The organism is Rhizobium sp. LEGMi-198b, assembly GCF_054114205.1.
Map to the genome: position 1 here is coordinate 230687 of NZ_JBSYVH010000007.1, position 57671 is coordinate 288357.

The following is a 57671-nucleotide window of genomic DNA, read 5'->3' on the forward strand; positions in this document are numbered from 1 at the left end:
ATGCTCGGCATCATCATCGGCATAGCTTCGGTCGTTTGCGTCGTTGCGCTTGGGGAAGGATCGCAGCGCAAGGTATTGGCCAATATCAACAATCTCGGCACCAATACGCTGGAGATTTTTCCAGGCAAAAGTTTCGGAGATATTCGTTCAGGGCGCATAAAGACGCTGGTGGTCGCCGATGCCGATGCTCTGGCCAAACTGACCTATGTCGCCGCCGTCACGCCGACCGTTTCGACCAGCAAGACGGTCCGGTTCGGCTCGACGGAGGCCAATGCGCTGATCAATGGCGTGGGCGACGCTTATTTTTCGGTCAAGGGTTCGAAACTTGTGGCCGGACGGCTGTTCGACGCAGACGGCGTGCGACGGATGGTGCAGGATGCCGTGATCGATCAGAATACGGCAACAACGCTCTTTGCAAGCAAGGGCCTCGATCCCACCGGGCAGGTGATATTCGTTGGCCAGGTGCCTGTCCGCGTCATTGGTGTCATCGCCTCGCAGCAAGGCGGTTTCGGGTCCAGCGACAATCTGTCGATCTATCTTCCTTATACCAGCGTGCAGGCCCGGTTCCTCGGCGATATGTCGCTGCGCAGCGTCACCGTGCGCGTCAAAGACGATACCGAAAGCACGCTCGCCGAGGCCGCGGTCACGCAATTCCTGGAGCGCCGGCACGGCACCAAGGATTTTTTCGTTCTCAATACCGACGACATCCGTCAGACGATTGCAAGCACGACGCGAACGCTGACCCTGCTTGTCTCCGCAATTGCCGTCATCTCGCTGCTTGTTGGAGGCATCGGCGTCATGAACATCATGCTCGTCTCTGTGTCCGAGCGTATCGCCGAGATCGGCGTTCGCATGGCGGTCGGTGCCCGCCGACAGGATATACTGCAGCAATTCCTGATCGAGGCCGTGCTGGTCTGCCTCCTGGGCGGCGCGCTAGGGATTGCCCTTGCGCTTGGCTTCGGCCTTGCCTTCAACCGGTTGGGGTCAAACTTCGCCATGGTCTATTCGGGAAGTACCATCGCACTCGCATTTACCTGTTCCTGTGCGATCGGGCTTACCTTCGGCTACCTGCCGGCGCGCAATGCGTCAAGGCTCGATCCCGTGGCAGCTCTTTCACGAGACTGATCGTGGCTGACTAGAATCTCAGTATGTAAAGATTGATCATTCGTCTCATAGAAAGAGAAACCGGCTTCGCCATTCATGTTGGGGGCGTCTGACGAAGCCGGCATGCGGGTGACCAGAGCATTTGAAGGCTCAGGACCGCATATGAATTTACAGCAACTATCGTCGAAAGTGTTTCCGAACGTTGCGGAAACAAGGCATTTTTAGGAAATTTCTTGTCCGGACGTTTCCAATATAACCGAAGCCCCTTGTATTTATCCAGTACATCTTTCGATGCATCCATATATCACTCTGGATTTATTGATATGTTTTGCAGATTGCTCGAATACATCATTCGCGACAAGCAAAATTACATTCGATTTCGCGCGTTCGACTATTTACGCTCAATTAATGCACTACGCATCATGGTCTGGCTTCCGAATAACGAAGCAACGATCAGGACGTAAAATGGCTAGTGCAATCTCTGCAGCGACAACGGGATCTCAGTTGAGCTCCACATCCACAACTTCCTCAACCTCGGACGATGCCGCGAAGATTGAGGCACAGATCGCCGCGAAGAAGGCGCAGCTTGCCAATACAGAAGACCCTGACGAGGCTGAAACGCTGCAAAAGGCCCTCGCCGCCTTGGAGGCAAAACTGGCCAAGCTGGAAAAATCCGCCAGCGACCAGTCGAGCACCGCCGGTCAATCTACCAAAACTGGCACCGCTTCGAATACCAGCTCCGAGTCCACCTCTTCGAACAGCAAGCAGCAATCATCGCTTTCGGGCGAAAGCGATCGCATAGGATCAACGAATTTCGACAAGGATAGCGAGTTTGGCGACCGGACGGCCTATGTTTGACGAGAGGCGCCCACGCTGAAAGAGGCGTCCGCCGTTGAATAAGGGCGGCATCTCAACCGGCGAGTCTATCGCTGCGGTTCTTGAATGCAACCATCTGCTCCAGACCTCTCGGGTGCCGATTGCGCACGGTGATCTCACCTTCGAACCTGGAAATGATTTCCTTGGCGATGGCCATACCAAGGCCCGCTCCCGGGAAAGACCGCTGCCGTGCGATATCGATCCGAAAAAATGGTTCGAACACTTGGCTCAAGCGTTCTTCCGGAATGCCGGGTCCTGTATCGACTATTGTGACGATTGCCTTGTCGCCGGAGCGAGTGACGGTAACGATTGCCGATTGACCATGCGTTGCGGCGTTGATCAAAAGGTTGCGCAGAGCCCTTGTGACCGCCAGAGAGCCCGCGCAAATCGTCGCGGGCTGCAGTTCGCCGGCTTTGACAGCCATGCCCATCGCCGTCAGCTCCGACACGATGTTTGCCACGATCGTATCGAGCCTTACGCACTGCAGGCTGTCCTTGGAGATTTCCTCGCGTACCAATCCGATGGCGCTATCGGCGATCGTGTCGAGCTCTTCGAGGTCGGCGAGCCATTTCAGCCGATCCTCATCATCCTTGATAAATTCAGCGCGCAATCGCATGCGCGTCATGGGTGTTCTAAGATCATGCCCGGCGGCTGCGACCAGCCGCATCCGGCTCTCGGTTGCAGCCTTCACCCTTGCCGATAGTTCGTTGAGTGCACGTGCCGTGACGCGAATTTCGCCCGGACCGGTTTCCGGAACATGCGGGAGCGTCCCGTCCGGACCAATTTCGGCTGAAGCGCGCTCAAGCAGGCGAAGCGGCTTCATTATCTTCGATGCGGCAAATATTGAAATCAGGACACTGCCTGCAATGATGAGGCCGAGCCATCCCGCCAGTATCTTCCACCCCCCAGGCGGCGGGCCGAGTTCCGGCAACGGCATCACCATCCACTTGCCATCGGGAAGGTAGAGAGAGGCAATCATAGTACCGGTCGGTTGGCGAGATACGGTCGCCACCCGAACGTCGCCGGTTCGGCGCAGGCTTTCCATCAGAAATCCGGAAAGCGGTTCATCGGGTTGCCCGTCTGCGGGAGCAGCAGCTATGACTACGCCAGCAGCAATCGCCGCAGCCCTGTCTTTTTCCGCGAGCTTTGCAAGTATGGAGAGCTGATGGGCCATCGGCTCCATGGTTGCTTCCGGCCGCGGCCCTCGCATGACCAGGTTTGCCGCAAAAGACGAGGTGATGACCACCAGAACGATAGCCGTCAGCAAGAGTATCGCCAGCCGGGCGCCTAGAGACCTCATGGATCGCCCTTAACGGCCGTCACCGGGACAACGAGCTGATATCCGCCGTTTCGGATCGTTCTGAACACTGGCTCCTCGGCCGTCTCCCCCAGCTTGCGGCGCAATCGGCTCATCAGCACGTCGATCGAACGATCGGCCGGGTCGCGATCACGCCCCTGCGTCAAGTCGAGCAGCTGGTCTCGCGACAGCAGCCGGCCGGCTCGTTCGATGAAGGCCTTGAGCAGATCGAATTCGGCTCCGGTCAACGAAATAACTTCGCCGTTGTCCCTGGTGACGCGGCGAAGCTGCGGATCGAGGGTCATCCCGGCAAAAAGAAAGCGGCGCTGCTCCGGCTCGGAAGAGGGATCCTCGTTTACCCGGCGCAGGACAGCCCGAATACGCGCTGCCAGCTCTCGCGGGTTGAACGGTTTACCGAGATAGTCGTCCGCGCCGATCTCAAGCCCCAAGATCCGATCGATGTCTTCCTTGAGAGCGGTCAGGAGAATGATCGGGACACGGGGACGGCGGTTTCGCAGATCGCGGCAAAGATCAAGGCCCGATCCATCGGGCAGCATGACGTCCAAAACGAGGAGATCCGGGGGGCGCCGATTAAGGGCGTCGTTGCAGCCGCGGAGATCGCTTGCCGTCGAGACACGAAAGCCCTGCTCCTCGAGATATCGGCTCAGAAGCGCACGAATTTCGTGGTCGTCGTCGACAATCAAGATGTCAGGCGCGGTGGTCACAGTCATAGGCAATATTCCGTTTCTTCAGACTTTTATACAAACTCCTCTCCAAAAGAAGGTTTTTCGCTGGCGAAACCAGCGAAAATTCTTGCCGGAAACATTGGTTTACAAAATTCCTCACCGTGGAAACGTTGAGCAAAAAATCGGGCCGCTTAAGCGCGCTCAGGGAGGTCGCGTAGGCGGCGATGATCGCGGCCGAGCGAAGGCCTGGTCGGGAACTGCCTCAAGTGCGATTCCACCGTTTGACAAAGGACGACTGTTGCCGGATCGTGAATGCGAGATATCTGAAATAACAGACGTCTCGTAAGCCGGCCACAGGAACGCGGCCCGGGAGTTCGAAGCCAAACATAGTCTGCACGAATCTGGGAGGATAACGTGAACGATCATGTCTATAAGAAAGTGGAACTAATCGGCAGTTCCAGGACCTCGGTGACCGACGCGATCGAAACGGCGATTTCTCGCGCCTCGAAGACCATGAGGAACCTCGAATGGTTCGAGGTGGATCAAATCAGGGGACACATCAAGGATGGCGCGGTCGCGCATTATCAGGTGGTGATGAAGGTCGGGTTTCGGATCGACGATTGATCCTTGAGCGATCCGTTCTTCGCAAATACGAGCCAGCCGCCGGGGCGAGCGCTTGCCCCGGACAGGTGCGCGTTTGTAGATTTTAGACGCCACGATTTCACAACCAACGAATGACATCAGCGTCAAGACCAGGGCATATTCCCGCCTGCCGGCCGTGGATAGTGTTGTCGACGACCATCGGCAAGCACGGTAGAAGCGCTCTGAACGGCAATAAGGTATTAGGAAATGTCCTCACCCAGATCAGTTTATCATTTCAACTCCGCCATCGTTCGCGAGCCATCGCGCTCGGTCGTTGACGGCCTGCGTGCCGGGGATCACGCTGGCCCGACCTATGAGGGCGTCAAGGCGGAGCATGACGCCTATATCGCCGCTATGCGCGACGCCGGCGTGAAAGTGACCATCCTGCCCGCGCTGGAGACATTTCCCGACTCCATCTTCGTCGAAGATCCCGCACTCGTGTTCACCGAAGGTGCGATCCTGCTTCGCCCGGGCGCCGTAAGCCGCCTCGGCGAGTCCGAGGCAATTGCACCCACCTTGCGTGACATGTTCGACATCGTCCTCGATCTCCCGGGTCATGGGGCCGTTGATGGCGGCGATGTTCTGACGACACCAAAGGGTGTCATGATCGGCCTTTCGGCGCGAACCGACAAAGCGGGCGCCGAGGCTCTCGCCGGCTGCTTAGATAAGCTCGGCCGCAAAGCCGAATTGGTCGCCACGCCGGAAGGCGTGCTTCATTTCAAGACCGATTGCTCGCTGCTGGACGAGGGAACCGTGCTCTCGACCGCCCGCCTTGCACGCTCCGGCGTCTTCAAGGATTTCAAGCAGATCATCATTCCGGAAGGCGAAGAGCCGGCTGCGAACGCTCTGCGTGTCAATGACGTCCTGATGGTCCCTTCCGACTATCCGCGCACGCTGGAGATGCTCGATAAGCTCGGGTACAGGATTGCACCGATGAAGACCGCCGAAATCGGCAGGATCGATGCAGGTCTCTCCTGCCTGTCGCTGCGCTGGTATCGCGATGGCGAATAGTCCCGATGTGCCCATTGTCGTCCAACGGCGCGAGGCTTAGCCGGGTTCCTGATCGTCGGATTTTGACGCAATCTCGCTCAAAGCCTTCTGAACCGCGCTGATCAGGGATGGCATCGAATAGGGTTTCTGCAGCCACGCAAGCGGGCACGCCGGGCCGGCGCGCTGGATGATGTCGTGGTCGGCGTGAGCCGTCGCGAAAATGCAGCGAATACCGTGGTCTCTGAAGAGCTCCAGCGCCGCATCCACGCCGTCGCGTTTGCCCGAAAGCCTTATGTCCATGATCGCCAGAGCCGGTCGACGCGCAACGGCGAGCCGGATCGCCTCCTCCGCCGAGGAGGCGATGCCCGCGAGCGAATATCCCGCAGCGGTCAGTGTCGCCTCAACGTCCATGGCGATAAAAAAATCATCTTCGACGATCAGAATGGTATCGTTACTCAAGATCAGCCCTGCCTCTCAGCCATTCGCGAAAACGCGACACTGCAGCGCGTTGGCGAACCTGAGCTTACGGTGAAAGTGGCGCCGAGCTGGCGGGCAAGGCCTTCAACCAGCCGAAGGCCGGATGATCTGTGACGCACCGAACTCAGTTCGAAACCCGGTCCGTCATCCTCAACGGAGAGAACGTCGGCCTCCCCTTCCTGAAGCAGCGAGACCCGAACGTTAAAATCAGCATCGGCGGCACCACCGTGCTTGAAGGCATTGGTGACCAGCTCGTTGATAATCAGCGCAAGTGGCATGGCGGCGTCATTGGGAAGCTCGCCGGCATCGGCCCTGCGGGTAATTGTTGCGTATGATGGCAGGGTCTGCTGCACGGCAAAGCAGACCGCATCCAGAAACTGCGGCAGACTGAATTGGGTCGCATCGATCGTATCGTACAAGACGCGTTGGGCAGCCGCCATCGCGCTGATCCGGCCTGTCGCATCCTCGAGGATTTGCCGCGCCTCTTCGCTCTGGCTGCGCCTTGCGGCGCTTGAAAGCAAAGACTGCAGCATTTGCATGTTGTTCTTGACCCGATGGTTGAGTTCATTGAGCAGCATTCTCTGCTGTGTTTCGGCTTGCTTGCGCTCGCTGATGTCCACCAGCATGTTGATGCCGCCGACAATATTGCCATCCGCGTCGTATATCGGCGTCGGGTGGGGAATGAACGGAACACGCGTGCCGTCGGGCCGCTCCGACACGGCTTCGACACCGCGCACTGCCCGCTTCTCTCGGAGGGCGATCGCCATGGGGCACTTTTCATGTGGCAGCGGCTTTCCGTCCGGCCAATAGAGCTTCCAACTGATAGCCCACGCGTCGCTGCCGAGCGTCGGAGTGCGGCCGGCGAACTCCACCGCCGCCTGATTGAAATATGTGATCTTACCCCGTGCGTCCGTCGTATAGATCGCCGCCGGAATGGCTGCCAGGAGATCCTGAAGCTGCCGTTCGCTCGCTCGAATCCTGGTCTCCGCTTCCTTGCGCTCGGTAATGTCGCGGGCGATCTTGGAGGCTCCCACAATCCGCCCTTTGGCGTCGCGGACCGGGGATATGGTCAGCGAAATATCCACAAGGCTGCCGTCCTTGCGCCGTCGCACGGTTTCGAGGTGATCGATCATTTCGCCGGTGCGGATGCACCTTAGAATTTCCGTCTCTTCATCCATCCGGTCCGGCGGAATGATAATGGTGATCGATTTGCCGATCACCTCGTTGGCGGCATAGCCGAACAGCCGTTCCGCGCTGCGGTTCCAGGTGGTGATTATGCCATCAAGATTCTTGCTCACGATCGCATCGTGCGAGGATTCGACGATCGAGACCAAATGCTGCGCCGCCTTCTGAGCCCGCATTCGCTCGATGCCGAAAGCAAGCTGACGCGCGAGCGCCAACCCTATGTCGATCTCCCCGTTCGTGAAGACATGCGGTTTATCGAAATATGCCATGAACTTCCCGACAAGCTTTCCACTATCCAGCAGGGGAATGAAGGCCATAGCCCGTATCTCTTCAGCGAGTATGGTTTTCTTCAAAGATTCCGGGAGCGCTGCCCGCCTGATGTCCGCAATGTAGATGGGCTGCGGATTTTCCTCATTCGCTTTCCAAGGCGAATGGCCTTCGACAGCCGTGCGATAGGCGTCGGACAACCCCCTCCAAGCCACGAATTGCAAAATCGAGGCGCTGTCGTACAAAAGGATCGATGAGCGTTGGCACCGCAACGCCTCTTGAATGGCATCCAGAGCCAGTTCGTAGACATCACCAAGGGATCGCGCATGCTGCAACCTGTCTGTGAGCCGGTAGAGTGCCGCCTGCTCCTGGATGCGGGCGGCGAGCTCCTCCTGCACCTGCTTGCGCTCGGTTATGTCGTGCTGGACGCGCACCGCATAGAGAAAGCGTCCGTCCGCGTCGCGAACGCTCGATGAGGTAACCGAGGTCCAGAAGGAGCTGCCATCCTTTCGTAAAATCCGCTTCTCGACGGAATATCGATCGATGATGCCTGCAACCTGACGCTGGAACTGCTCACGATCATGCTCGACATTCTCAGAAAACGTCTCGTCAAAGATCGACCGGCCGATGAGCTGGTCGGCGGTCAAATCCATCAATTCACAAAGCCGCAAGTTGACGCGCAATAGTCGCCCGCCGGCATCGATCTCTGCGATGCCGCTACCGGCATGCTCGTAAGTGGTTGCAAGCCTGCGCTCCTGCTCGTGGAGAAGAGCCTCGGCTTCGGCCCGATCGGTGACGTCGATCATAAAGCAGCGTGTGCCGGTTGCTCTCCGATCGCGGGCGCGGCCGTTCGACGTTATCAATACATGGCGGACCGAGCCATCCTTTGCCTGCAACTTGGCGGGATACTGGCTGATCGGCCGGTGATTGCGCAGGCAATCGAGAATGTCACCGATGACTGACGGATCGAGATGATAGTCCTTGATATTGTGGCCAACATATTCGCCTTCGGCATAGCCAAGCATGGCGAGTTCGGCCTGGTTGGCGCGGAGTATCACTCCGTCATCGGCTACGACATGCAGACCGACGGCGCTGTTCTCAAAAAATTCGGAGAGATCTTCGTTCGCGTTATGAAGGGCTGTGGTTTCGTGGAAACAGTTGATGGCGCCGATCAATTTGCCTGTCTCGTCTTCCACCGGGTCGATGTGAACCATGGCCCAGATGGAGGAGCCGTCAGGCCGCTCGACTCTTGCTTCGACACCATGCACCGGAGCGCGGGTGCGCAACACGGTTGCCATCGGTGTTTCGTCCCGACGAATTCGCCGGCCGCCCGTGTAAAGGCGGTATGAGCCGCAATATTTCTCACTGTCATCGCCGATGAGAGGCGAGCGGCCCCATAAAGTAGCGGCAAGTGAATTGAACCAGAGGATACGACCGTCGGCATCGCAGGCGTAAATTGCCACGGGCAGCCTTTCGATGAAGTCCTGGCTGACCTGCAATGCCGTTGGATTTCCAACAAAGGAGAGGAAATTTGCCGAGGCTGGCGCTGAATTTGATTCCATGCTCATCGCCATCCCCCCATATAGGCAGAATAACGACGATAATGCCGATACCGTTGAAAGGTTCCATTGACGCCACCGGTCACCGCGGAAGCAAATTCCCAAATACGGTCATCAGGTTCAGGCGACATCAGCGGAGCGACCTTCGACCATCTTTCTGATCGTCGAAGCATTTGGTCGAACCAATCGTCCTCCGTTCAGCTTCATGCCCCGTGAGGCGTGATTTGATTTTCTCCCCTCATCCGCATGTCGCGGGCACGACCCAGGGCGTCGGCAACTTGCTTATCGCTGAACGGCTTTGGAATAATCGCAAAGGCGCCGCCGAATCCCTGCCGGATCGCCTCGGGTATTCCGGTTACGAAAATAACCGTTGTATGAAAGCGATCGATCAGTCGGCGGGCGAGCTGGGGGCCGCTTTTTCCCTCCGAAAGGCCGACATCGACCAAGGCAATATCGGCGCGTCTGGCATAGGCCAACGCCTGCTCAACGCCGGATGCCGGGCCGAGAACCGAAAACCCGGCATCGGCCGCTATTTTCTTAAGTTGGAGGGCGACGAGTCCCTCGTCTTCGACAATCAACACGTTCATAGTGCATACTCCTCCTCCATAATTATCTAGGTGCTGCCCGCCGCTTTTCCATTTGTGGAAGCATTTCATCGGTCGGGGCAGCTCCCTTGCGTCGGTTTCACGCAGGAACGGCGCTGTTGCAGATATGACTGCCGGCTGACGTAAATCTTTGTGCTGCGCTTTCGGACGGCGGTGATGCCGAACTGCCGGTCGACCAGACGCACGTCCTCCACAATGCCACCTTTATATCGCCACGGGGAAGCATGGTTTTGGGGCGGCTTCAGTCTATCGCAACGGTGCAGGCGGCAATGTTGCTTCCGGTCTATTGCCTTCCCTGCGGCAGCGGACAGCTAAGACCGCATCCGCCGATATCCGGAAGGCAGTAGCGCAAGCAACAGACTTTGCGGCGTTTGAATGGAAGGCCACTCTCGTCCTGCATGCTGCGCAGGGTACCACATAACGGGTTCTTCTCGCCATCAGGAAACGTGGGATCGGAAAACAGCGGCGCCCCTTCCTCAGCCAATGCGGGAGCGCTTTGACGGCCCGTTTCATCGATGATCCAATCGAGATAGCCAGCCGCATTTCCCCAGAGCAGCTTGCCGCTTAGATGGGCATGATGGGAAATCGCATTGGCCAAGGGTTCTATGTGCTGCCGCACAAGGGGTCTCATTGCGGCGTGTATGTCGAGTTCCCGCACCTGTCCGAGATTGGGCAGAAGAAACGATACCGGCGTTGCCGTTTCCCGGTCGAGGCATAGCGAGACCTCGTCAAGCGAGACCGGCAGACAGCGTCGTAGCTCGAGCCATGCGAGCGCCGTGTTGATGGTCAAGATGCTGAAGTAATAAAGGGTCCAGAGCGACACGATGGCGCGGCGATCGGCCGGCAAAAATTTCGCCCCGTATCGGTCGATGATGCTGTTGAAGCAATCTGCTTCGCAAAGCGCCGAGCACGCGATGACATCGCAGCCTGCCGGCGCGTCCAGCAAGAATTTCCAGCGGCAGAAACCGTATTTCTCTCCGCCATGGTGGACCAACAGCGCACCGAGATCGCGCTCGCCGTCCGCATCCTTTGATGCGGACGGTATCGGTTGCTTCGATGAGGCTTGGGCGGAATTCAATCGCTCGCTCAATGTCTCACCAAGTATATTTCAGTGTTCCAATGACCTTGCGTCGATCGCCGTAGTACTCGGTCCCATAGTAGCTGGTCGCGACATACTTGCGGTCGAAGAGATTTGTGGCGTTGACCGCAAGCTTGACGTTCTTGGTCACGTTGTAGCTGACCGCCGCGTCAAACACGGTATATCCCCCGACGGAGACCGTGTTGGCGTCGTCGCCATAGGTCTGCCCGATATAGCGGACACCGCCGCCGAGGGTCAGATCGCCGCGCTGCCCTTCGCCGGGGATGGTGTAGTCGAGCCAGGCCGAGGCAAGATGTTTCGGGACGCGCTGTGGCCTGTTGCCGATATTTCCGCCCGTTCCATCCTCACGGATCTCAGCATCCCAGTAGGAATAGGCCAGCGTCAGGTTGACACGATCGTTCAGGGCCGCCTTGCCCTCCAGCTCGATGCCGCGCACGCCCACTTTGCCGATCTGCTCCTGAATGAGCGGCGTCACGTAGGTCGGCACATTGGTCTGCGTCAGATCGAACAGGGCAGCGCTGAATAGTCCATCGAAATTGTCGGGCTGATATTTCAAGCCGACTTCATACTGCTCGCCCCGCTGAGGCTTGAGCGAACCGCTCAATGCATAGCCATTGGCGGATGGCGTCACGAGAGGCTGGAAGCTTTCAGAATAATTCACATAGGCGGCAAGATTGGAATTGATCTTGTAGGTCAGTCCGGCGCGCTTAGTGAATGCGGATTCGGTATTGTCGTCCCTAGTGCCGAGGTCAACGTAATCCGCGGTCGTGTGGACATGGTCCCAGCGCCCGCCAAGCGTGGCGATCCAGCGATCGTCGAAGGTCAGTTGCTCCTGCGCATAGAGCCCGACGGCCTGCTGCTTGACGCGCCAGTTTACGAAGGGATTGGGATTAATGCAGGAGAGACCGCAGTAGACCGGATTGTAGATGTCGATCGGCCCGGCTGTGCCATATTGGATGTTTTCGCGGGTGTTGTCGTTGGCGTAGTCGATGCCGACAAGCGTCTTACTGTCGAAGGCATTCCAACCCGTATCGTATTGAAGCTGGTTGTCGATCACATAGCGGTTCGACAAGCCATCCACCGAGAAGGCCTGCCGGTCGGCGGTCGGATCAAGGGAGGCTCCATAAACCTCGGCATAGTCGAGGCTGAGATGCGTGTAGCGGGCATTGGAGCGGAAGGTCAAGCCATCGCTGATGTCGTGCTCGAACTGGTAGCCGATATCGCTTTGGCGGGTATTGAAGCGATTGAAATCCGGTTCGCCCAGGAAGGTATTGATGTTGAGGTTGGCACCGGCCGGAAAACCGCGCGCGCCGGTTCCATTCCGCTTGTAGTAGTCGGTCAGAATGGTGAGCGACGTTCCTTCCTCGGGTTTGATGGTCAGAGCCGGCGCGATATAGAGACGATCATCCTTGGAATAGTCCCAGCCAAGGTCTCCATCCTTGGCGAGCGCCGTAAACCGATAACTCCAAACGCCGTCGGCATCGAGCGGCCCGCCGAAGTCGGTCCCGACCTCCTTGGTTCCGTCGCCGAAGGATGTGTAGACTTCACCCTGCTTTTCCTCTGGCGGCCGCTTCGTGATCGCATTGATGAGACCACCCGGAGCGTTGAGACCAAAAAGCGTCGAGGTCGATCCCTTCAGTACTTCCACGCGCTGCAGGCCATAGGGCTCCAGGCGGCTCGCCGTATACCAGGCGGGAACGCGGGCCGCGAGACCGTCGCGATAGGTGCCGAGCGCCGTCTGGTCGAAGCCGCGAATACGGAAATAATCATAACGGTCGTCATTGCCGAACTCGTCGGAGAGGACGCCTGCCGTGTAGGCCACGGCCTGTTGCAGGTTATCGACGTGGCGCTCTTCAAGTTCCTTTTCCGTTACGACCGAAACGGCCGCCGGGACATCGATGATCGGCGTGTCCGTCTTGGTGCCGGTGGTCGTCTCCTTGGCAACGATGGTGGCATCAGGGCCAATTGCGCGGTTGGACTTGCCGACCACGACGATCTTCGGAAGTTCGGTTGCGGAATCCTGCGCCCAAGCCGCCGGCGCCAAGGCCAAGGAAACGGCTGTCAAAGCACTGCTGGCAATCAGATGTTTCGTTACACGACGCCCATCCGCGCAGTTTAAGGACGCGCGAAATCCTGCCTGCCGGATGATCACCATGCAAAGCCACTCCTGTCTGTCATTTTCTGGTCACGCAGCGGAGCAGCGGTCCCCGGCGATCCACCTGCGTTGCGCGCAAAATATAAACATAACCAAAAGAGTCAACTTAAAAATCCAATGCCCCACGCTTCGCTGAAAAGGCAGGCGAGACGTGCTAAGCAGGGATCGCAGAGGCAGAAAATAATACTTGATAACACAAGTCATCTTTAGTACCGACAAGCACCTTGCCGCGAGGGACGACACGTGGAAAATCACAACGACATAGCTGGCGCAACTGCCTCGACCGAGGCGTTCGCAGCGCATCGCATTCGGCTTTCGATCGACGGAAACGACATTCTAAGCGATGTTGATCTGTCGTTTCCAAAAGGTGAGTTCGTCGCGCTTGTCGGGCATAACGGTTCGGGAAAATCCAGCCTGCTGAAAATCCTCGGCCGGCAGATCCTGCCGACGGCGGGTTCGGCGAGCTATGCCGGGCGGGATATCAGGTCATTTCCGGAACGCGCCTTTGCGCGCTCGGTCGCCTATCTGCCGCAGGATGTGAGCGCCAGCGCCGACATGACGGTTCGGGAGCTGGTGCGCTGTGGGCGCTATCCTTGGCATGGCCCTCTTGGGCGCTTCTCCAGGACAGATGGGGAAAAGGTGGAGCAAGCGCTTGCCCTGACGCATCTCGAACCTCTGGCCGACCGCACCGTGGCAACGCTTTCCGGCGGCGAACGGCAGCGAGCATGGCTCGCGATGCTGGTCGCGCAGGATACCGAGTGCCTATTGCTGGATGAGCCGACCGCAGCTCTCGACATTGCCCATCAGATCGAGGTTCTGTCGCTGGTGCGCAGGCTCTCCCATGAAAAAGGCCTCAGCGTGATCATCGTCCTTCACGACATCAACATGGCTGCTCGCTTCTGCGATCGCATCTGCGCACTGAAACGTGGTCGCGTCGTCGCCAGCGGAAAGCCGGACGAGATCCTGATGCGTGAGCGACTGCAGGAAATCTACGGCATCGACATGGATGTCATCGCCGCGCCGAAGACCGGCTATCCGCTCGCCTATGCCTGCTGATTCCATTTCTCTTTCCGCGTTCTCACGTCGGGCCCTGCTGCGAGCAATGGCGGCCGTGGCGGTCGCGGGCAACGCGCCGGTTCTTGCGCAATCCGCGCCGCGAATCGTCAGCCTCGACTACGGTCTCGCATCGACGCTTCTGTCGCTTGGCGTCGTTCCGCTGGCAGTTTCCGATCTTGCCGATTGGGATAAATGGGTGGTCGAGCCGGCAATGCCTCCGTCCGTCGTGAACCTCGGCAGCTCGTGGGAGGTCAACTTCGAACTCCTTGTTGCCCTCAAGCCGGATATCATTCTGACGACACCCTATCTCGACGAACTCCTGCCGAAGCTAAAGCAGGTCGCAAAGGTCGTCCGCCTCGAGATCTACGCGCCCGGTATTGGCCCGATACTGCCGGCGGCCATCGCGGCGACAAGAAAACTCGGGACTGCGATCGACCGGAAAGCGGAGGCAGAAGGTTTTCTCGCGCATGCGGATGCTTTCTTCGCCGAATGCCACGCCCGTCTTGCCGCGAAATCCCCTCCTCCCGTAGCGCTCGTCAACTTCATGGACGCGCGCCATGCTCGAATCTATGCGAGCCCGGGTCTCTATCATAACGTTCTCGAGCGCATCGGCGTGCGAAACGCCTGGACCGAGGAATCGAACTATTGGGGCTTCCAGACGATCGCGATCGAGAACCTTTCCCGCATTGCCGATCCCGATGCGCGTCTAGTAGCCTTCGAGCCGATACCTGCTGATGTCCTGCCTAAAATCATGCAAAGCCCCCTTTGGCAAAGCCTGCCGTTTGCCCGGCCAGGACATCTCTCAATCCTTCCCCCTGCGTTGATGTTCGGCATGGTCAATGAGGCGATGCGGTTCGCCCGCCTGTTGACCGACCTTTTGGATCCCAAGGAATGAACAGGATTTTTGGAAGGTTCGCATTCGGACCCGCAATCGTGGCGCTGGTGCTTCTCGGCGCAGGCGCTCTCCTGTCGTGGCTCCTCGTCATCCATTCGCTCGAAGTGAAAAGCCAGGCTGGCTATGACGTGCCGAGAATGGTCCTTTTCTATTCGACGCTCCCTCGCCTTGCGACGGCGCTGCTCGCCGGCGCGGCGCTTTCGCTGGCCGGCGCTCTCCTCCAGCAGGTTCTGCGCAATCCCCTTGCCGATCCGACAACGCTCGGAATTTCCGCCGGTGCCAATCTGGCGCTGGTCGTCACGACCTTGTTCTTTCCGGGCTTGCTAGGGCTAGGCCGGGATCTGGTCGCGCTCGGGGGAAGCGCGGTCGTCGCCTGCATCGTCATGAGCCTTGGGGCGCGGCGCGGCTTCTCACCCTTTTCGCTGGTGTTGTCGGGTCTCGTCATCAGTCTTTGGTGCGGCGCCCTGTCGGCGATCCTCACCCTTCTGAACGAGCGCTATCTCGTCAGCCTCTTCATCTGGGGCGCGGGATCGCTTGCGCAGCAGAGTTGGGTCATTCCAGTGTCGCTTCTCTGGAAGACGGCGATCATCGCCATTATCTGCGCGCTCGTCATGCGGCCGCTCTCTCTTCTCGATCTCGGCGAAGGCACGGCATCGGCCCTCGGGGTTCGCCTTGTCCGGCTGCGCTTTATCGTCGTTGGTGGTGCGGTCGCGCTTGCCGCAATTGTAACCAGCGCGGTCGGGGTTATCGGCTTCATTGGTCTGGTCGCGCCGACGATTGCCCGGCTTTCCGGGGCGCGGCGACCGCAGCAATTGCTGTTGTGGTCGCCTTTGATCGGCGCCGGGCTGTTGCTGATTGCCGACGCCTCCATCCAGCTCGTTGCTGGTGAATTGGGAGAATTCTTGCCCACAGGCGCGGTGACGGCGATCTTCGGCTCGCCGCTGCTTTTACTGCTGCTTCCCCGGCTGAAGGTCCGGCATCGGGCGTTGCAGATGAAAGAACGCGCGCGTTCATGGGCACCGGCCGGAACGAACACGCTTGCCGTCGCACTCTGCCTGTTGCTTGTGGCGCTCGTCGTCGCAGTATTCGTTGGACGCGGCATCGATGGAAGCTGGGGCTTGCCGCATGCGGCGCTCTTTGGCGAGATTATCCCGATGCGGCTGCCTAAGGTCTTTGCCGCTCTCTCCTCCGGCGCAATGCTCGCCGTCGCGGGCGTCATTCTCCAGAGAATCACCGGCAATGAGATGGCGAGCCCGGAAGTCCTGGGCATCAGCGCGGGCGCGACCTTCGGCGTCGCTATCGCCGTCTTCGTCTTCGTTCCGGGCCTTGCCGGACAATTGACCTTCGCGGCCATTGGCGCGCTTGTCGTTCTGGCCGTGATTCTCCTCAGCTCCATGCGCACGGGACTGGCGCCGGAGCGTGTCCTCCTTGCCGGCATCTCCCTGAGCGCCATGGTCGATGCCATTGTCGGTGTCCTGAGCTCTACGGGCGATCCGCGCGCCGTCCTCCTGATGCGCTGGATGAGCGGTTCGACCTACGGCGTCGACGGCCGTTCCGCCGCGACCGTTACCATCGCGGCCGCAATTCTGACCACGGCGGCTTTCCTTGCCCGGCGCTGGCTTGATATCCTGCCGCTCGGTCCATCGCCGGCGCTCGCCGTCGGTATTCCGGTCCGCAAGTCCCGTTTCCTGCTCTTCGGCCTTGCCGGGCTGATGAGTGCAGCGGCAACATTGAGCGTCGGTCCCCTGACATTCGTCGGCCTTATGGGGCCCCATCTGGCGCGGGAAGCGGGGCTTGTCCGCGCGCTCCCACAAATGGCGGGGGCGGCTGCCATCGGCGGCGCGCTGATGGTCCTTGCCGACTTCATCGGCCGCACCATCGTCTGGCCATACCAGATACCCGCCGGCCTCGTCTCGGCCCTCGTCGGCGCGCCTTTTCTTATGATGATGCTGCGAAGGAAGAGCTGACCGACCTCATTGCCGGCCAGACATGGGGTTAGTCGACGGATCGTTCAGCGATTTATCGCAAGTCCCGCTTCTTCAGGCCTTTAGGGTTTCGTAGCGCGGCTGAGGATTGCCGGCGAAACGATGGGCGCCGGTGTGGCTGAGCTTGCTGCCAGTATCGAGCCAGATCTCTCCGCCAAGAGCACGCCAGCGATGACAGAAGGCAAAGTCCTCGCTGAGATAGATGCCGGTTTCTTCCTCGATAAGGCATTCAAACAGCGCATATTGCGTGGTCGGCGAGCGTTTGGTGCCGGGATAGGCGTGGATCGCGTCGTAGCGCAGGCCGGGATAGGCGGCGATCATTTTTTCGATGACGGCGCGCTTGATGAGAAGCATGCCGGTGCCGGCATAGATCGCGGTGACGAAATCGCCGTCCCATTCAGCGTAGGGAGCGGTCAGCGGGGTGCCCACATAATGCAATGCCGCTTCCGCCAGAGTTTCAGCGTTCCGCAAGGGCGCCTTGGCGGCATTGCCCCAGTCGTAGTCCTTGATCGGATACATGGCGGCGACCACATCCTTGTCGGCATCCAGCAGCCGCATCACCTGCTCCGGTTCGAAGCTGATGTCCGCATCGATGAACAGCATATGAGTCGCCGCAGTATCATTGAGAAAATGCGAGACGAGCGTGTTGCGGCTGCGGGTGATCAGCGCATCGTTGCCGAGCAGCGCCAGCGTCAATTGCACGCCAAACTGCCCGCCGACCTGCATCAGGGAAATGATGGATTGCATATAGTCCTTGGCGACCATGCCCCCGAAACAAGGGGTGGCTATGAAGACAAGCCGATTTTCCGTCATTCGCCAAATATCCCTTTTCCGCCGCGCATGCCGCACGGAATCTAGGGAGATTCGATGTTTCTGTGTGTACCGAATTATTGAAATTTGTTTCCCGAAAACTCGGCTTGGCAATCTGATGTGGTCCTCCCTCTCGTGGAGGTGGAAACGGGCGTGCCGGCGGGACTTTACAAGGTTCGCGCAAGTTTTCCTGTGCAGGTTCAGGCCGTTGGGGAGTACCAGACGAGAACGTGGACTGCCAAAGACGCCATGATGGCGGCAACTGTCGTGGCTTATCTTTTCATCCGTCTTCCGGTCGCGCAGTCGCGCAAACGAGGACCCTGAACAAGTTTAGCCTCCAGTATTTGGTATCCGTCTGCATTGATCTCGAAAGATGCGCTACCGCGTTCATCGAACGCAGCACGGCGCCAAGAGTAGCATCAGTAAGCGTAAAAACCCGGAGTCCATGTCAACGCTCGCATCTGGAGGCCCCCTTGACGAGCATTACATCCGTCTTATCAAATAGTTATTACCAATATCAAAAATCCGGCTCGACATCTTCCTCGTCGGACGATTCGATCGCGTCGATTCTGGGCAGCAGTTCGTCCAGCAAAAGCTCGTCGTCCTCTTCTTCTTCGACGGACGATCAGTCCCTGACATCGTCGGCCGAGCAACTGGTTGCGCAGCTCATGAACATGATGCTCAACCTGCAGTCGGGCGCTTCCGGCGACGATTCCTCGTCGGACTCGGATGACAGCTCCAGCAGCACCTCCTCGGCTACTCAACAGTCTGCCGGCCCGAATGGCAGCCAGAGCGACATGATCAGCGCGATGGATACGGATGGTGACGGCAGCATCAGCGAAGCCGAATTCGTCGCCGCACGTCCGTCCGATGTAAGCGAGGATCAGGCTACGACGCTGTTTGAAAGCTTTGATACCAGCAACACCGGATCGTTGACGGAAGACCAGTTGGCAAGCGCAATGCAGTCCAATGAACCGCCGCCGCCACCGCCTTCCGGGGAAACGCCTGATGACAGCGAGATCTCCAGCATGTTCACCTCAATGGATACGGATGGTGACGGCAGCGTCAGCGAAGCGGAATTCGTCGCCGCACGTCCGTCCGACGTGAGCGAGGAGCAAGCGACAACCCTGTTCGATAGTCTGGATACGACAAGCTCGGGTTCTCTGACGGAGAGCCAGCTTGAGAGCTCGATGAAGGCGCAGCCACCGCAGCTTCCCGATTTCGGCTCGCTGTTTAGCTCGAACTACCAGGACGACACCACGAGCGACCTGCTTACCGTCTGATCAAAAATGACGGCAGCGGCTTAAACTCGGTCGTTTCTATCTGTCGGCAACTTGAGCAGTGAGGTTATCACCTTCGCGCTCAAGTTTGCCGGCAGTTCTTTTATGAACGCTTGCGTGCCTTTAACCGGCAGCTTGATTTCTACCGTCTTCGCCCACGGCAACTGGGCGAAGCAGCGGCTAGAAAGTGTTCCGAGCAGTTCTCTCAGAACTTGTAGCTTGCACCGAAGGTAATCTTTTGCTGGTCGGCGCTGACTTTTCCGATTTCAGAGCCAAAATCCTTGTTCCCGAAATCAGAATAACGGTATTCGGCACGCACGAGGATATTGTCGGTGAACGCGTGCTCGATGCCGCCACCTGCCGTCCAGCCGATCAGGATATCATCCTTTTTGCCGGCTCCGGGGACATCGACCTTGCCGCCTGCCGCTGCAAGACCAGCCGTCGCGAAAACCAGATTTTGATCCAGCGCGTAGCCCACACGGGCACGGCCGGAGGCATCCCATTCGAGATTTGCTTCCTTGCCTTTTTCGAAGTTGTAGTTGAAGTCGTTCTCGATGCCGTAAACTATGTTTCCGTGCTGAAAATTATAGCCGGCATGAGCTCCAGCCGATCCGCTGTTGATATTCTGGTCCAAGCCCAAATAGGTCGCTTTATTCCAAGTATATCCTCCCTGGGCGCCAATATAGAAACCGGACCAGTTAAAGGTCGAATAGTTCTGCTGCTCCGGCTGCGGCGCAGACTGCTGCAAGGTCATATCGGCAGCCATGGCCGGCGTGGCCAGGGAGAGAACGACGGCGCCGAAAGCGAATATTCTGAAATGCATGGAGATGCCCCATCTTATTTTGCAAGAGAGAGGGCGATGCGAAACGCTCGACCCGCTCGTGACGATGCACCATGCTCCAGGCCGATATTGCGGAGTGTCTTTTGATGTTAAGTTATGTTGCGAGGCCGCATCCAGAGGCTATCCGATCGCTTCTCGACCATGTGGAACCGGATCGCGATTTCGCACGGATTGGCACCGAGATCAGCAAGCTCCGTAACATATCTCAATATTTCCACACACAGCTCCATAAATTCCTTTGCTATCTTTATGAACTTCCGGTCATCGGAACTCGGTGAGCTGTATCAATATTGCGATTGACGGTGCCGTCATCGCGGCAGTCCACGAGAGGGCAATGTTTAGTTGGAGTGTTGGCGTGACCCACGCAGACAGAATGATTGCTGAAACGGAAATGACTCGAGGCACTCACTCGAATCCGTGGGAAGGTATCTGAAATGGCGCCTTCCGAGCAATCCAATATCCTGATCGTTGAAGACGATGCCGATATCGCAGCTATGCTGGTCGAGCTGATCAAAGACAACGGCTTCAATGCCTTAGCGGTGGCAAATGGCGCCGAGATGGATCAAATGCTCCGTCAATACAGGTTCGATCTGATCGTTCTTGACGGCATGCTGCCGGGCGAGGATGGATTTAGCATTTGCATGCGTCTGCGGGCAACGAGGTCTATCCCCATTTTGATGTTAACCGCACGGCGGGAGGATATCGATCGCGTCCTTGGACTTGAATTGGGTGCTGACGACTACGTCACCAAGCCCTTCAACTCCCGAGAACTAATCGCCCGCATCAAAAGCATTTTGCGCCGAGCATCGTTTTCCCGGCGAGAGGAAGAGATGTCCGGGCCGCTAACTTTTGCCGGCTGGCGCATCGATCCCAACAGCCGGCAGCTCTTCGACGCTGAAGGCGATGAAGTGTCGATGACAACGGCCGAGTTCGACCTTCTCTGGGCGTTCTGCACCAATCCCAACAAGGTGCTGACCCGCGACCAGCTTCTGTCCATGACGCACGCAGGATCGGCCGGTCCGGTCGAACGCAGCATCGATGTCCATATCAGCCGGATACGACAGAAGATCGAACCGAACCTCAAGGACCCGGCTTTCATCAAGACGGTGCGGCTGGGAGGCTACCTGTTCGCAGCAATGGTGGAGAAATTGCCGTGAAAAGTCTCCGCATGGCTTCCATCCGCAGTCAGATTCTCGTGCTGGCGCTCTTGCTGATCGTTCTCGTCTCGGTGGTTGCTGCGACGACCGAGCCGTTCATCTACGGCCGTCATGACAAGGGCATCGCGATTGGTTTGCTGGCGGGGCGAATCGAGCGTGTGGTCGACCAATTCCGAGACGCACGATCTCCTGCAGAGGAAGAGGCAGCCTTGAGCTTGGCTGCGAGATTGCAGATCCCGGTGGAAAAACTGCCGGTAAGCCAGATCTCTCCGCGTGATGAGACAGAAGCGACATCGGCCGACATTCTGCAGAGGACGCGCCGCGCTCTGGAAGATGATTTCCTCGGAAGTCTGCGCCACCTCTTTGACAAGGAAAAATCCGTTCCTCTCATCGTGATGGTCGATAAGGAGCGGGCTCTTGTTTTCCATATGCCGGTCTTCCCAAGATCCTTGTGGTTCTTTCCCGCGGTCGCAAGCGGAGTTCTGAAAATTGTCATTCCCTTGATCGTGCTTGCCTATGTCAGCAGTTGGCTGATCACCAGGCCGATGGGCCGCTTTACGGCGGCGGCGGAACGCGCAAGTACCGATGATAGCCTGGAAAAGCCGTTCGTAGCGGAAGGCAGCGCTGAAATTCGAAGCCTTGCCGCGTCGCTGAACATTATGCGAAGCCGGATCTTGCAGATGGCGGAAAGTCGAACGCGAATGCTCACATCGATCAGCCATGATCTGAGGACACCGCTGACGCGATTGCGAATGCGCGTGGAGCGCTGCGAGCAGCCCGAGCTTCAGCGCAAAATGCTCCATGATCTGACGGTACTGGATGGCATGATCAATGAAAGTCTGGCGTTTCTCACAAACGCGGTCCACAACGTACCGTCTCGGAAAGTGGATCTGTCCAGCCTGCTGCAGACAATCGCGACGGACTTCTCGGAAACCGGCATCGACGTCAGGTTTTCCGGGCCCCGGCGGCTAAAATATATGTGCAGACCCTCATTTACGAGAGCGATATCCAATCTGGTTGAAAATGCTTCCCGCTATGCGACGCAAATCGACATCGAATTGCAGGATGCCGGCGATGACGGGATATTTATAAGGGTGAGCGACAATGGTCCGGGCTTGACGGATGAGCTCAAGACCCGGGTGCTGGAGCCCTTTTTCAAAGCGGACGAGGCTCGCACGACCGGAGCGGGAGGCGGTTTTGGCCTCGGCCTCCCGACAGCGGAAGGCATCATCAGGAAAGGACATGGCGGGAAACTGACCTTGCTGGATCGAGTGCCGAATGGTCTGGTGGCGGAAATCGTTCTTCCTCTTGTCCCCGAAAGTGGCTCCGGCGGCCTTTCGGTAACCTCCGGCCCCACATTTTCGATCACCTGAAGTCTGCCTGACGCCCCTCAGGTGAGCGACATTTCATCCCTCCAATATTGCAGGGAGCCGTTCGCGAAGCTCCTTAACCAGCACACGCTCATTTTCCGAGTAGTCGACCGGGACGTTCACCAGATGGACGCCAGATCCAGAGAATGCATCTTCGAGAGCCTGTTTGAACTGGTCGATGGCGTCTACCCTGGTTCCCTTGGCACCATAGGATTCGGCATATTTCACGAAGTCCGGATTGCCGAACGTCATTCCGAAATCCGGGAACTCGTCCACGGCCTGCTTCCAGCGGATCATTCCGTAGGCATTGTCCTCGATCACGAGGATGACGAGGTTGAGCTTCAACCGGACGGCAGTCTCCAGTTCCTGGGAGTTCATCATGAAGCCGCCGTCGCCACAGATCGCCATGACGCGTCGCTCGGGATAAAGCATCGAGGCAACCATCGCCGATGGAAGTCCAGCCCCCATGGTTGCAAGAGCGTTGTCCAGCAACAGCGTGTTCGCCATCCGCGTCCGGTAGTTGCGGGCAAACCATATCTTGTACATGCCGTTGTCGAGCGCAAGGATACCATCATGCGGCATCACTTCCCGGATATCATGGACCAAGCGCTGGGGCGTAAAACGATCTTCCGTCGCCCGCGCCGCGATGCGTTCGAGAATGCGCTCCCGCAGATGAAGAAGAGCCTCTGCGTTCGGCAGTTTGCCCTCGAGGCGATCCGCCAGCGCCTTGAGCGATGGGCCGATATCTCCGATAACTTCTGCTTGCGGGAAATAGACCTGTTCGACGGTGGCGGGCTGATATCCGACATGGACCACATGCGGACCGTCCTTGCCCATGATGAACGGCGGTTTTTCGATTGTGTCGTGGCCGATGGTGATGATGAGATCGGCCTGTTCGATCGCCTCGTGCACATAATCGCGTTCAGAAAGCGCGGCGGTGCCCATGTAGAGCTCGGTACCGCCCGGAACCGTTCCCTTCCCCATCTGCGTCGTGAAGAAGGGGATGCGGGTTCGTATCACAAATTGCGCGATGTCTGACGTCGAGCGGGGGCGCGAGGCTGCAGCTCCAAACATCAGAAGCGGACGCTTGGCTGCAGTGATAAGAGCGGCGGCGCGGTCCAGCGCCGCGTCGCTTGCGGTCGGCAGTTCGAGCTGATGCGGCGCGATGAGCGCCATTTCCGGGCATTCTTCGGCTGCGATGTCTTCTGGAAGCTCGAGATGAACGGGCCCAGGTCTTTCTTCCTGCGCGATCCTGAACGCTTCCCTGACCATCGTGGGGATCATCTGCGGTGACACGATCTGCCGTGCCAGCTTGGTAAGCGGTTTCATCGACGCAACGACGTCGACCACCTGGAATCGCGCCTGACGAGACGAGAGGACACCCTTCTGACCCGTGATCATCACCATCGGCATCGCACCGAGCAGCGCATATGCCGCCCCCGTCGAAAGGTTCAGGGCACCCGGTCCAAGCGTCGTCAGGCATACTCCCGGCTTTCCCGTCAGGCGGCCGTAGGTCGCTGCCATGAAGGCGGCTGCCTGTTCATGCCGGGTGAGTACCAACTGGATTGACGATTTGCGGATGGACTCGACAACGTCAAGGTTCTCTTCGCCGGGAATGCCAAAAATGCGGTCGACACCTTCATTCTCAAGTGCGGCCACTAAGAGATCAGAGCCTTTGGTCATGGATGAATGTCCGTGCTGGTTGGTGGATCGACCGGTCGGGGCTTACCGAATTGGAAGAAGAAGACCTTGAAGATAGCTTCTTTTGGGAAGCTGTCCAATCGTAGTTTGACGCCGGGCTTGAAGGGCAAGGCCAGGCGCCGCTGCCTGCCACAATGACGACAATTTGCCGGCAGACTTGCTGACGGCGCCGCACGCACCGCGTCTCCACCGTCATTTCCAAAGCGAAGTTTGGTATGCAAGAAAATACTTCAGCCAAGGACACGCATGATCCAGTCGACGCAGCAATGCAGGCGGGCGGGCTGGCGGAAATCCTTGCGCCTTGCCTCTCCGTGGTTTTCTGCGGGTTGAATCCAGCCCTCTCCGCTGCTCGGGACGGCCATAACTTCTCGAACCGAAGCAACCGCTTTTGGCGTGTATTGCATCTCGCCGGATTTACACCCCGCCTGCTGCGGGCGGACGAAGAGCGCGAGATGCTGAGATATGGCCTGGGCCTGACATCGGCGGTCTCACGGCCCACCAAAAGCGCCAGTGAGCTCAAGAACCACGATTACGTCAACGCGGCTCCTGCACTGGAAAGCAAGATAAGAAACTTCGCACCGGCAAATCTCGCCTTTCTGGGAAAGGCAGCATACGCGGCGATCAGCCTCCGAACGCATGTCGAATGGGGCAGGCAGCCGGACGAATTTGCGGGCGTTTCAATCTGGGTGCTTCCAAATCCAAGCGGGCTCAACAGGGCCTTCAACCTGGCGAGATTGACGGAACACTACCGCGAGCTGAAATTGGCGCTTTAGCCGGCATCACAATCAATTCCATCGAGCCGCCGTCGTGCAACGCGGAGGAACCTTCCCTGCGGAACAGGGCCTCCGCTTCCTGCAAAAGCATATCGACTATATGCCGCCCAAACAGACGTATTTCAGCTCGGTGTATTCGTCGATGCCGTGGCGTGAGCCCTCCCGACCCAAACCGGACATTTTCACGCCGCCGAAAGGCGCCTCAGCGGTGGAGATCAGGCCGGTGTTGACGCCGACCATCCCGTATTCCAACGCTTCCGCCACCCGGAATACGCGCGACAAGTCGCGTGCATAGAAATAGGAAGCGAGCCCGAACTCGGTGTCATTTGCCTGTTCGATGACGTCGCTCTCGTCGCGGAAGCGGAAGAGCGGCGCGACTGGCCCAAAGGTCTCCTCGCTGGCAAGCTGCATGCTGCCGTCGACGTTGCGAAGGACTGTCGGCTCAAAGAAATTGCCGCCAAGAGGATGACGATTGCCGCCTGAGAGGACCTCAGCACCCTTATCCAACGCGTCGCGAATATGCGCCTCAACCTTGAGGACGGCGTTCCGGTCGATCAGCGGGCCAAGGACGACACCTTGATCCAGCCCGTTGCCAACCTTCAGTTTTTCAACCGCGTCGGCGAGCTTGGCTGCAAAAGCTTCATAGACACCATCCTGCACATACAGCCGGTTGGCGCAAACGCAGGTTTGCCCATTGTTGCGGAACTTGGCGATGATCGCGCCCTCGACCGCTGCGTCGAGATCCGCGTCGTCAAACACGATGAATGGGGCATTACCGCCAAGCTCGAGACCGAGCTTCTTGATCGTCGGCGCGCATTGCCGGTAAAGCAGTTCACCCGTGCGCGTGGAACCGGTGAAGGTCAGAACCCTGATGGCTGGGCTTGCAGTCAACGTCCCGCCAATTGCGGCGGCATCACCGGTGACGATGTTGAGGAGGCCCGGTGGCAGGCCTGCACGCTCAGCAAGAACTGCAAGCGCGATTGCGGAAAAAGGCGTCTGCGGCGCCGGCTTGAGCACGACCGCGCAGCCGGCGGCAAGCGCCGGGCCGACCTTGCGGGTCACCATGGCATTTGGAAAGTTCCAGGGCGTGATGGCAGCGACAACACCTGCAGGCTGGCGCAGGACAAGGATCCGCTTGTCCTGCTGATGGCCGGGTATGGTCTCGCCGTTGATGCGCCTCGCCTCTTCGGCGAACCATTCGATGAAGCTCGCGCCATAGGCGATTTCCCCCTTGGCCTCGGCCAGGGGTTTTCCCTGCTCCAATGTCAGGATCATCGCCAGGTCATCGAGATTTTCGATCATCAGGCGGTACCACGCCTTCAATATGGTGGCGCGCTCCCCCGCGGTCTTCTTTGCCCAGAGCTTCTGAGCGATGACGGCGGCGCGGATGGCGTCCTCGGTTTCGGCAGCACCCAGATCCGGAACCAAGCCGAGTGCCTCGCCCGTGGCCGGATTGCGGATGGTTGTCGCCTGATGGTCCTTCGCCTCTATCCAATTGCCCGCAACCGGACAGGCCTGACGAAACAGTGACAAATCATGGAGCTTCATGTGACGACTTTCAGCAAAATACGTGAGCGGCATCCGGATCGAAATCCAGATGCACCTGTTCGCCACGGCTGAGCCCGGTAATTGCTTCATGGCCGAAGGGAAGGCGCACGGCCAGGGCCTCGCCTGCGGCGGTTTCGGTGGCAACATGAACGTTATTGCCGAGGAAAGTGATATCGCTGACAGTCGCCGCAAGGCTGCCTTTCTGCACTCGGTTTCGCGACAAGCGAATGCGTTCGGGCCTCAGCATCAACGCTCCCCTCTTTCCGGAGATGGCCTGGCCATGCACCGGAATTCTGAAGACCGCGTCGCCACCAAGCGAGATCGTCGCATGTCCATCCGTCGATGACAGCAGATCGCAGGAAATGAAGTCGCTATCGCCGATGAATTCGGCAACAAAGCGGGTGCGTGGATTGGCGTAGAGTTCCGGTCCGGTTCCGATTTGGTCGATGACGCCCTTGGAGAACACCGCAATGCGATCGGAGAGACGCAGGGCCTCCTCCTGATCGTGCGTGACGTAGAGGATCGTCACCTCGGTCTGCTGGTGAATCCGGCGTATCTCGTGCTGGATTTCTTCGCGAAGCTTCTTGTCGAGTGCCGAAAGCGGCTCGTCCATCAAAAGCACTGGCGGATCATAAGCGAGAGCCCTGGCGAGCGCGACGCGCTGCTGCTGGCCGCCCGACATCTGCGCGGGCTTGCGATCCTCAAATCCCTCAAGCCTGACAAGCCGCAGCATTTCCTTGACCTTGCTATCGACTTCCGCCTTGGACTTGCGCCGTACCTTGAGCGGAAAAGCGATGTTTTCACCGACCGTCAAATGCGGAAACAAGGTGTACCGCTGGAAGACCATGCCGATATTGCGCTTATGCGACGGGGTCGAAAGCAGCGTTTGCCCGTTGAGGCTTATGTCGCCTTTCGTCGGGTTTTCGAAGCCCGCCAATATGTAGAGGGTCGTGCTTTTGCCCGAACCGGACGGCCCGAGAAAGGTCAGGAACTCGCCACGCTGGACCTCGAGATTGACATCTTGCACCGCGACGACAGGACCGTATTCCTTGCGGATGCCTCTGATCTGTAGGAAAGATTCGTTCATGATTTCAGTACCTTGCGTGCGATCGCGACAAGCGCCATCAAAGTGATCGTCAAGAGGATGAGAAGGGACGATGCCGCAGCGATGACCGGCGTCAGATCTTGCCTGAGGGTGGACCATACCTTCACCGGCAGCGTCTGCAGTGTGGGGCTCGCCATGAAGATCGCCACCACGACTTCATCCCAGGATGTCAGGAACGAGAAGACAGCCGCGGAAAACAGTCCATGGCTGATGGCCGGCAGGGTCACCCTGATCTTCGCCTCAAGAGGCGACGCACCGCACAGCACCGCGGCATCCTCGATGGATTTGTCGAAGCCTTCGAGCGCATTGGATATCGAAAGGATGGAGAAGGGCAGTGCCAGCACGAGATGCGAAATGACAAAGCCAATCATGGTGCCGCCGAGACCCATCCTCAGGAAGAAGGCATAGAGAGCAACGGCGAGGACGACGACGGGCAGGATCATCGGCGTCAGAAAAAGCGCCTTCAGCGCGTCACGGAACAGGAAAGTTCCGCGCACCAGACCGAATGAAGTAACCAGCCCAAGCAGCACGGAAAGAACCGTGACGATCGAGGCGATCCTGAAGCTCGTCCAGGCGGATCCCAGCCATTGCGGATCGGCGAAAAGCTGGCTGTACCATTGCAGCGTCCAGCCCGGAGGCGGGAAGATCAGCCACTGCGAAGATCCGAAGGAAAGCGCCGCGATGAAGAGGATCGGCAGCAGCAAGAAGGCTGCCGTCAAGACGGTCACCGCCAAAAGCACATATTTCCACCAGCCGAGGCGATCGAAATTGAGCAGCATGTCAGCGCCCTCCCGTGTTCTGCACGCCGAACAGCCGCAATTGGACCGCATAGAGCGAAAGCGTGACGACGAGGAGAACCAGGGCCGCGGCACCGCCCATTCCCCAGTTGACCAGGGACTGCACGAACTGAGCGATGAGTTCGGCCAGCATCATGTTCGCCGTTCCGCCGAGAAGCGACGGGGTAACGTAATAGCCGAGGGACATGACGAAGACCATGAGGGCACCCGCGACCATGCCCCGCGCAGCCAAAGGCAGAAGGACGCGCGTAAGACATTGCCAACGGTTCGCGCCGCAAAGTGCCGCCGCCTGCAGGATGGCCGGGTCGATCTTCTTGATGACGCCATAGAGGGGCAGGATGATGAAAGGCAGCATGATATACGTCATGCCGATCGTTACACCGGTCAGATTGTTGACGAGCGGCAGCGGCCGGTCGATCAGTCCCATTCCAATCAACATCTTGTTGATCAGCCCGGTACGCTGAAGCAGGACCATCCAGGCATAGGTTCGTGCTAGCAGATTGGTCCACATCGACAGCAGCAAGACTGCGAAAATCACCGAGGCCAGCCTTGTCGGCATGATTGCCAGCGTCCAGGCGACGGGAAAGCCGATCAGCAGCGAAATTGCCGTCACAAGGCCGGAGACAATGAAGGTGTTGGCGAATATCTTCAGATACGTCGCCGAACCCAGGAGTTCAGCATAGTTGCCGAAGCCCACAACCGGTTCCAGCACGCTTCGCAGCAAAAGGGCGACGACCGGTACAATGAAGAAGATCCCGACAAAAATCAGCGCCGGCATAATTTCGCCTAAGCCCGCAGGCCTGACGGCCTTGGACGTAGTCGCAGTTTCACTGGCGACGTCAATGTAAGTCGACATGGCAATCCTTTCCCGCCGTAGGATCAGACAACGGCGCCAGCTCCGAGGAAGATTTCGAACCTGCGTCAGACACCGCGGGCGGAACGACGCCCGCGGTGAAGCCTCGGAGTTTCTTCAACTTATTTGGCCTGCCAAGCATACCACCGCTTGCCGATTTCATCGCGATTTTCAGCCCAATACTTCATGCTTGCATTGACCTGGCTGGCGGTCTGCTGGTCCGGCAAGGTCTTGGCTATTGCCGGGTCCATCAGCTTGGCCGAGTCGATGTTGATGGGTGCGTAGCCGGTCGCCTTCGCCAGATCGGCCTGCGGCTGGGCCGACGTTGCAAGCGCAATGAACTTCATCGCGGTTTCAAGGTTCGGTGCACCCTTCGGAATGACCAGCGAGTCGGCCGCCGTGATGTTCTGCTCCCAAGAGGTTTCCGTCTTGATGCCGCTGGCGGCGAGCGCGGTCATGCGGCCATTCCACAGGCTGCCGAAGGGGGCCTCGGCGGATGCGAGAAGCTGCTGCGACTGGGCGCCGCTGGACCACCAGATGATGTCAGATTTGATCGTATCCAGCTTCTTGAATGCCCGATCGAGATCAAGCGGGTAAAGCTTGTCGGCTGGCACGCCATCGGCCAGCAACGCCGCCTCGATTACGCCCGGGGCCGACCATTTGTAGAAGGTACGCTTGCCCGGAAATTTCGCCGTGTCGAAGAGATCGGCCCAGGTCTTGGGGCAAGCGCTCACGGCGTCCGCATTGCAGCCGATCACGAAGGAATAGTAGAAGCTGCCGACCGAATAGTCCGTGACGAAACGAGGGTCGAGCTTGGACTTGTCGATAACGGAGAAATCCAGTTTTTCCAGCAGCCCGTCCTTGCCCGCCTGGGCGGCATAGTCGCCTTCAACGTCGACGACATCCCAACTGACCTGGCCCGCTTCGACCATGGCTTTCAGCTTGCCGTAATCGGTAGGTCCGTCCTGTGCGACGACGGTGCCGGTCTTGTCTGCAAACGGATTGGCCCAGGCGACCTTCTGTGCGTCCTGCGTGGTTCCTCCCCAGCTCGTGAAGACCATCGTTTCGGCCTTTGCGGCCCCGGACACAGCCATTATTGCGGCGAAAGCCGCCAGTGCGATTGTACGTTTCATGTTCCCTTGTCCTTATACTTGGTGTCTTACAGGCATGCCTTATGCGGCTGGCGGGCTCTTCCCCAGAGGGGAGAAACCTGCCGGCTTCATAATCTTGTTCTCGGCCACTTCGATCAGGTCGCGTATCTTCGGCAGGAAGGCCTGCCATTGCGGGTCGGTCGCCAATCTCTGGCGCCTTGCCTCGCGATCATCGAGGCTTTCATAGGCCCAGATGTGAACGATCTCGTTGATGGTCCCGATCTCCGAAAAGAAATAGCCGACCAGATTGCCGAGATGAGCTTTCTGAATGGCGATCCCTTCTTCCTCGACGACCTTCAGATATTGCGGGATTGCACCGTTCTTCAGCCGATAAGTCCGGATTTCATAGAACATCGGCGTCACCTCATGACGAAAGGATCGGGGATCGGATCGTCCGACGTCCTGAGCCAGATTGTCTTCGTGCGGGTAAAATCGAGGGCCGCGGCCAAGCCGCCTTCCCGGCCATGGCCGGAAAGGCCAAAGCCGCCGAAAGGTGCAATCGGCGATACGGCGCGATAGGTATTGACCCAGACGATGCCCGCCCGGATGCCCTTCATCAGGCGGTGGGCTCGCGTGAGATTCTGGGTGAACACGCCCGAGGCAAGGCCATAGCGTGTATCGTTGGCGATCTTCAGCGCTTCTGCTTCAGTTTCGAACGATACCACCGACAGAACCGGGCCGAAGAACTCCTCGGCAAGCGATGGCGAGGCGACATCGTCGCAATCGAGGATCGTCGGCCGGAAATAATAACCCGCGCCGTCAGGCCGTTCGCCGCCGGTGACAAGGCGGGCGCCGCTCTGCACGGATCGTTCGACGAGCGCCGCAACATGATCCTGCTGACGTTTCGTTGCCAGCGGCCCCACTTCCGTCGCCATGTCCAGCGGCGAGCCGATGCGGATCGCCTCCGCCTTGGCCTTCAGCATCGCCAGGAAGCGTTCCTTGACGCTTCGCTCGACGATTAGCCGCGAGCCGGCGACGCAGCTTTGTCCGGTTGCCGCGAAGATACCGGCAACCTGCGCATTGGCGGCACTTTCGAGATCGGCATCGGCAAAGACGATGAAGGGCGACTTGCCGCCGAGCTCAAGCGAGGTGGAGGCGAGATTTTCCGCCGAATTGCGCACGATATGACGCGCCGTTTCCGGCCCGCCGGTGAATGCGATGTGGGCGACCTTCGGGTGCCGGCTGAGAGCGGAGCCGCAGGCGGGGCCGAAACCGGTAATGATATTGACGACGCCGGCGGGAAAGCCTGCCTCGTGGACGAGGCGCGCAAACTCCAGAAGCGGCGCCGGTCCGTCCTCCGATGCCTTGACGACCATGGTGCAGCCGGCGGCCAGCGCCGGGCCGATTTTGACGGCCGACAGGAAGAGCTGGCTGTTCCAGGGCACGACCATGGCGACGACGCCGATCGGTTCGCGGCGCAGCCAGACATCCATGTCCGGCTTGTCGATCGGAAGATAGGAACCCTCGATCTTGTCGGCGATCCCGGCATAATAGCGATAATAATCGGCAACATAGGCGATCTGCGCCGAAGTCTCGCGAATGATCTTGCCGGTATCACGGGTCTCCAGCTCGGCCAGCTTCTGCGCATTGGCTGCAACCAGATCGGCAAGCTTGTAAAGAAGCTTGCCGCGCTGGGTGGCCGTCAATTTCGACCAGGGTCCGTCATAGAGCGCCTTCTCCGCCGCATCGACGGCACGATCGACATCCTTCTCGCGCGCCTCCGGCATCTCGGCCCAGATTTCGCCGGTCGCCGGATCGACGCTTGCAAACCGGGCCTCTCCGTCTACGAATTCGCCGTCGATGTAGGACTGGAAGCGTTGCATGGGGCTTACTCCGCAAATGCCGGCATGACCTCGGCGATGAAGCGTTCGAGCGAAGCCTTCTTGCGCTCGAAGGACATGCCCGTGTCGATCCAGAAGGAATATTCATCATAGCCCATGGATTCGTAGGTCTTCAGGCGGGCAATAACGGTTTCGGCATTGCCGACGACGTTGTTGGTGCGCATGACCGCATCGGAAAGCATCGGGTTCGCGCTGATCTCCTCCTCCGGGATCCGCTCGATCAGGCCCTGCTTGACAGGCTTCTCGTTCTTGAACCAGGCGAAGAAGTAGTTGTAATAAACGCTCAGTTCGTGGGCTGCCTGCGCGATGTCCTCCTCGGACGAGCCGACATAGGTGTGGCGCAGCAGCATGATCTTGGGTCGGTCGATATCGGGATTCTTGGCGCAGGCATCGTTGAAGCGGCCCATCAGCGCCACGACTTCGTCATCGCCCTGCCAAAGCGGCGTCACCTGAACGTTGCAGCCATTGGCGACGGCGAACTCATGCGAATTCGGGTCGCGCGCAGCAACCCAGATCGGCGGGTTCGGCTGCTGCAGTGGCTTCGGCGCCGAAGTGGTCGACGGGAATTTGAAAAACTCCCCATCATGCGCGTAGTCGCCGTTCCATATGCCCTTGACCGCTGGAATGAGCTCGCGCATCCGCTGGCCGGCGCCCCAGGCGTCGAGGCCGGGAAGCAGGCGCTCGTATTCGAAGGAATAGGCGCCACGCGCGATGCCGATATCGAGCCGCCCATCACAGATGATGTCGGTCATGGCCGCCTCGCCGGCGAGCTTGATCGGATGCCAGAACGGCGCGATCACCGTTCCCGTCCCAAGCCTTGCCCGCGATGTGCGGCGCGCCAGATCGGCGATGGTCACGAAAGGATTGGGCGCGATGGTGAAATCCATGCCGTGATGTTCGCCCGTCCATATGGCATGCATGCCACCCTTATCGGCGATTTCACAGAGAGCGACAAACTCGTCATAGAGGCTCTTGTGGCTCTGACCGGCGTCGAGACGCTCCATATGAACAAAGAGAGAGAATTTCATGGCTGTGCTGCCTTTGCTGGAACCGAACGGACCGTGCCGACGGTCTCGTCGCCGAAATAAACGCCAAAATTGCCGAGCTGGCTCTCAACCGCGAAGCGCGCAACGATGTCGGCGGTCGAACTTGTCTTGAAATGGGCCTTGGCCAACGTGTCGGGTTTCAGGAACCTGCCATTGCGCGGCTCGCCTTCCGAGGCGAAGGCACGGTAGACGATGTGTTGCTTTCCATCGCTCTTGCCTTCGTAAACCGAGTAGAGGAAGCCGATCGTCACCGAAAGCCCCGTGAGTTCTTCCAGATAATCGCGAAGTATGTCGGCAGGGCTTCCCTCCTTGCCATCGCAGCTCGGCAGCGAAAGGATCTCATCACCGATGAGAAGAACCTCGCCATGATGCTCCAGAACGGCTGCGAGTTCGATATTGCCTTCCGCCGCGGCCGAAACGGCCTTGCTGGCGAGGATCGGCGTGAAATAGCCGCCACGAGCATAACCCAATCCGTTCAACCCGCTGTTTTCGAAGGCTTCGATCCGCCCCATCAGGATGACGTGGTCACCGGCTTCGACCAATTTTTCCAGGGCGCACTCGAACCACGCCGCAACGTTCGCCAAGATTGGGCAGCCTGCGGCGCCCGTTTGCCAATCGACCAGCGCGAACCGATCTTCGACCGGGCGCGCAAAGGTGTTGGAAACATCCTTCTGGCTTTCCGACAGAACGTTCACGGCGAAATGCTTCGCGCTCGTCATGGTCGCGTAGTTACGAGAGGTCTTGGCTAAGCAAACAAGCAAAAGTGGCGGATCGAGCGACACCGACGTAAACGAATTTGCCGTGAAGCCGATGGGTTTTCCGTCCGCATCCTGGGCGGTCACGACCGTTACCCCTGTCGCAAAGGCGCCGAAAGCATCGCGAAGCGCTCTTGGGTCCGCAAGCTGTAGGGTCATTTCACATCCTCCCCCTCTGAAAGCCATTCGGCGAGCAGCGCATTTACGGTGTCGGGTGCAGTCAGGTTGACCATATGGCGGTGGCCCTCGACGATCCGCGCCCAACCATGGGGCGCAAGCGCCGCCATTTGGGTCGCCATCAGCGGCGTCGAATTGGGGTCATCCGATCCCGTCAGAAACAGCGCCGGACCCTTGACGTCCTTCCAGTGATCCGCGTAGGTCTCGTCCCCCTCGGCAAATGCCGAATAAGCGACGGCATAGCCCTGCGGATCGACAAGGTTCAGCCATTGCCGCGTCAGGTCGCGCGCAACGACACTGTCGGGATCGTCGCCGAACCATCGAAGTAGCGGGCCTTCTTTGTCCACCCCCGTCAGGGGAATGGCAGCCGCACGCGCGAGCACGGCCGCTTTTGCCTCCGGGTCGCGCCGGTAGACGCCGTTGAGATATGCCACACGCTTGATACGGTTGCCGAATGTTGCGGCCGCCCCTCCGGACACCAATGCACCCATCGAGTGGCCGGCAACATTTGCGGTCTCAATCGCCATCTCGTCCAGGAAATGCCCAAACCAGGCGACGAATTCCTCAAGGCGGCTTCCAACCGGCAATCCGGCACTTTCACCATGCCCGGGCATGTCGACGGCGATTACGCGATGGCTTCCAGCAAAGGCTGATATCTGCGGCGCCCACGCTTCAAGCCGCATGCCGACACCGTGGATCAGGACAAGCGGCTCACCGCTTCCGGCTTCGTAATAAGCCGTTCCACGAGCAGTCTTGTTCCTCGCGAAGACCCAGTCGATCTTTCGGGATGCGCCTTGCGTGTTTGATCCAACGGTCAGCATATCAGCGTCCAGCCTTTCAAACGCCGGCGGGGTTGGCGACGTCTTGGCCCAGATCCTTGAGATCCTGGTAGCGATCGCCAATGCGATGATGCGGACGCCCGCCCACGGACGCACCAAGCGCGACGACAATTTCGTCGGCGGCCGGTGCATCCGGAATTGCGGTCTGGATCGTCAGGTAATGCGAGCGGCGCCCTTCATCGTTTTTGTCCATCAGCGGGATCATGATCGGAGAATTGGCGGGGCCGCGCGTGTTGCAGAAGGCGAGATAGGATTTGGCGCCGACCGCATGGCGATAATGATTGCCGAAGCGAAGCGTGTGAATCAGAGCCGAGGCATGCTCGAGTTCGCCATCCAGGCCGACCACCGCTGATTTTCCGTATGCTTCGACGGCATCGCCGGAGCCAACGGCCTCGATGATCATCTTCGTCAGCAGCTCGCCAAGGATCGGAGCAACCGCATGAATTTCGGGCTTCAAGTCTTCGACGAAGCCGCGTCCGGCCCAGGGATTTTTCACAACGGCGTAGGCGGAAAACAGCCTCAAGGGAACCTGCGCCGGCTTGCCGCCCTCGATCAGCGTCGTCTCGATCTGCAGCCCGGTCTTACGAATTTGGATAGTCATCGAACACCTCAATTCTGACGTTGTGTATTATGGTATGCCATAATATTAAAGTGTCAAGCCGATTTCTCCCGGCTAAGAAGATTCAAGGTGAATGTCAGAAAAAATTATGTGAAAACAAATAATTAGGTTAGCGCTCGCGCTGTGCCATCTACAACGAACTTCCCAGATCGCTCAGAGTCGGCCACTTGGGCCTTCGAACGAGTAGTGGCTAGGCTAGGTTCGTCGCGGCAGGCCTGCAGCGCTTCGGCGGTGTCGATGAATGTTAGATGAGCATTGGGCAGGCACGGCAATGCATTTCATATGACGCTCCACCTTATTACTTATTATGGCATACCATCACATTGAGCAAAGTTGGGTGTCAAGCTTGCAATGTGTGGTTTGCCGTGTTTTGCGGAATCGCGGGAGCGCCCGCGAGGAGACTCGCGTGCCCAATCAGATCGAAATTGAAGATCGAAAGAGGTTCCAATCGCTCCCGGACTGCGTGCAGGGAGCGTTTACAGGCCTACTCGGCGGATTCCTTAGCGGAGAGAACCGCTTCCGCAATGGCGCTGGCGGCGGCAACGTGGTCCATGGCAGCCTTGTAGGCGCCCTCCCCGTCACCACGGCGGATCGCGTCCACGATCTTCGCCATTTGGCGCGGGCCCTCGATGTCGCGATTTTCCGTCTTGATCGTCATCGACCGCAGATGGTTTATGCGCACGGTGAGGAGATTGACGACGCCCCAGGCGACATGCCTGTCGACCATCGTGAACAGCGTCTGATAGAAAGAAGATGTGTGCGCGAGCACTCCGGGCATGTCCTTGTCGCGGTAGCTATCGCGGATACCCTGCAGCGACGCCTCCAGCGCTGCGACGATCTCCGGACTTCCGCGCTGCGCGCACAGTCGCGCCGCCATACCTTCGAGCACACCGCGGATCTCGTAGATCTGCTTGGCCTCGTCGAGATCGAGCTGGGCAACGATCGGGCCCTTGTTTGGCAGATTGGCGACCAGCCCTTCCGATTCCAGATGCCGCAGAACCTCGCGCACAATCGTCCGGCTCACGCCGAGCTGAGCACACATGTCGCGTTCGACAAGTCGATCTCCCGGGCGAAAATATCCGCTCACGATGGCTTCGCGGACCTTATCGAGCGCGAGCTCTCGCAGCGTTTTTGCGGGACGCTCCACTCTGATCGCCGCGTCCTTTAGAGCACCGCTCATTCTTGCACCTCAGTATTGGACGTGTTTCGCACGCTCGACTTCCGTTCGGCAATCGACTTTATTAGAATCGTATTATGGCGTACCACACACTGTCGGCGGTTGGCAATTCAACCAGTGTGCAAGACTGTCCGCCCATGCGTTCGGATGCTTAGGCTTCCTGCCGGCCAATCCGCCTCTATCGAGCAGACCGAGCAAATTGCGCTGCGCCTAGCCGATTCGCGCAGGATTTTTCGTGAAGACTACGCTGCGCTACGCGTTGTTAATAATGGTTTATGGCTTCAGACGGTAGAATTCAAAGGCAGCGCATAGCGGACATGATGTCTCCTGCCGTCCCCCAAGGCATGACCTGTCAATCTGAGTTTGCGTATCCTCATGTCTTCCAATCCGACGCCCCGCCATTTCCGTGCCCAAACTTCTTCCGTGATCGCGATAACGGTGTGCTTCATCGCCGTCGCGTTGGTGTTGACCGGCCTCGTAGCGCATGTGGTCGCGACGATGACACGGTCAGCGAACGAAATCGACGATGCGCGGGCAGACCGCGCCGCGCGTGCCGCGATCATTTCGTTCATGGCCAAGCTCAGCGGCACGATGAAAGACAATGCCGTCTGGGATGATGCCTATGCTGCTATTGGCTCGGCTGCCGCTGCGGATTGGGCCTTTGAGAATTGGGGCAAAACTAGCGCGGATTATTCACTCTATGATGGTGCCGTTGTAATCGGGCCCGATGGCAATGCGGTTTCCGCCTATCTGAAGGGCAAACCCTTTCAGCCGCGCGACTATTTCGGAGCCGGCTTCGACCGCCAGATTGAAGCTGCCGCCACCCCGCAGCCAGCACCCTTGCTCAACTTCTTCAAGACTGAGGCGGGAATCCTGCTTGTGGCATCACAGGCAATACAACCCTTCGAAGCAAAGGGCGAGCTTCCGAAGCTCAGCGTTTTGACTTTCTTTAAAGAGCTGACCCCAGAGGTCATCGATGCACTCTCGGATGAGCACGAGCTTGACGGTCTGCGGCTCCAGGCGACGCCCGAACCGAGCCAGTTGAATTCCCCGATCAAGGACATGGGTGGCACGGTCATCGGCTATCTCGTTTGGCCTAGCAAGGCTCCGGGGAACGCCATTTTTGACAAGGTCTATCCCTATGTGACTGCCGCCGCCAGCATCCTCGCCCTTTTTCTGGCAGCCGTCCTGCTTGCAGGCGCGTCCGAAGCCGGGCGTCTCCGCCGTTTGGCCGAGGCGGCCAGATTTGAAGCAGGTCATGACAGTTTGAGCGGCCTGCTGAACAGACACGGCCTTCTTGGGATGCTGGATCAACTGGACAATACCAGCTTGCCAGCATCGCTCTACATGATCGATCTCGACGGTTTCAAAGCTGTCAACGATGCGTGGGGACATGCAGTCGGAGACGAACTGATCCGGATTGTCGCAAAAGCGCTGCAGGGCTGTCATCCCGAAATCCATGATTCTGCAAGGTTAGGCGGTGACGAGTTCGCGTTGGTGCAGGTCGGATCCGCTCCACATCGAGATATAGAAGAATCCATTCTCAAACTTTTTCGCAATCCCTTCAAAATTGGCGGGCGAACGATCGAAGTCGGGACGAGCATTGGCGTGGCGGGCCGCATCGGCAATATCGCGCCACTGGAGCTTCTGCGCAGAGCCGATATCGCTCTTTACCGCGCCAAAGAAAATGGCAAGGGCCAGGCCGTTACCTACGATCTCGAACTGGATCGCGAGCGCCAGCGTATCGCCGAACTGGAAGGCGAGCTGAGAAACGCTATCAATAGCGGCGCGATCGAACCGGTTTTCCAGCCGCTCGTGTCGGCATCAACGGGTGCAATTATTGGTCTTGAGGCTCTCGCACGCTGGCGAAGTGCGGCTGGAAGCATCAGCCCGGAAGTTTTTATTCCGCTTGCCGAAAAGTCCGGCCTTATCGATGCATTGGGCGTTCATATGCTACGGACGTCGATCCAGCATGCGAAGGCCTGGCCGTACCTGGCGCTTTCGGTCAATGTCTCGCCCATCCAGCTCTGCAATCCGGACTTTGCCGCACAAGTCACGGCAGTCCTTGATGAATCCGCTTTCGATCCCACTCGCCTGACGCTGGAAATAACCGAGGGCGTCCTGATGACCAATCCTGACCAGGCGCGCCGATCAATCGATGTGCTCCGGCGCATCGGCATCAAATTCGCGCTCGATGACTTCGGCTGCGGCTATGCAAGTATCGGCGCCTTGCGGCAATTCGGATTCGATCGCATGAAGATCGACCGATCGCTGGTGTTGGGCCTGGAAGAGAACGCCAACGGCATCGATATTCTGCGCGCCACGGTCGCTTTGGCAACGGCGCTTGAAATTCCGGTGACGGCCGAGGGGATCGAGAATCTTCGCCAGGCGGAAATACTGCGAGCCTCCGGCTGCGACCAATTGCAGGGCTACCTAGTCGGCAAGCCTATGTCGTCCAGTGAAATCGGCGAAAAGCTCCGCCAGCGCAACTCAGCCGCGTGATCTATCAGCCTCTGAGCTAGTCGAGCCGTCGAGATACGGCCTGCGGCATTGGACCTATGCCGGTTGATCGATCAGCCGCTGCGCGGTGAATTTGTCGGTCACCAAGGTATCAATCACACCTATACGCAATGCTCCAGCGATGGCCGCGGTCTTCTTTTCGCCGCCCGCAAGCGCAATCACCCGGTCAACCTTGGCAAGCTCATCAAGCGAGATACCGATCACCCTCTCGTCCAGGGGCGTTTTGACCGGTTTGCCCTTGCCGTCGAAGAAACGCAGGGAAATATCGCCGACCGCTCCGGCATCGGCCAAGTCAGCCAATTCGCGCGACGAGAAGATATTGCCGGACCGGGCCAGAAGCTCGGACGGTTCGACCGCACCGATGCCGACGATTGCGACACTGATCGCCCCGAAAAGCTCGATCGTTTCCCGCACGAACGGATCGGCCATCATAAGTAGCTTGGCCTCCCTTGAACTTGTCACGCCTTGGACCGGAAGGAGTTTGGGTTCGGCGCCAGTCAAACGGGCGAGCCTTGTGGTTAGCTGCGTCGCATGGGTCTGAACGGAAGGGTCGCCCATGCCGCCGAGGGTCTGAACGATATATTTTGCCTGGGCGCTTTTTTGCGGGTGGATATTCTCCACCATCTTGAAAATCGTCTGGCTCCAGCTTGAAACGCCGATAATTTCGCCCTCCGAAAGGGTGACTTCGAGAAGGTGAGCGGCGGCTTCGCCGATCCGCGCCATGATGGCGCCTTCCCGGTCTTCGGAACATTCAACGACAATGGCTTCGGGAAGATTGAAACGTTCCCGGAGCGCGGTTTCGAGTTCGGTATAGGTTCCGACAGGTGGGATAACGGTGGTCCGCACGATGTCTTCGGCTTCCGCCCGCTTAAGCATTCGAGAGACGGTCGCCTGCGACAGCCTCAGGTGCTGGGCAATATCAGCCTGTCTCTTGTGCTCGATGTGATACATCTGTGCGACACGAGAAATCAGGCGAAGCTCGTTGATCCGTCCCATGCTTGTTCCATCAGTGAATTTTTATTCACCAATAGCGGGCGGCGGTTCGAACGTCGAGCGTGCAATCGCATCATTCCACGTTTTAAACCTTTCCGCGTTGTCGTTTGCCCGCGGCTTGATGATTGTGTTCTGTCGAGGAAGGCGACCGATAGCGTCAAGATCCGCCCACATGCCCAACGACAGGCCGGCCAGATAGGCGGCACCCAGCGCCGACGCCTCCGGCGCTGCGCATTGAATAACAGCGTGCTCCAATAGATCCGCGACACACTGCATGAGAAACGTATTCTGACTGGGTCCACCGTCGACATAGAGCGAGCCGATGTTTCCTCCATTCTGCTTCTGCATCGCCTGGAAGACATCATGCACCTGCAGCGCAATGGAATCGGTAACGGCCCTCGCCAACTGCGCGCGGGTGGTGCTGAAGTTGATTTGGGAAAACAGCGCGCGAGCATCCGAATTCCAATGGGGCGCCCCGAGGCCGACAAACGCGGGAACGAAGCCGGGCCCACCCGGCTCGGCGGTCGCCGCCAGCTCGACGAGTGCGGTGACGTCGGAAAGCCCGAGAATTTCTGTCATCCACGGCAGGCTTGCCGCTGACACGAGGATATTGCCTTCGAAAGCGAAGGTCGGTTTTCCCGCAATGCGCCAGGCAACGGTCGTCGTGATCCCATGTTGTGGTGCGATAAAGTGCGGCAATGTCGTCATGACCGACGAACCCGTGCCGAACGTCACTTTGCCGTCTCCCGCCTTATGGGCCCCATGCCCGAAGAGAGCGGCATGGCTGTCGCCGATGGCAGCGCAAACGGGCGTTCCGTCCGGCACGCCCGGGAGGCCCATGGTCGTTCCGAATTGTCCCCCACTGTCGAGAACTTCGGGAAGCAGGCCTTTATCCACGCCGAACAATGCGCAAAGCTCCTCGCTCCAACGTTGGCCTTTCAGATCGAAGAGTTGGCTGCGGGCTGCATTCGATGCATCGCAGACATGCTTCCTGCCATCCGTCAGGCAGTGGATAAGCCAGCTATCCACAGTGCCGATTCGCACTGCGCGCCCGGCCGGGGCGCGATCCAGCAGCCATTTCATCTTCGAGCCGGGAAACATCGGATCGATCGGCAGGCCAGTAGTCTCCTCGACCCACTGCGAATGCCCGAGCCCAATCAGCTTTTCGCAATCGCCGGCCGTGCGGCGGCACTGCCAGCTCACGACGGGACCGAGCGCCTCGCCGGTATCGCCATCCCACATCGTTACCGATTCCCGCTGATTCGAAATCGCAACCGCTTGGATTGCAGGCTTTGCCGGCGCAGCTTCGATACAAGCACGTACCGCCTCGCATACCGATTGCCAGATGCGATTTGGATCCTGCTCGACCCAGCCTGGTTGCGGATAGCTAATGCCAACGGTCGCAGCACCGCGAGAAATCAGCTCGCCCTTTTCCGATACCAGAATGGCCTTGGAATTCGTCGTGCCCTGATCGATTGCCAGGATGGCTCGCATAAAATGTTTCCTCCAAGAATGGGTCGGGGCATTCAGCACAACGCCTCGGTAAGCGCGCTGTCAGCGTCAGATCACTTCCTCTTGAGAAGCGCCAACGCCGCCTGCGCAATGGCGTCCGGAGCCATTCCGAATTCATCCAGAAGGAATTCCGCCGAGCCTGTCGGAGCATAGATACCAGGAACGCCCAGACGCTTCATCGGAACAGGCGCATTATCGACGACCACTTCGGCGACCGCAGAGCCGAGACCGCCGTAAATCGAATGCTCTTCGGCTGTCACGATGGCGCCCGTTTCCTTTGCGGCGGCAATGATAGCCTGCTCATCGATCGGCCGCACGGTTGCCATGTTGAGAACACGGGCGTCGATCCCCTGGCTTGCGAGGATTTCTGCGGCCTTGACGATGCGATGCGTCAGCGTGCCGTTGGCAATCAGCGTCACGTCCCTGCCCTCGCGCAGCACATTGGCTTTGCCGAGCTCGAACTTATGATCGTCCGGCAGCAGGTCCGGAACGCCGACGCGCGACAGGCGCAGGAAGCAGGGTCCGGCATAGCTTGCCGCCCATTTTACAGCAGCAGCCGTTTCAATGCGGTCGCATGGCGCAATAACCGGAAGATTTGGCAGGACACGCGTCCAAGCGAAATCCTCGATGGAATGATGCGTCGGGCCGAGTTCGCCATAGGCCATGCCGGAGGAAATGCCGATCAGTTTGACGTTCGCATTCGAATAGGAAATATCGGCCTTGATCTGCTCCAGAGCACGGCCGGTCAGGAAGCACGCGGCCCCACAGACGAATGGGATCTGTCCGCCGTTCGCCAGCCCCGCTCCGACGCCGACCATGTTTTGTTCGGCAATGCCGACATTGACCAGTCGTTCCGGAAATTTGGATTTGAAGCCGCCGAGCTTGGATGAGCCGACGGAATCGTTGCAGACCGCAATGATCGTCTGCTCGCTGATCGCTAGCGCCTCCAAAGTCGCAGCGAAGGCATCACGGCAATCGTGAAGATTGATGTTCGAGTTGAGCGCGTCCATTAGAGTGCCTCCGACAGTTCTGCGACTGCTTGTTCGTATTGTTCCTTGTTCGGCACCTTATGATGCCACTCCACCCGGTCCTGCATGAAGGAGATGCCATGGCCCTTGTTGGTGTGGGCGATGATGCAGTGCGGACGCGGGCCGCGATGTTCCAATGCGGGAACGATTTGCGTCATTTCGTTGCCGTTGATTTCGCTGACTTCCCAGCCGAATGCTTCGAGTTTCGGTCTGAGCGGGGCGACATTATTGGTATCGGCGAGTGCCGCGCCTTGCTGGAAGCGATTGTGATCGATGATCAGGGTCAGATTGTCCAGATTGAACTGCGATGCCGCCATGATGGCCTCCCAGTTCGATCCCTCTTGCATCTCGCCGTCCCCGGTCATGACATAGGTGTGATAGCCGGCGCCATTCATCTTGCCGGCCTTGGCAATGCCGACGGACACAGGCAATCCGTGCCCCAACGGACCGGTGTTGGTTTCGACACCCGGCACCTTGTTGCAATTGGGATGGCCGTTGAGCCGTGAATGCGGCTGCAAAAACGTCGAGATCTCCTCTTCCGAAATGAACCCGCGCTTTGCCAAGGTAACGTACAGCGCGCAGGCCGTGTGGCCCTTTGACAGAATGAACCGATCACGATCGGGCCGCTTCGGTTCGCTGGGATAGATTTTCAGAACGCGAAAATAGAGAGCCGTCAGGATGTCGATCGCCGACATCTCACCGCCAATATGTCCCGCACCTGCGTCATAGACCGCTTGCAGGTCACGCAGGCGTATCTGACGCGCGACGCGCTCAAGTTCCTTAACTTGCATGATGCTCCCTCGTTGCATAAATATTCAATCACAGATATTTTTGCACAAAAGACCATTCAGTCAAGCCCATTTATTGATTGCATGCCGCTTTGGCAGAAAGCTATGCGCCTTTTTCAGTGCTTGACAGGCCAAATATGAGTTGATAATGAATTTTCCAACATGAATGCATAAATATGCAAGCTTGAAGGAAAATCACCTGGAGCAAGCATAGGGAGTGGAGGAGCCATGTCAGCCTTGGGCGTTAACGAGCAAAGCCAGCAGCCGCGAACCTCACTTGCATGGCTTAGCGGGGCCACGGGTCCGCTGATCGGCTTGCTGATACTCTGCGTTTTCCTGAGCGTTGCGACGGACCGGTTTCTTTCGGTGCGCAACGCGCTCAACATCCTCGATCAAATCACCGTGCTCGGCGTCATGTCCGTGGGTATGACCTTCGTCATCCTGATCGGCGGCATCGATCTTTCCGTCGGCTCGGTCCTTGCGCTGTCGATGATGGTCATGGGCTGGGTTGCGAATGTTGCCGGCTTGCCGATGGCCGTCGCGATCCCGCTGGCGCTCCTGGCGTCCGCGCTCAGCGGCCTGATTGTCGGCTTCATGGTGACGAGTTTCCGTGTACCCGCCTTCATTGCCACCCTTGCGATGATGTCGGTCGCCCGCGGCATTGCCAATATGATTACCGATGGCCAGCAGATTGTCGGCTTTCCCGACTGGTTTACGATGCTGGCGATCGACCGTCATTTCGGCGTCCTGACCGCGACCGTCTTCCTGATGCTGGCGATCGTCATCGTCTCGTGGCTCTTTCTCAAATACCGTTCCGAAGGCCGCATGCTGTATGCGATCGGCGGCAATCCCGAGGTCGCCCGCCTGGCCGGCATCAATGTGCCGGTGGTCACGATCGGCGTTTACGTCGTGTGCGCCATATTGGCGGGCGTTGCCGGGATCGTCCTTGCTGCCCGCCTGGATGCCGTCCAGCCTTCAAGCGGCTTTGGCTATGAACTCGACACCATTGCGGCCGTCGTCATCGGAGGAACGTCTCTGTCGGGCGGTGCTGGTGGCATCGGCGGAACGCTGATCGGCGTGCTCATCATCGGCGTTTTGCGCAACGGCCTGAACCTGCTCAACGTCTCACCATTCCTGCAACAAGTGATCATCGGCGTCGTCATCGTTCTTGCGGTCGGCGCTGAAACGCTGCGCCGGAGGAAGGCATAAGACGAGCCACTAAGGCCGATAGCCAGAATTCCCCTTCCGCTGCACGGACGGGGATTGTGAAAGCCCGAGGGCGGAGGACGTATCCAAGGGCGGATTGAAACCAAAGGAGGAACTCATGAAACTTTCCCGTACTCTCTTGACCACGGCAGCCATACTCGCACTGTCGCTGGGCTCGGTTCAGGCCAAGGAAGTCAAGAAACTCGGCCTCGCGGTCGCCAATCTTCAGGCAAACTTCTTCAACCAGATCAAGCAGGCCGTCGAAGCGGAAGCCAAGACCCGCGGCATCGAAGTCATCACCGTTGACGCAAAGGGCGACGGTCCGACGCAGGTCAACCAGGTCCAGGATCTTCTCACGCAGAACATCGACGCGCTCATCTACATTCCCGCCGGTGCCGCCGCCGCAACCATTCCGGTGAAGCTCGCCCATCAGTCGAACGTGCCGGTCATCAACGTCGACCGCAACGCCGACGGTGCACCTGGCGACACCTTCCTGGCTACGGATTCCGTCGCATCGGCAAACGCTGTCTGCAAGTACATCATCGAGAAGGCCGGCGGTAAGGGCAACATGGTGATCATCCATGGCCAGAAGGGCACGACGCCGGAAGTCGATCGCACGAAGGGCTGCATGGATGCCGTCAAGGCAAATCCGGGCGTAAAGATCGTTTCAGAGCAATGGTCGAACATCTGGAGCCAGGATGAAGGCTTCCAGATCATGCAGAACATGCTTCAGGCCAATCCGGACGTTTCGATCGTCTTCGCGCAGGCTGATGCGCTCGCCCTCGGCGCTGCACAGGCCATCAAGGTCGCAAACCCCTCGCAAAAGATTGCTCTCGGCGGCTTCGATGGCGACACCGCGGCGCTCGAAGCGCTGAAAAACGGCGTCTTCGACGTGACCGCGACGCAGCAGACCCAGAAAATGGGCCGCGATGCCGTTGCCAATGCTGTAAAAATCGTCGGCGGCGAGAAAGCGCCGCCGGTCCAGCTTATGGATGCGACCCTGACCACAAAGGATAACGTGGCCGGCTTTATCGCCAACCATCCGTAAGCATAACCAAGGGAGCGGTGCGATGACTGATCCGGTGCTCACACTCAGAGGTATTTCCAAGCGCTACGGCCCTCTGGAAGTCCTGAAGAACGTCAGTCTCGATGTCTTCCCGGGCGAGGTCGTCGCCTTGCTCGGCGAAAACGGCGCGGGCAAATCGACCCTATCGGGCATCATCGCCGGATCGCGCACGCCTTCCGAAGGTACCATGACATGGCAGGGGCAGCCCTATGCCCCTGCCAATCCGAGAGAGGCGATCGACAAGGGCGTGGTCCTGATCCACCAGGAGCTTCAACTGCTTCCCGAGCTGACGATCGCCGAAAATGTCTTCATCGGTCGCTGGCCGATGAAGAACGGCGTCGTCGACCGGACACAAATGGTCAAACGCGCTCAAGAACAGCTCTCGCGCCTGAACCTGCATATTCCTGCGACGCGCAAGGTGGCGGGACTGTCGACCGCCAACCAACAGCTCATTGAAATTGCCAAGGCCCTGGCGCTCGATGCGAAGCTGTTGATCCTCGACGAGCCAACGGCCGCTCTCGGCGGCGCGGAAACCGAGGCGCTCTTCGAGCAAGTCAGAAAGCTGCGCTCCGAAGGCGTCGGGATCATCTACATTTCGCACCGGATGGAAGAGATCAAGCAGATCACCGACCGCATTGTCGTTCTTCGCGACGGCGAACGTGTTCAGGAATTTGCCGATAGCTCGACCCCTGTGCGCACGATCGTTGAAAGCATGGTCGGCCGTTCGCTCGATAGAATGTTCCCGACATTGCCGGTGCCGCAGGATCGTCCGGTGTTGCAGGTCGACGCTCTGACCTCGGTGGACGATTCATTCCGCGATATTAGCTTCGAGGTCAGGGCCGGAGAAATTCTGGGTATAGCCGGCCTGGTCGGCGCGGGGCGAACCGAATTGGTGCGGGCCATCTCCGGAGCGGATCCCGTAAGGTCCGGCGCTGTGCGCCTCAATGGCGAAGCGTTAAAGCTGCATAGTCCGGCTGACGCGGTAGCGAGAGGCATCGTTATGGTGCCGGAAGACCGCAAGCTTCAGGGATTGGTCGTCAACCACCGCATCGCGGAAAATATCGTTTACCCAAACCTCGATCAGTTCGAAAGCCGCTGGATTACGTCCTCGATGAAGCGGGATTTCGCGAAGAGAGCCATTTCGACATTTGGTATCAAGGGCCGTGCTGATCAACTGGCCTCCGATCTCTCCGGCGGCAACCAGCAGAAGATCGTCATCGCAAAATGGCTGATGCGCGATCCCAAAGTGGTCGTGCTCGATGAGCCGACCCGAGGCATCGATGTCGGGGCCCGTGCCGGCATCTATGACATCATCGTCGGCCTCGCGAACAGGGGCGTGGCCGTTATCGTGGTCAGCTCCGATCTGGAAGAGGTTCTCGGTGTATCAAACCGGATACTGGTTCTTGCGCAAGGCAAACAAGCGGGAATTCTGGAGCGCGACCAGGCGAACGACGTCTCCGTCATGGAATTGGCTACAATCTAAAATGACATCAAGAAAGGAAGAGCGATGCCTGACATCACTCTGAATGCTCCCAAGCTTTTCGACCTCTCCGGCCAGGTTGCCTTTGTGACCGGCGCCGGTAGCGGTATCGGCCAGCGCATCGCGATCGGTCTGGCTCAATGCGGCGCAGATGTCGCATTGCTTGACCGCCGCAACGACGATGGCCTGTCGCAGACGGCCGAATTCGTTCGCAAGGCCGGACGCCGTTCGATCCAGCTTGCCGCGGATGTGACCAACAAGGCAGCGCTTGCCGAAGCGGTGGAACGGGCGGATGTCGAACTTGGTCCCCTCTCCCTCGCCCTCAATGCCGCAGGCATCGCGAATGCCAACCCTGCCGAGGAGATGGAAGAAGAGCAATATCAAACGCTGATGGACATCAACCTCAAAGGGGTCTTCCTGTCCTGCCAAGCCGAAGCGCGCTCGATGCTGAAGAGGGGCAAGGGATCGATCGTGAACATCGCGTCCATGTCGGGCGTCATCGTCAATCGCGGCCTGAACCAATGCCATTACAACGCGTCCAAGGCCGGCGTCATCCACATGTCGAAGTCCCTGGCAATGGAATGGGTCGGCCGCGGAATTCGCGTCAATACGATCTCTCCCGGCTATACGGCGACACCGATGAACACCCGGCCGGAGATGGTCCACCAGACGAAGCTGTTTGAAGAGCAGACACCGATGCAGCGCATGGCGACGGTCGATGAGATGGTTGGTCCCGCCGTATTTCTGCTTTCCAACGCGGCAAGCTTTGTCACGGGTGTCGACCTGCTGGTCGATGGCGGTTTCTGCTGCTGGTGATGACGATGCCTCGCAAGTTGATCGCCGGAAACTGGAAAATGAACGGGCTGATCTCGGACCTGAACGAGATTGTCGCCATCGCGGCCGCCGCCGATGGCGCGAAGGCCGAAGCCATCATTTGCCCACCCGCCACCCTTATCGACCGCGCCGCGTCAATAGCGCGCGGCTCAAAATTGCGGATCGGCGGGCAGGATTGTAACGCCTCGCCGTCGGGCGCCCACACGGGCGATGTTTCCGCGAACATGCTGGCCGATCTCGGAGCAACCTGTGTGATCCTCGGCCATTCGGAGCGTCGGGCAAACCATGGTGAGACCAGCGCTCTCGTCGCCGCAAAAGCGGCGGCGGCTTACCGCGCCGGACTGACGGCCATCGTCTGCGTCGGCGAAACCGACGATGAGAGGACCGGCGGCATGACGCTTGTGGTCGTCGAAAGCCAGCTTTCGGCGTCCGTTCCGGACAGTGCTTGCGCTGCCAACACCGTTATCGCCTACGAGCCGGTATGGGCGATTGGAACCGGCCGCGTTCCGACGGAGGCCGAGATCGCCGAAGTTCACGCCGCCCTGCGCGGGGCCTTGATCAAGCGATTTGGCGCTGAGGGCAATGAGATACGGCTCCTTTACGGTGGTTCCGTGAAGCCATCGAACGCGGCCTCGCTATTTGCCATTGCAGGCGTCGACGGCGCGCTTATCGGGGGAGCCTCGCTGAAGGCATCGGATTTTGCAGCGATACTGCATGCTGTCCCCTGAATGCGAGCCCGATGGTTGGCCGCCGACGGGACGGCCTTGAAGATTTATTTTGCTAAGCGCCGTTTGCCAGGAAGCACGGCGGTGGACCGGGAGACATCCGAATGAACCGCTTCGAAAACAAGACCGTCGTCATCACTGGAGCCAGCCGGGGCATTGGCGCCGCCATCGCACGGCGCTTTGCGAAAGAGGGCGCAAATCTCGTCGTTTCCGCCAATGAGGAGTCGGTGCACTCCGTCGCCGAAGAGATCAAGAAGGATGGCGGCAAAGCGATCTCCTTCGTCGGCGACGTCACGGATAAGGCAAGCGTGAAGGCCCTTTACGATGCTGCGGAAGATGCCTTCGGTACTGTCGATGTCTCGATCCAGAATGCCGGCGTCATTACAATCGCGCGGATTGAAGACATGACCGAAGGCGAGTGGGACAAGGTCATGGCCGTCAACACCAAGGGTGTTTTCCTGTGCGCACAGGAAGCGATCCTGCGCATGCGCAAACACGGCCGCGGCGGACGCATCATCAATACCGCATCGGGACAGGCACGAGACGGCTTCATTTATACGCCGCACTATGCCGCCTCGAAGATGGGAGTGGTCGGGATCACTCAGAGCCTCGCAAAGGAAGTCGCCACCGAAAATATAACCGTCAATGCGTTCTGCCCGGGCATCATCGAGACGGACATGTGGGCCTATAATGATCAGGCCTGGGGTAAGCTCCTTGGCAACTACGGTCCGGGCGAGTTGATGAAGGAGTGGGTCGCAGGCATTCCGATGAAGCGCGCCGGTTCCGGCGAAGACGTCGCCGGTCTCGTCACCTTCCTCGCGAGCGATGATGCGGCCTACATCACAGGTCAGACGATCAATGTCGACGGCGGTCTCATCATGTCCTGAGTTCCGTCAGGCATGAGAAAACAATCTGTTCACCGGTTGTGTCGCAGAAAAGACAGTGAGAGGAAAACTGCCCTCTTGCGGGAGGCCATATCGATCGCCTATCTTATCATCGTTCTCAGGGCGGGGTGAAACTCCCCACCGGCGGTATCGAGGAAACTCGGAGCCCGCGAGCGCTTCCGCAAATTGCGGAGGGTCAGCAGACCCGGTGAGAGGCCGGGGCCGACGGTTAAAGTCCGGATGGAAGAGAGCAACCGTGCGAGCACCACCAGTGTTGTGGTGTGTCCGCAGGCTTGTTCGCCCAAGGGATAAACAGTGACTTCGAAAGAGGTCTTGGATGCCGCAAAAGCGGCTAACCCTTGAAAGGCAAAGTGCATGGCAATTTCCAAAATCGAAGACGCAATCGCGGCGATTTCACGCGGCGAGATCGTTGTTGTTGTTGATGACCAGGATAGAGAAAACGAGGGCGACCTTGTGATTGCGTCCGATGCTGTGACGCCTGCGGCAATTACCTTCATGATGAATCATGCGCGCGGTCTGATCTGTGTGGCCGTGGAAGGTGAAAGGCTGGATGAGCTCGACATTCCCCTGATGGTTCCACGCAATACCGAGGTTCTGAAGACCGCCTTCACGGTGTCCGTCGACTATATTCCCGAAACGACGACAGGGATTTCTGCAGCCGATCGCGCCGCGACGGTTCGTGCCCTCGTTACGCGGGGCACGCAGCCGGACGACTTTGCCCGCCCGGGGCATATTTTCCCGCTGCGCGCTCACCCGGCTGGCGTGCTTGGACGTCCCGGCCATACCGAGGCAGCCGTCGATCTCGCAAAGCTTGCCGGACGCTCCGGATCTGGCGTGATTTGCGAAGTCGCCAATGACGACGGCACCATGGCTCGCCTTCCCGATCTTGAGAAGTTTGCCGAGCGGCACGGCCTGCTCCTGGTGACGATTGAAGATCTGATCGCTTATCTGGCGCATCAGCGCGATCTGGCGACACCGGAAATGTCGGCAGCCTGACAGTAGGCGCGCGCCCGGTGGCCGGCGCCTGCCCACAGTTCCAAATCCACGCCGAGCTGCAGAGATTGGAGCGCGAGGAGTCTTTGACACCCCTCGCGCTCGCTTGTGCACTCCGGTCCATCACCAAGCCTTGAAATTCCAAACCGGAAGTTTGGACACATCCTCACCATCCGGAAGGCCGATATCCTGGCGCATGCGATTGGACAGATGAGAGGTTTGGTTTGCCTCTTGATGGCGCCGCCAGACGGCGAGAAACAACGCAAACGCGGTCTTCCGAGCGCCGAATTTCAGGCAGAGTTCATTAACCGTTGCCGAAAGGGTATCTGCAACCAAAGATTGTGCTTCGCGCATAGTGTCTTTCCCGGCGCAACGACGCAACCAGGTCCTTTCGAAGGTCAAAAGACGCGGGGATAACGGACGCGAAAATACGAACGTTCGTTCCGGTAGCCGGTCACGTCAAGATAATAGGGAAAATGCTAAACGGCAGAGAATCCGAGGGCTTAGAAAGCCTGGTGCCAATGTCGGCTTGGGCTCGAAGCGCAGCGCATCGATACCACCACGGCCATTCCGCCAGAGAAGCGTCTAAACATGACAATTGATTTCATTTCACGCCTCCTCTGATTTGATTGCGGATGCGCGTATGGTACACGAGATCGGTCAATCGGCAAGCATGCAATTTCACATTGCAGGAAATGGAGCGAGATTCGTTGCGGAAATGCAACACTGCGCCGACCCGCTCGCCTCTCTGCTCGCTATTATTCGGTCATTCATCGAGTGACATGTCGCCCCCGTTTGGCAGGCGTCACACTTGACCGCGCATTGCCCTTGCCGCTTTAGTGAAAAATGTTTCGGCGGTCCGTGAAGGGGAGAGACGCGGACGAAATTGGCCGGGAAACCTTGGGGAGGACCTCTCTTGTCGCTAAGACATCAGATCATTGCGCTGGCGATCATTCCGCTCGTGGTCGCGATTCTGGCGATCACGAGTTTCATCACTTGGCAGTCGGCGAACCTTACCCAAGTCAATATCGCGACATTCGAGCAGAACATGCTGAAAGCCAAGGAAACCGAAATCCTCAACCTGACCAATCTTGCCCTTTCGGCGATCCAGGCGACCTACGGAGATGCGGCCGCGGACGATCAGGCGGCCAAGGAAAAGGTAGCGGCGATCCTGACTTCGCTCGACTACGGCAAGGACGGATATTTCTTTGTCTATGACTATGACGGCAACAATATCGTCCATCCGCGCCAAATCTTCCGGCATGGCCGCAATTGGCTCGATCTGACTGATCCCAACGGCGACAAGGTCATCGCCGAGCTGATCGCGACTGCAAAGGCGGGCGGCGGCCTGCACCAATACAAGTGGCAAAAGCCATCCAGCGGCCAGGTGGCCGACAAGCTGTCCTTCGTCGTCGGGCTCGACAAGTGGCGCTGGGTCGTCGGAACTGGCGTCTATCTCGACGACGTTTACGCGCAGACGGCGGCGGCAAATGCGAGCATGCGCGCCAGTATCAAAAGCACCTTTGTGATCGTGGCGCTGATTGCCGTTCCCGCTGTTATCGTCGTCTTCACGACCTGCATGCTGCTTACTTTTCACGAGCGGCGCATGGCCGACGGCAGGCTCAAGGCACTGACCCAGCGGGTGATCGACACGCAGGAGGAAGAACGCGCCCGGCTTGCCCGAGAGCTGCATGACGGCATTTCGCAAAATCTACTCGGCGTCCGCTACGCCATGGATCTTGCCGGCCGCAAAGTCAGGACCGACGTCAACGATGCGGCGCTCACTATCGAGCGTGGCGTGGAGGCGCTGAATGGCGCGATCAAGGAGATCCGGCGGCTGTCCCACGATCTGCGCCCGCGTGTGCTCGACGACATGGGTCTCACCGCAGCGCTCGAGGCTTTGTGCCATAACTTCGAGGAGCGGAGCGGGATCACGACCGAAATCGAAGCGACCGGTTTCGTCGATCGGCTAAAACCCGAGGCCAGCACGGCTCTCTATCGCGTTGCTCAGGAGGCATTCAACAATGTCGAGCGGCATTCCGGTGCGAGCCGCCTCGCGGTAAAACTTTGGAGCGACGGCGGGCGGGCGCGCATGACCATCTCCGACAACGGCACGGGCTTCGGCGACGCCAGAACGGCAGCCGTCGGCGGGCACGGTCTAGGTCTGCGCAACATGCAGGAGCGAATGGCGCACTTCCGCGGCCTGCTTCTGATCGACAGCACGGCCGCTGGCACGACATTGACAGCGATGATGCCGAAATCAGCCAATACGCAGCCCCGCGATCAGGTCAAAGCCGCATGACAGCGCGTCCCAAGATCAAGGTACTGCTGATCGACAACCACCCGCTGGTGATCGATGGGCTGAAAGCGGTGCTCGAAACCTACGATCATATAGAGGTCGTAGGAACGGCAGGGCTGGCACAGTCCGGCCTGGACATCGGCCGCGACACGCGGCCCGAGGTCGTGCTGATGGATATCAACATGCCGAAGCTAAATGGGATCGACGCTATCGAACTCTTTCGAAACGAATTGCCCGAGGCGCGCGTCGTCATGCTCTCCATGCATGACAGCCGGGAATACATCTCCTCCTCCGTGATGCGCGGCGCTGCCGGCTATGTCCTCAAGGATGTCTCGACCGACGAAATCGTTTTGGCCATCGAGACGGTGGCTGAGGGTGGAACATATTTCTCGTCCGGTGTTGTTGACGTGCTGATGGAGCGAAAGAGCGGAAACGACACGGATTCCCTGACACCGCGCGAGCGCGACATCCTCGGCCTCATTGTTTCCGGAAGGAGCAACAAGGAGATGGCCGAAGCCCTCGGCATTACGCCCGCCACGGCCGAGACGCACCGCAAGAACGTCAAGAAGAAGCTCAACATTGCGACGACCGCTGGCCTCATCCGCTATGCGCTCGATCACGGCATCAGCGTCAAAACGCGATGAATCGACGTTCTACCCACTTCTGGGTAGGCCCGACCATTTCACTCCGTAGCCATCTTGTCTGACGAAAATCGCCACCATAGGACTTTACTGCGGCTGGCTTCAGGGCGAGCCGTTGGGAGGAATTCAAATGCATTAAGTCTGCTGCCGTTCAACCGGGGAACCTGTTGCAACGGCACGAGCCAAGCTGGCCTCGGCTGGCGACTGACAGGCTCGCCTTCCACGCTGACAACCGCAACTTGCCGCCACGTGTGGCGCCCGGAAGGTATCTGACATGGAAAAATCACGGAGCAAGGCAGCGCTTTGGCTGCTCGTCATTCCCTATATCGGCCTGCTCTGGCCATCCCTCTATAATATGCGCGAGCCGGCCTTGTTCGGTTTTCCCTTCTTCTATTGGTACCAGCTTCTCTGGGTGCCGATTACCGCGGCGCTGACCTTCATCGCCTATCGGAGCGTGCGCCATGACGACTGAGATCGACAGCACGGCGCTCGCCGTCTTCCTCTTCTTTTTCGCGCTCGTAACAATCTTGGGCTTCGTCGCGTCCCGCTGGCGCAAACCAGCCACGCTTGCCCATATCGACGAATGGGGCCTCGGCGGCCGCAGCTTCGGCACCTGGATCACCTGGTTCCTGGTTGGTGGCGATTTCTATACGGCCTATACGGTGATTGCCGTCCCGGCACTGGTCTACACGGTCGGCGCTTATGGCTTCTTCGCTCTGCCCTATACGATCGTCGTCTATCCCTTCGTCTTCATGGTGATGCCTGTTCTCTGGAAACGGGCAAGGGATTTCGGCTACGTGACCGCCGGTGACGTCGTGCATGGCCAATATGGTTCGCGCGCGCTCGAACTCGCCGTAGCGGCGACCGGCGTCATCGCCACCATGCCCTATATCGCGCTGCAGCTCGTCGGCATGACGACGGTCCTGAAGGCTCTCGGCCTGCATGGCGAACTGCCGCTGGCGATCGCGTTCATTGTGCTGGCACTCTACACCTATTCGGCGGGTCTGCGCGCGCCAGCACTGATCGCCTTCGTCAAGGACATCATGATCTACATCGTGGTGATCACTGCGGTGGCACTCATTCCCTCAAAACTCGGCGGCTATGCCAATGTGTTCGCCGCAGCCGATGCCGCATTCCAGGCCAAGGGATCCGGCAACCTACTCCTCGGCGGCAACCAATACGTCGCCTATGCAACCCTCGCCTTGGGCTCGGCGCTCGCGGCCTTCATGTATCCGCATACTTTGACGGGCATCTTCGCCTCGAACAGCGGCAAGACGATCCGCAAGAATGCCGTCTTGCTGCCAGCCTATACGCTGCTGCTGGGTCTTCTTGCCCTGCTCGGCTACATGGGCCATGCCGCCGGCCTGAAGCTCGAAAGCCCCAATGATGTCGTGCCGGCGCTTTTCAAGACGCTGTTTTCGGGCTGGTTCTCCGGCTTCGCCTTCGCGGCGATTGCGATCGGTGCCCTGGTTCCCGCTGCGGTGATGAGCATTGGCGCGGCAAACCTTTTCACCCGCAATTTCTGGAAAGCCTATGTCAATCCGGAGGTAAGCAGCGCGGGCGAAGCCAAGGTCGCCAAACTGACCTCGCTCGTGGTTAAGGTGGGTGCCCTGCTGGTCATCATCTTCCTGCCGACGCAGTTTGCGCTCGACCTGCAATTGCTGGGCGGCATCTGGATCCTGCAGACGCTTCCTGCCCTGGTCTTCGGCCTCTACACCAATTGGTTCCGTGCGCCGGGCCTGCTTGCTGGCTGGTTCGTCGGCTTCATCGGCGGCACCTTCCTCGTATGGGATGCCGGCTGGAAGCCGCTGCACCTGATCAGCCTCGGCGGAGAACCGTTCACCATCTATACCGGCCTGCTTGCTCTTGCGGCAAACATCGCCGTAGCGGTGGTGATCAACGCCGTCGTGCCGGCAAGGACCCCGGCGCGGGCTTGAAGCAAAAAGCCGAAGGACCGCAACAATGCGGTCCTTTGGATGAACACCATCTAGGGAAGGCATGCGATCGGAACCCCTATCCTGCTCCTAGAAAAGCGGCACAAAACGACCGTTTCACCACTTCCCGCACCTCACTTTAGGACGCGCGGAATTATCATACTAATATCCAGAATACGCAGACATATACAATAAGCGAAAGGAATATCCGATTGACGGCGGCGCTTGCCTCCGGAACACGTAAGAATGCACAGAGGGTTAACCTTCTTCGACACGTTATCGTCATCACTATTTTTATGAAATAAGTGATGGTGGTTTTTGAGCTCGGATTTTTCATATTCACTTAGTCGGCTCTTTAAAATCCTTCGCCGTCTGCGAAAGGATAGAGGCGGCAACGTCGCCATCGTCACTGCCCTCGCCATGGTGCCCATGCTCCTCGCTGTCGGCGCGAGTTTCGACTATATCCGGGCCTACAATGTCAGGCAGAGCATGCAAAGCGATCTTGACGCGGCCTTGATCGCCGCCGTCAAACAGATCGACACCGAAGACACCGACGCTCTCAAGGAAAAGGTTTCCGACTGGTTCCATGCGCAGGTGGAAAGCAGCTATACGCTTGGCGACATCGAAATCGATACGAGCAACCATCGCATAACGGCAACGGCAAGCGGCACCGTTCCGACGACTTTGATGCAGCTCGCGAATATCACTACCGTTCCCGTCAGCGTGGCAAGTGCCGTCAAAGGGCCGGCCACGTCCTATCTCAACGTATACGTCGTCATCGACAAATCCCCTTCGATGCTTCTGGCGGCAACGACTGCGGGTCAGCAGACCATGTACTCCGGCATCGGATGCCAGTTCGCCTGCCACACGGGCGACGAACACACTGTCAGCGGCACGTACTACGCCAACAACTACGCCTATAGTACCGCAAAAAATATTAAGCTGCGCGCCGACGTTGCCGTGGACGCCGTCAGCGAAGTGCTCGATATGATTGACGAGTCCGACAGCAATCACGAACGTATCAAAGTCGGACTATACAGCTTGGGTGACACGACCACGGAAGTTCTGGCTCCGACCCTGGATACTACGACCGCGCGCAAACGTCTTTCCAACGACAGTTATGGACTCACAAGCGCGACGTCGACGACTTATACTTATTTTGACGTCTCCTTGACGGCGCTGAAGAAGATGGTCGGTACCGGTGGGGACGGCACCTCCTCGGCCAAACCGCTCAAACTGGTTCTCCTGCTGACGGACGGCGTCCAGTCGCAGCGCGAATGGGTAATCAACGGGGTGACATGGAAGAATAACAAGGCCATTTCCGGGTCATACTGGAACAAGGTGGCGCCACTGAATCCGGATTGGTGCGACTATATCAAGAACCAATCCGCCACCATGGCGGTTCTCTATACCGAATATCTGCCGATCACCACGGACTGGGGTTACAACGCAACCGTCGGCTCGACCATGGCGAGCGCCAAATGGAAGAGCACTTGGGGCGGCACCATGGATAGCGGCGTATCGACAAGCATCACGAGACGCGACTATATCCCCTATGCGCTTGCCGACTGCGCATCCTCCAAGAGCCTGTTCATTTCTGCCTCGTCGTCGACGGACATCACGACGGGTTTGTCAGCGCTCTTTACGCAATATCTCTCATCCGTGCGGCTGACCCAATGAGGCGAGCGAAACCGTTTGCACTCCTGCGCCGCTTCCTCGCCGATCGCCACGGCGTCGCCGCGATCGAATTCGCGATCCTGGCCGTACCGCTGTTTATGTTCATATTTGCGACCATCGAAGTGTCGCTGATGTTTTTCGTGAACTCCGCACTGGACGCTTCGGTGCAAAAGATCTCGCGAATGATCCGTACTGGCGAGGTCGCATCCTCCAACCTCACATTGGCCGATTTCAAAGCCAAAATTTGTGCCGACATGCTCCTGTCGTTCGAATGCTCCGATAATCTTTTGGTAAAGGTCGACGTACTTTCCGACATATCGACCGTCGCCAGCACCGATCCCATCGACAGCAG

General features: G+C 58.7%; 52 protein-coding genes and 1 riboswitch (2 of these 53 running past the window's edge). Of the genes, 25 read left to right on the forward strand and 27 right to left on the reverse strand.

Features of this window, described 5'->3' with window-relative positions; all coding sequences use genetic code 11:
* Window positions 1-1125, forward strand: the 3' portion of a protein-coding gene (locus tag ACXHXG_RS24750; RefSeq protein WP_457901044.1) for a MacB family efflux pump subunit. 837 nt of this gene lie to the left of the window's left edge; 1125 of the gene's 1962 nt are visible here — the last part of the coding sequence; its start codon lies beyond the left edge, outside the window; the stop codon is at window positions 1123-1125.
* 270 nt (window positions 1126-1395) lie between these two features.
* Window positions 1396-1962, forward strand: coding sequence for a hypothetical protein (locus tag ACXHXG_RS24755; RefSeq protein ID WP_457901045.1), 567 nt, complete (start codon window positions 1396-1398; stop codon window positions 1960-1962).
* A gap of 52 nt (window positions 1963-2014) precedes the next feature.
* Here ACXHXG_RS24755 and ACXHXG_RS24760 read toward each other — a convergent pair whose 3' ends face one another.
* On the reverse strand, window positions 2015-3280 hold the full coding sequence (locus ACXHXG_RS24760; protein ID WP_457901046.1) for an ATP-binding protein: 1266 nt from the start codon (window positions 3278-3280) through the stop codon (window positions 2015-2017).
* Window positions 3277-4008: a response regulator gene (locus tag ACXHXG_RS24765; protein ID WP_104826403.1), complete on the reverse strand. Its 732-nt coding sequence runs from the start codon at window positions 4006-4008 to the stop codon at window positions 3277-3279. Before ACXHXG_RS24765 ends, ACXHXG_RS24760 begins: the two co-directional genes overlap by 4 nt.
* Window positions 4009-4377: 369 nt before the next feature.
* Between ACXHXG_RS24765 and ACXHXG_RS24770 the strand changes: the two genes are divergently transcribed.
* On the forward strand, window positions 4378-4587 hold the full coding sequence (locus tag ACXHXG_RS24770; RefSeq protein ID WP_104826402.1) for a dodecin: 210 nt from the start codon (window positions 4378-4380) through the stop codon (window positions 4585-4587).
* 225 nt (window positions 4588-4812) lie between these two features.
* The gene (locus ACXHXG_RS24775) at window positions 4813-5616 is read left to right on the forward strand and encodes an arginine deiminase family protein (protein WP_457901047.1); all 804 of its coding nucleotides are present in this window, start codon (window positions 4813-4815) and stop codon (window positions 5614-5616) included.
* A gap of 36 nt (window positions 5617-5652) precedes the next feature.
* Here ACXHXG_RS24775 and ACXHXG_RS24780 read toward each other — a convergent pair whose 3' ends face one another.
* From ACXHXG_RS24780 to ACXHXG_RS24800, 5 genes are all read right to left on the reverse strand, one after another.
* Window positions 5653-6054, reverse strand: coding sequence for a response regulator (locus ACXHXG_RS24780; RefSeq protein WP_245464161.1), 402 nt, complete (start codon window positions 6052-6054; stop codon window positions 5653-5655).
* Window positions 6055-6056: 2 nt separating this feature from the next.
* A complete protein-coding gene (locus tag ACXHXG_RS24785) occupies window positions 6057-9086 on the reverse strand; it encodes a PAS domain S-box protein (protein WP_457901048.1) in 3030 nt (1009 codons plus the stop codon).
* Window positions 9087-9286: 200 nt separating this feature from the next.
* Window positions 9287-9670 (reverse strand): response regulator, encoded by a 384-nt coding sequence (locus ACXHXG_RS24790; protein ID WP_104826399.1) that lies wholly within the window; start codon window positions 9668-9670, stop codon window positions 9287-9289.
* Window positions 9671-9971: 301 nt separating this feature from the next.
* Window positions 9972-10778 (reverse strand): siderophore-iron reductase FhuF, encoded by an 807-nt coding sequence (fhuF, locus tag ACXHXG_RS24795; RefSeq protein WP_457901049.1) that lies wholly within the window; start codon window positions 10776-10778, stop codon window positions 9972-9974.
* 4 nt (window positions 10779-10782) lie between these two features.
* A complete protein-coding gene (locus ACXHXG_RS24800; protein WP_457901050.1) occupies window positions 10783-12942 on the reverse strand; it encodes a TonB-dependent siderophore receptor in 2160 nt (719 codons plus the stop codon).
* 243 nt (window positions 12943-13185) lie between these two features.
* Here ACXHXG_RS24800 and ACXHXG_RS24805 point away from each other — a divergent pair, with 243 nt between their 5' ends.
* Genes ACXHXG_RS24805 through fhuB form a run of 3 tightly spaced genes read left to right on the forward strand, consistent with a single transcriptional unit; the run spans window position 13186 to window position 16860 of the window.
* Window positions 13186-13998, forward strand: a complete 813-nt coding sequence (locus ACXHXG_RS24805; RefSeq protein ID WP_457901051.1) for an ABC transporter ATP-binding protein — start codon at window positions 13186-13188, stop codon at window positions 13996-13998.
* Window positions 13988-14893: an iron-siderophore ABC transporter substrate-binding protein gene (locus tag ACXHXG_RS24810; RefSeq protein WP_457901052.1), complete on the forward strand. Its 906-nt coding sequence runs from the start codon at window positions 13988-13990 to the stop codon at window positions 14891-14893. The genes ACXHXG_RS24805 and ACXHXG_RS24810 overlap by 11 nt, the downstream gene beginning before the upstream one ends.
* Window positions 14890-16860: a Fe(3+)-hydroxamate ABC transporter permease FhuB gene (gene fhuB / locus ACXHXG_RS24815; RefSeq protein WP_457901053.1), complete on the forward strand. Its 1971-nt coding sequence runs from the start codon at window positions 14890-14892 to the stop codon at window positions 16858-16860. Before ACXHXG_RS24810 ends, fhuB begins: the two co-directional genes overlap by 4 nt.
* 72 nt (window positions 16861-16932) lie before the next feature.
* Here the strand turns inward: fhuB and ACXHXG_RS24820 are convergent, their stop codons facing one another.
* Entirely contained in the window at window positions 16933-17691 is a 759-nt protein-coding gene (locus ACXHXG_RS24820) for a hypothetical protein (RefSeq protein ID WP_457901054.1), read from the reverse strand.
* A gap of 470 nt (window positions 17692-18161) precedes the next feature.
* Here ACXHXG_RS24820 and ACXHXG_RS24825 point away from each other — a divergent pair, with 470 nt between their 5' ends.
* On the forward strand, window positions 18162-18971 hold the full coding sequence (locus tag ACXHXG_RS24825) for an EF-hand domain-containing protein (RefSeq protein WP_457901055.1): 810 nt from the start codon (window positions 18162-18164) through the stop codon (window positions 18969-18971).
* Window positions 18972-19173: 202 nt separating this feature from the next.
* Here the strand turns inward: ACXHXG_RS24825 and ACXHXG_RS24830 are convergent, their stop codons facing one another.
* A complete protein-coding gene (locus ACXHXG_RS24830; RefSeq protein WP_260304841.1) occupies window positions 19174-19791 on the reverse strand; it encodes an outer membrane protein in 618 nt (205 codons plus the stop codon).
* Window positions 19792-20243: 452 nt separating this feature from the next.
* Here ACXHXG_RS24830 and ACXHXG_RS24835 point away from each other — a divergent pair, with 452 nt between their 5' ends.
* Window positions 20244-20966, forward strand: coding sequence for a response regulator (locus ACXHXG_RS24835; RefSeq protein WP_104826390.1), 723 nt, complete (start codon window positions 20244-20246; stop codon window positions 20964-20966).
* Window positions 20963-22339: an ATP-binding protein gene (locus tag ACXHXG_RS24840; protein WP_457901056.1), complete on the forward strand. Its 1377-nt coding sequence runs from the start codon at window positions 20963-20965 to the stop codon at window positions 22337-22339. The genes ACXHXG_RS24835 and ACXHXG_RS24840 overlap by 4 nt, the downstream gene beginning before the upstream one ends.
* Before the next feature lie 33 nt (window positions 22340-22372).
* Here ACXHXG_RS24840 and ACXHXG_RS24845 read toward each other — a convergent pair whose 3' ends face one another.
* On the reverse strand, window positions 22373-24019 hold the full coding sequence (locus ACXHXG_RS24845) for an acetolactate synthase large subunit (protein ID WP_457901057.1): 1647 nt from the start codon (window positions 24017-24019) through the stop codon (window positions 22373-22375).
* A 284-nt stretch (window positions 24020-24303) separates the two neighbouring features.
* Here ACXHXG_RS24845 and mug point away from each other — a divergent pair, with 284 nt between their 5' ends.
* Window positions 24304-24810: a G/U mismatch-specific DNA glycosylase gene (mug, locus tag ACXHXG_RS24850; protein WP_457901170.1), complete on the forward strand. Its 507-nt coding sequence runs from the start codon at window positions 24304-24306 to the stop codon at window positions 24808-24810.
* A gap of 96 nt (window positions 24811-24906) precedes the next feature.
* Here mug and ACXHXG_RS24855 read toward each other — a convergent pair whose 3' ends face one another.
* From ACXHXG_RS24855 to ACXHXG_RS24910, 12 genes are all read right to left on the reverse strand, one after another.
* The gene (locus ACXHXG_RS24855; protein ID WP_457901058.1) at window positions 24907-26358 is read right to left on the reverse strand and encodes an NAD-dependent succinate-semialdehyde dehydrogenase; all 1452 of its coding nucleotides are present in this window, start codon (window positions 26356-26358) and stop codon (window positions 24907-24909) included.
* Between the two features lie 10 nt (window positions 26359-26368).
* A complete protein-coding gene (locus ACXHXG_RS24860; protein WP_104826386.1) occupies window positions 26369-27445 on the reverse strand; it encodes an ABC transporter ATP-binding protein in 1077 nt (358 codons plus the stop codon).
* Window positions 27442-28242 (reverse strand): ABC transporter permease, encoded by an 801-nt coding sequence (locus tag ACXHXG_RS24865; protein ID WP_457901059.1) that lies wholly within the window; start codon window positions 28240-28242, stop codon window positions 27442-27444. Before ACXHXG_RS24865 ends, ACXHXG_RS24860 begins: the two co-directional genes overlap by 4 nt.
* 1 nt (window position 28243) lies before the next feature.
* Entirely contained in the window at window positions 28244-29116 is an 873-nt protein-coding gene (locus ACXHXG_RS24870; protein WP_260304838.1) for an ABC transporter permease, read from the reverse strand.
* Between the two features lie 119 nt (window positions 29117-29235).
* Window positions 29236-30246: a polyamine ABC transporter substrate-binding protein gene (locus ACXHXG_RS24875; RefSeq protein WP_260304837.1), complete on the reverse strand. Its 1011-nt coding sequence runs from the start codon at window positions 30244-30246 to the stop codon at window positions 29236-29238.
* A gap of 39 nt (window positions 30247-30285) precedes the next feature.
* Complete coding sequence (locus ACXHXG_RS24880; RefSeq protein WP_104826382.1) at window positions 30286-30618, reverse strand: NIPSNAP family protein; 333 nt, start codon at window positions 30616-30618, stop codon at window positions 30286-30288.
* Between the two features lie 5 nt (window positions 30619-30623).
* Window positions 30624-32087 (reverse strand): aldehyde dehydrogenase, encoded by a 1464-nt coding sequence (locus tag ACXHXG_RS24885; protein WP_457901060.1) that lies wholly within the window; start codon window positions 32085-32087, stop codon window positions 30624-30626.
* A gap of 5 nt (window positions 32088-32092) precedes the next feature.
* Window positions 32093-33133, reverse strand: a complete 1041-nt coding sequence (locus ACXHXG_RS24890) for an LLM class flavin-dependent oxidoreductase (protein ID WP_260304835.1) — start codon at window positions 33131-33133, stop codon at window positions 32093-32095.
* A complete protein-coding gene (locus ACXHXG_RS24895) occupies window positions 33130-34065 on the reverse strand; it encodes a flavin reductase (protein WP_457901061.1) in 936 nt (311 codons plus the stop codon). The genes ACXHXG_RS24890 and ACXHXG_RS24895 overlap by 4 nt, the downstream gene beginning before the upstream one ends.
* Window positions 34062-34904 carry an alpha/beta fold hydrolase gene (locus tag ACXHXG_RS24900; RefSeq protein ID WP_457901062.1) on the reverse strand — a complete coding sequence of 281 codons (843 nt, stop codon included), beginning with the start codon at window positions 34902-34904 and terminating at the stop codon, window positions 34062-34064. The genes ACXHXG_RS24895 and ACXHXG_RS24900 overlap by 4 nt, the downstream gene beginning before the upstream one ends.
* 16 nt (window positions 34905-34920) lie before the next feature.
* Window positions 34921-35523: an amino acid synthesis family protein gene (locus ACXHXG_RS24905; RefSeq protein WP_283053619.1), complete on the reverse strand. Its 603-nt coding sequence runs from the start codon at window positions 35521-35523 to the stop codon at window positions 34921-34923.
* Window positions 35524-36025: 502 nt separating this feature from the next.
* Complete coding sequence (locus ACXHXG_RS24910) at window positions 36026-36721, reverse strand: GntR family transcriptional regulator (protein WP_457901063.1); 696 nt, start codon at window positions 36719-36721, stop codon at window positions 36026-36028.
* A gap of 372 nt (window positions 36722-37093) precedes the next feature.
* On the opposite strand from ACXHXG_RS24910, the gene ACXHXG_RS24915 reads away from it, so the two are divergent.
* Window positions 37094-39220, forward strand: coding sequence for a bifunctional diguanylate cyclase/phosphodiesterase (locus tag ACXHXG_RS24915; protein ID WP_457901064.1), 2127 nt, complete (start codon window positions 37094-37096; stop codon window positions 39218-39220).
* 54 nt (window positions 39221-39274) lie between these two features.
* On the opposite strand, the gene ACXHXG_RS24920 is transcribed toward ACXHXG_RS24915, so the two are convergent.
* The 4 genes from ACXHXG_RS24920 to ACXHXG_RS24935 all read right to left on the reverse strand — a co-directional run bounded on the left by ACXHXG_RS24920 (window position 39275) and on the right by ACXHXG_RS24935 (window position 43562).
* On the reverse strand, window positions 39275-40234 hold the full coding sequence (locus ACXHXG_RS24920) for a sugar-binding transcriptional regulator (RefSeq protein WP_260304829.1): 960 nt from the start codon (window positions 40232-40234) through the stop codon (window positions 39275-39277).
* A 21-nt stretch (window positions 40235-40255) separates the two neighbouring features.
* Window positions 40256-41725 (reverse strand): FGGY family carbohydrate kinase, encoded by a 1470-nt coding sequence (locus ACXHXG_RS24925; RefSeq protein WP_457901065.1) that lies wholly within the window; start codon window positions 41723-41725, stop codon window positions 40256-40258.
* Window positions 41726-41796: 71 nt separating this feature from the next.
* On the reverse strand, window positions 41797-42753 hold the full coding sequence (locus ACXHXG_RS24930) for a transketolase family protein (RefSeq protein ID WP_457901066.1): 957 nt from the start codon (window positions 42751-42753) through the stop codon (window positions 41797-41799).
* The gene (locus ACXHXG_RS24935; RefSeq protein ID WP_260304826.1) at window positions 42753-43562 is read right to left on the reverse strand and encodes a transketolase; all 810 of its coding nucleotides are present in this window, start codon (window positions 43560-43562) and stop codon (window positions 42753-42755) included. The genes ACXHXG_RS24930 and ACXHXG_RS24935 overlap by 1 nt, the downstream gene beginning before the upstream one ends.
* Window positions 43563-43787: 225 nt before the next feature.
* On the opposite strand from ACXHXG_RS24935, the gene ACXHXG_RS24940 reads away from it, so the two are divergent.
* From ACXHXG_RS24940 to ribB, 7 genes are all read left to right on the forward strand, one after another.
* On the forward strand, window positions 43788-44768 hold the full coding sequence (locus tag ACXHXG_RS24940) for an ABC transporter permease (protein ID WP_457901067.1): 981 nt from the start codon (window positions 43788-43790) through the stop codon (window positions 44766-44768).
* A 115-nt stretch (window positions 44769-44883) separates the two neighbouring features.
* Window positions 44884-45813, forward strand: coding sequence for a sugar ABC transporter substrate-binding protein (locus tag ACXHXG_RS24945; protein WP_260304824.1), 930 nt, complete (start codon window positions 44884-44886; stop codon window positions 45811-45813).
* A 22-nt stretch (window positions 45814-45835) separates the two neighbouring features.
* Window positions 45836-47314, forward strand: a complete 1479-nt coding sequence (locus tag ACXHXG_RS24950) for a sugar ABC transporter ATP-binding protein (protein WP_283053607.1) — start codon at window positions 45836-45838, stop codon at window positions 47312-47314.
* Window positions 47315-47338: 24 nt separating this feature from the next.
* Window positions 47339-48127 (forward strand): SDR family oxidoreductase, encoded by a 789-nt coding sequence (locus tag ACXHXG_RS24955; protein WP_457901068.1) that lies wholly within the window; start codon window positions 47339-47341, stop codon window positions 48125-48127.
* Window positions 48127-48873 (forward strand): triose-phosphate isomerase, encoded by a 747-nt coding sequence (gene tpiA / locus ACXHXG_RS24960; protein ID WP_457901171.1) that lies wholly within the window; start codon window positions 48127-48129, stop codon window positions 48871-48873. Before ACXHXG_RS24955 ends, tpiA begins: the two co-directional genes overlap by 1 nt.
* Before the next feature lie 101 nt (window positions 48874-48974).
* A complete protein-coding gene (locus ACXHXG_RS24965; protein WP_457901069.1) occupies window positions 48975-49757 on the forward strand; it encodes a glucose 1-dehydrogenase in 783 nt (260 codons plus the stop codon).
* A gap of 107 nt (window positions 49758-49864) precedes the next feature.
* Window positions 49865-50010: riboswitch (FMN riboswitch) on the forward strand.
* A 119-nt stretch (window positions 50011-50129) separates the two neighbouring features.
* Window positions 50130-50771: a 3,4-dihydroxy-2-butanone-4-phosphate synthase gene (gene ribB / locus ACXHXG_RS24970; RefSeq protein ID WP_283053602.1), complete on the forward strand. Its 642-nt coding sequence runs from the start codon at window positions 50130-50132 to the stop codon at window positions 50769-50771.
* A 120-nt stretch (window positions 50772-50891) separates the two neighbouring features.
* On the opposite strand, the gene ACXHXG_RS24975 is transcribed toward ribB, so the two are convergent.
* Window positions 50892-51122 (reverse strand): DUF1127 domain-containing protein, encoded by a 231-nt coding sequence (locus tag ACXHXG_RS24975; protein ID WP_260304818.1) that lies wholly within the window; start codon window positions 51120-51122, stop codon window positions 50892-50894.
* 562 nt (window positions 51123-51684) lie between these two features.
* On the opposite strand from ACXHXG_RS24975, the gene mctS reads away from it, so the two are divergent.
* The 6 genes from mctS to ACXHXG_RS25005 form a co-directional block, all read left to right on the forward strand.
* Window positions 51685-53070 (forward strand): two-component system sensor histidine kinase MctS, encoded by a 1386-nt coding sequence (mctS, locus tag ACXHXG_RS24980; RefSeq protein ID WP_104826278.1) that lies wholly within the window; start codon window positions 51685-51687, stop codon window positions 53068-53070.
* A complete protein-coding gene (gene mctR, locus ACXHXG_RS24985) occupies window positions 53067-53711 on the forward strand; it encodes a two-component system response regulator MctR (RefSeq protein ID WP_457901070.1) in 645 nt (214 codons plus the stop codon). Before mctS ends, mctR begins: the two co-directional genes overlap by 4 nt.
* A 271-nt stretch (window positions 53712-53982) precedes the next feature.
* Window positions 53983-54180 (forward strand): DUF3311 domain-containing protein, encoded by a 198-nt coding sequence (locus ACXHXG_RS24990; protein ID WP_104826276.1) that lies wholly within the window; start codon window positions 53983-53985, stop codon window positions 54178-54180.
* Window positions 54170-55645, forward strand: coding sequence for a monocarboxylate uptake permease MctP (mctP, locus tag ACXHXG_RS24995; protein ID WP_104826275.1), 1476 nt, complete (start codon window positions 54170-54172; stop codon window positions 55643-55645). The genes ACXHXG_RS24990 and mctP overlap by 11 nt, the downstream gene beginning before the upstream one ends.
* A gap of 315 nt (window positions 55646-55960) precedes the next feature.
* Window positions 55961-57322, forward strand: coding sequence for a TadE/TadG family type IV pilus assembly protein (locus ACXHXG_RS25000; protein WP_457901071.1), 1362 nt, complete (start codon window positions 55961-55963; stop codon window positions 57320-57322).
* Window positions 57319-57671 carry the 5' portion of a TadE/TadG family type IV pilus assembly protein gene (locus ACXHXG_RS25005; RefSeq protein WP_457901072.1) on the forward strand. The gene runs 178 nt beyond the window's last position, so 353 of the gene's 531 nt are visible here — the first part of the coding sequence; the start codon lies at window positions 57319-57321; its stop codon lies off the right edge, out of view. The genes ACXHXG_RS25000 and ACXHXG_RS25005 overlap by 4 nt, the downstream gene beginning before the upstream one ends.

Bases quoted from the DNA above. Each gene is read 5' to 3' on its own strand.
- ACXHXG_RS24955 (WP_457901068.1), top strand. From the start codon at position 47,339: ATGCCTGACATCACTCTGAATGCTCCCAAGCTTTTCGACCTCTCCGGC.
- ACXHXG_RS24810 (WP_457901052.1), top strand. From the start codon at position 13,988: ATGCCTGCTGATTCCATTTCTCTTTCCGCGTTCTCACGTCGGGCCCTG.
- ACXHXG_RS24865 (WP_457901059.1), bottom strand. From the start codon at position 28,242: ATGCTGCTCAATTTCGATCGCCTCGGCTGGTGGAAATATGTGCTTTTG.
- ACXHXG_RS24875 (WP_260304837.1), bottom strand. From the start codon at position 30,246: ATGAAACGTACAATCGCACTGGCGGCTTTCGCCGCAATAATGGCTGTG.
- ACXHXG_RS24870 (WP_260304838.1), bottom strand. From the start codon at position 29,116: ATGTCGACTTACATTGACGTCGCCAGTGAAACTGCGACTACGTCCAAG.
- ACXHXG_RS24775 (WP_457901047.1), top strand. From the start codon at position 4,813: ATGTCCTCACCCAGATCAGTTTATCATTTCAACTCCGCCATCGTTCGC.
- fhuB (WP_457901053.1), top strand. From the start codon at position 14,890: ATGAACAGGATTTTTGGAAGGTTCGCATTCGGACCCGCAATCGTGGCG.
- ACXHXG_RS24930 (WP_457901066.1), bottom strand. From the start codon at position 42,753: ATGGACGCGCTCAACTCGAACATCAATCTTCACGATTGCCGTGATGCC.
- ACXHXG_RS24820 (WP_457901054.1), bottom strand. From the start codon at position 17,691: ATGACGGAAAATCGGCTTGTCTTCATAGCCACCCCTTGTTTCGGGGGC.
- ACXHXG_RS24845 (WP_457901057.1), bottom strand. From the start codon at position 24,019: ATGACCAAAGGCTCTGATCTCTTAGTGGCCGCACTTGAGAATGAAGGT.
- ACXHXG_RS24935 (WP_260304826.1), bottom strand. From the start codon at position 43,562: ATGCAAGTTAAGGAACTTGAGCGCGTCGCGCGTCAGATACGCCTGCGT.
- ACXHXG_RS24755 (WP_457901045.1), top strand. From the start codon at position 1,396: ATGCATCCATATATCACTCTGGATTTATTGATATGTTTTGCAGATTGC.
- ACXHXG_RS24965 (WP_457901069.1), top strand. From the start codon at position 48,975: ATGAACCGCTTCGAAAACAAGACCGTCGTCATCACTGGAGCCAGCCGG.
- ACXHXG_RS24920 (WP_260304829.1), bottom strand. From the start codon at position 40,234: ATGGGACGGATCAACGAGCTTCGCCTGATTTCTCGTGTCGCACAGATG.
- mctR (WP_457901070.1), top strand. From the start codon at position 53,067: ATGACAGCGCGTCCCAAGATCAAGGTACTGCTGATCGACAACCACCCG.
- ACXHXG_RS24890 (WP_260304835.1), bottom strand. From the start codon at position 33,133: ATGAAATTCTCTCTCTTTGTTCATATGGAGCGTCTCGACGCCGGTCAG.
- mctP (WP_104826275.1), top strand. From the start codon at position 54,170: ATGACGACTGAGATCGACAGCACGGCGCTCGCCGTCTTCCTCTTCTTT.
- ACXHXG_RS24915 (WP_457901064.1), top strand. From the start codon at position 37,094: ATGTCTTCCAATCCGACGCCCCGCCATTTCCGTGCCCAAACTTCTTCC.
- ACXHXG_RS24790 (WP_104826399.1), bottom strand. From the start codon at position 9,670: ATGAACGTGTTGATTGTCGAAGACGAGGGACTCGTCGCCCTCCAACTT.
- ACXHXG_RS24940 (WP_457901067.1), top strand. From the start codon at position 43,788: ATGTCAGCCTTGGGCGTTAACGAGCAAAGCCAGCAGCCGCGAACCTCA.
- ACXHXG_RS24860 (WP_104826386.1), bottom strand. From the start codon at position 27,445: ATGAACGAATCTTTCCTACAGATCAGAGGCATCCGCAAGGAATACGGT.
- ACXHXG_RS24880 (WP_104826382.1), bottom strand. From the start codon at position 30,618: ATGTTCTATGAAATCCGGACTTATCGGCTGAAGAACGGTGCAATCCCG.
- ACXHXG_RS24950 (WP_283053607.1), top strand. From the start codon at position 45,836: ATGACTGATCCGGTGCTCACACTCAGAGGTATTTCCAAGCGCTACGGC.
- ACXHXG_RS24800 (WP_457901050.1), bottom strand. From the start codon at position 12,942: ATGGTGATCATCCGGCAGGCAGGATTTCGCGCGTCCTTAAACTGCGCG.
- ACXHXG_RS24765 (WP_104826403.1), bottom strand. From the start codon at position 4,008: ATGACTGTGACCACCGCGCCTGACATCTTGATTGTCGACGACGACCAC.
- ACXHXG_RS24885 (WP_457901060.1), bottom strand. From the start codon at position 32,087: ATGCAACGCTTCCAGTCCTACATCGACGGCGAATTCGTAGACGGAGAG.
- ACXHXG_RS24835 (WP_104826390.1), top strand. From the start codon at position 20,244: ATGGCGCCTTCCGAGCAATCCAATATCCTGATCGTTGAAGACGATGCC.
- ACXHXG_RS24900 (WP_457901062.1), bottom strand. From the start codon at position 34,904: ATGCTGACCGTTGGATCAAACACGCAAGGCGCATCCCGAAAGATCGAC.
- ACXHXG_RS24925 (WP_457901065.1), bottom strand. From the start codon at position 41,725: ATGCGAGCCATCCTGGCAATCGATCAGGGCACGACGAATTCCAAGGCC.
- ACXHXG_RS24905 (WP_283053619.1), bottom strand. From the start codon at position 35,523: ATGACTATCCAAATTCGTAAGACCGGGCTGCAGATCGAGACGACGCTG.
- ACXHXG_RS24945 (WP_260304824.1), top strand. From the start codon at position 44,884: ATGAAACTTTCCCGTACTCTCTTGACCACGGCAGCCATACTCGCACTG.
- mug (WP_457901170.1), top strand. From the start codon at position 24,304: ATGCAGGCGGGCGGGCTGGCGGAAATCCTTGCGCCTTGCCTCTCCGTG.
- ribB (WP_283053602.1), top strand. From the start codon at position 50,130: ATGGCAATTTCCAAAATCGAAGACGCAATCGCGGCGATTTCACGCGGC.
- ACXHXG_RS24785 (WP_457901048.1), bottom strand. From the start codon at position 9,086: ATGGAATCAAATTCAGCGCCAGCCTCGGCAAATTTCCTCTCCTTTGTT.
- ACXHXG_RS24990 (WP_104826276.1), top strand. From the start codon at position 53,983: ATGGAAAAATCACGGAGCAAGGCAGCGCTTTGGCTGCTCGTCATTCCC.
- ACXHXG_RS24760 (WP_457901046.1), bottom strand. From the start codon at position 3,280: ATGAGGTCTCTAGGCGCCCGGCTGGCGATACTCTTGCTGACGGCTATC.
- ACXHXG_RS24975 (WP_260304818.1), bottom strand. From the start codon at position 51,122: ATGCGCGAAGCACAATCTTTGGTTGCAGATACCCTTTCGGCAACGGTT.
- ACXHXG_RS24895 (WP_457901061.1), bottom strand. From the start codon at position 34,065: ATGACCCTACAGCTTGCGGACCCAAGAGCGCTTCGCGATGCTTTCGGC.
- ACXHXG_RS24910 (WP_457901063.1), bottom strand. From the start codon at position 36,721: ATGAGCGGTGCTCTAAAGGACGCGGCGATCAGAGTGGAGCGTCCCGCA.
- ACXHXG_RS24855 (WP_457901058.1), bottom strand. From the start codon at position 26,358: ATGAAGCTCCATGATTTGTCACTGTTTCGTCAGGCCTGTCCGGTTGCG.
- tpiA (WP_457901171.1), top strand. From the start codon at position 48,127: ATGACGATGCCTCGCAAGTTGATCGCCGGAAACTGGAAAATGAACGGG.
- ACXHXG_RS24830 (WP_260304841.1), bottom strand. From the start codon at position 19,791: ATGCATTTCAGAATATTCGCTTTCGGCGCCGTCGTTCTCTCCCTGGCC.